Raw genomic sequence first — 57,671 nt, 5'->3', positions numbered from 1 at the left:
CCGACCATCTCCCAGCAGCCGAGGACCGCGCCCGTGAGCGCGACGCCCGGGCCGGCCGCAGCGCCCGCCACCGTGGCGACCGTTCCGCACACCGCCAGCAGGATCCCGATCCCGCCCAGCGCCAGCAGCCGTTCGCGGTGCCCCCACGATCGTGTCGCCATGTCCGACCTCCCACTCGTCACGCCCCTGTTCCGGGATGTCTTCCAGAGCGTGACGGACGGCGTCGACCTGAGGAGTCTCACTGTGAGACGCGGGGCATGTGACGCCGGCTCAGCGTCGTTCGGTGGCGGCCGCATGTGCCCGTGCGGTGGCGAAACCTCGCGGATGCCGTTCCGAGGCGGTCGTCGCATTCGGCCCGCGCCGCGGCAGAGCGTGACCCTCGTGGCCGAGGAAGTCCAGGGAAGAAAGGGCTGGTCGTCGAGCGGCGACACTGCCGGGCCTGCACCGCCGCCTGCCGGGCGACGCCCTGGGCAGCGGGTGCAGCAGGTGTGGTCCACCGGTGGCCTGGCCGATCCAGTCAGCCGACGGGCAGACGGGAACGGTGGCGGCGGTCAGGTTCCGGCACACGGCACGATGGGCCGCTGCCCTTTACCCCGTGGAAACCTTCTGAGGTACGCGCCACGTCACTGCTGCGCAGGTACGCCGAGTTCGTCGAGGAGTCCACGGACACGTCGTTCGATCTCGTCGCGGATAGGACGGACGGACTCCACACCTTGGCCGGCCGGATCGTCCAGCTGCCAGTCCAGGTACCGCTTGCCGGGGAAGACCGGGCAGGTGTCGCCGCAGCCCATGGTGATGCAGACGTCCGATTCCTTGACCGCGTCCACGGTCAGGATCTTCGGAGTCTCGGCGGAGATGTCGATGCCCACCTCCGCCATGACCGCGACGGCAGCGGGGTTGACCTGGTCGCCCGGGTCGGAGCCGGCCGATCGAACCTCGACGTGGCCCCCGGACAGACGACTCAGCCAGGCCGCGGCCATCTGCGAACGGCCGGCGTTGTGGACACAGACGAAGAGCACGGAGGGCTTGCCGGACATCAGAGGTCTCTCTTGATCTCCCGCCTGCACGGCGGAACAAAGGGCGCGCACACGTCAGCACCCAGTGATGTCAGTCACCACTGATGTGAGAGTATCAGTGCATGCTGACGTCAGTCGACACTGATCTGATCCGGGTTCTGGCCGACCCGCTCAGGCTCCAGATCGTCACCCTGCTCGCCAAAGAGACCCTGTGCACCACCCACCTCGTGGAGGAGACCGGCGCCAAGCAGACCAACCTCTCCAACCACCTGAAGGTGCTGCGCGAGGCCGGCGTCGTGGAGACGGAGCCGTGCGGCCGCTTCACCTACTACAAGCTGCGCGCGGACGTCATCGCATCGCTCGCCGGCCAGTTCGCCGATCTGGCCGAGTCCGCCCGCGCCGCCGCCGACAACAAGCGGTCCTGTCCCTGATCCCTCGCCACCCCGGTGCCGCACCAAGGAGTCTTTGTTGACCGCCACGCCCGAGGCCGCCACCGAGTCACCGACACCAGCGACCGAGCCGATACCAGCAGCCGAACCGCAGCCCGCTCCAGGCGCCACCCCGCCTCGCAGGCCGCTGGCCGCCCGAGCCGCCGCCGAACTCATCGGCACCACGGCCCTCGTCACCGTCATCATCGGCTCCGGCATCCAGGCCACCGAACTGACCAAGGACGTCGGGGTACAGTTGCTCGCCAATTCTCTGGCCACCGTCTTCGGCCTCGGCGTGCTGATCCTGCTGCTCAGCCCCGTCTCCGGCGCGCACTTCAACCCTGTGGTCACGCTGGCCGAGTGGTGGACAGGCCGGCACGGCGGCGCGGGTGTGACGATCCGCGAGGCGGCCGTCTACGTACCCGCACAGATCGTGGGCGCGATCGCGGGCGCGATCCTGGCGGACGCCATGTTCGGCAAGCCGCTGGTGGAGTGGTCCACGCACGACCGGTCCGCCGGACACCTGCTGCTCGGCGAGGTGGTCGCCACGGCCGGGCTGATTCTGCTGATCTTCGGCCTGGCCCGCACCGACCAGCTGCGATTCGCCCCCGTGGCCGTTACCTCCTACATCGGCGCCGCCTACTGGTTCACCTCATCGACGTCCTTCGCCAACCCGGCGGTGACCATCGGCCGCACGTTCACCGACACCTTCGCGGGCATCGCGCCCGGGTCGCTGGTCGGCTTCATCGGCATGCAGCTGATCGGCACCGTGGTCGGACTGGCACTGGTCGCACTCGTCTTCCGTCCCGGTCGGGAGGCCGCCCAGTGACCCGGACGCCCCAGGTCGTTGTGGTCGTCGGCGGTCAGTCCGGACTCGCCGCCGGACACCACCTGCGCCGCCAGGGCCTCGACTTCGCCATCCTCGACGCCCAGAGCACAGCGGGCGGAGATGGCAGCACACCTGGGACTCCCTTCATCTGTTCCCTCCGGCCGCCTGTTCCTCACTCCCCGGCCGCCTCATGCCAGCCCAAGCCGGCAAGGAGTACCCCGACGCCCAGCATGCGGTGGAGTATCTCGCCGACTACGAGAAGCGATACGGGCTCCCCGTCGAACGACCAGTCCGCGTCCTCCGCGTCCACCGAGACGATCCATCCCTGCGCGTGGAGACCGGCTCGGGTACCTGGCCCGTCCGCGCAGTGATCAGCGCGACCGGCACATGGTGGCGCCCCTTCCTCCCCGCCGTCCCCGGCCGTGGAGACTTCGGCGGACGCCAACTCCACACGGTCGCGTACGGCAGCCCGCAGGAGCCACAACCACCGTCGCGTGGAGGCGAAGATGAACGGTACTCTCGCCGCCCTGCATCGGCGCCTGGACGGCGAGAGCGCAACGTCTCCCAGCAGCGGCCTGCCCTACCCGCCCCACTGGGACCCGTTCTTCCATGACTGGATGACGCGCGCCGACCTGTACCGCCGCCCCACCCAGCATTACGACTTCCACCGCGCACCACCACACCGGCCAGGACCACTCCCCCGCACTCCAACAATGGATCCGCACACAACACGCTCGCTGGACCACCCTCCACCCCCAACAGCAACACCTCCTCACCACCATCAACATCCACCCCGCATAGAACCGACGACGTTGGAGGCCTCCCCTCGGGGTCTGCACTCTCCCCGCCCTGTGGCGGCACAGCTGAGACAACGAAAAAGCGTGCCTGGCAGCGAAAGCACGTACACCAGTGATGCGCGGCCGCGGCAAGGCCGTCGGTCGCCACCTGCAGAGGAAACCGTCACGGTGCGTGTCCGTCGACGACGCTGGTCATTCGCTTGGCTCGGATCAGGGCCGCGTAGAGCTTGCGGTGGTCTTCGCTGTCGGAGCTGAGGCCTTGTCGTAGGGCTTCACGCTCCGGGGCGGTGAGGCAGACGCCGACGGCGCACGTTGGGGAACGCCCTGGCTGAAGTGGGGCGTCACCAGGAAGCAGTGGCCGCCGCCGACGCGGTGCGCCGTGTCCGCCGTCTGGCCGAGGTCGACCCCGACGCTCACCAGGAGCGCCTCGCACGAGCCCTCGCCCATTCCGCCAAGATCAGCCTCGACGCCGGGCACGACCTCCGCACCGCCCTGTCAGCGGTCGCCGAGGCAGAGGAGCTCTACCTCATCCTGGCCGAAGAGAGCAGGTCGAACATTGCCGCGTACGCCCCCTACTTGCAGACGGCATTGGACCTGCACGCGCACATACTCGAAGCCCTCGGCCGGACGACAGAGGCGGGAGCCCTGCGCAGACTGAGACGCACGGGAGACCCGACCGAGGTCCGCCGCATGATCCTGCGCGGCCGCTGAACGCCGCCCCGAACAGCCAGCTCACCACTGCCACATCAAGGCCGTTTGTGGAGACTGCCACGGTCGGCGAACTTGGTCATCTTCGCGCGCAGCGGCTCCAGCTCCCCACCCACCGCGGTCTCACGAGCCGCTTAGCGGCTACCCCGCTCAGCCTGGACGTCTCCCAGCCGCGTGGCCAACCCCCTGGCACATGGGTCAAGTTCAAAATGGGTCCCACACAGACACCGCAGCGGATCTTTCCGGCGAGACTGACGGCGGCCTCCAGTTCAGCGTGCTCGGTACCTCGGTGAAAATCTTCTCCGTTGCGGCTGATTCCGGCCTCGGCGAGTAGCCCAGTTATATGGGGGTCAGCGGTGTGGATCGGTGATCTCCCGGAGCGTTTCGAGGGCCTGTCCCAGCTGACGGGTGCGCTCGGCCCCCAGGTGGGCCGTCCACTGCCCCTGAATGTCGCGGACGACGGGCAGGCTCAGTTCGATGAGTTCGTGGCCGGCACTGGGTCCTCGCCCGTCGCAGCGTCAGCCGGCCCGAGGAGATCTCCTACTACATCGCCTACTGCCCCGCCGACACCACACTCGACGAGCTCATCCGGATCGCCGGCGGTCGAGGAGTGCTTCCAGAGCGCGAAGCAGGAGTGCGGCCTGGACGACTACCGGGTCCGCCGCTACCCCGGCTGGCACCGCCACATGACCCTCGCGATGGCCGCCCACGCCTGCCAGACCGTCCTGCGGGCAGGGGAGCTGGATGAAGAGAAGCAGAAACGGATCCTCCCAGCTCATCGCCCTCAGCCTCGCCGAGATCCGACGCCTGATCGCCCGCCTCACCCACCGCCATCCCGCCCCGGCCGACCACATCCTGCACTGCTCACACTGGCGACGACGACGCCAACACCAAGCCCAGGTCGAGGCTGAGGGATGCGAGCACTCCGCGCTGCGGGGCGTGATCGCTGCGGCTGAGGCGGAGTCGGAGCGCACCTGTGAGTTCTGCGGCGTGCCGGGCCGTGCGCGCGCCCGGAGCGATCGGCTGGGTGATTAACGCAAGTGCGTGTGCGAGGCCTGCCACGGAGCATGGTCCGCTCACCGGATCATGATCGTTCGGGGGATGGTGCGGGAACGGCGCGGATGAGACGGCGCCTCGTTCCGGTGGCCTGCTACACCTGGCGCCAGCTGTCGCAGCAGTGCTCCGGCCAGCAATCCAGCGGGTCGGTGTGCCAGGCCGGTGGCGTGCCGGGTAAGAGTTTCGTCGAACGGTACGTCCAGGTAGTAGCCGTGGGTCGGACCGCGGTGGTCGGCGCGCAGCCGGGCGAGCATGTCGCCGTAGATGCGCGCTCGTGAGCTCGCGTGTTGGCGTCAGGAACGAAGGGTGCGCAGGCCGGTGCGGATTTCGCTGACCAGGAGCTCGGGCTGTTCCAGGGCCGCGAAGTGCCCGCCCTTGTCGGCCTCGCCGTAGTGGATCAGGTTGCTGTAGGTGTCTTCGATCCAGCTTCGCGGCAGGCGTGGGATGTCTTTGGGGAAGACGGTCACCGCGACCGGAAGCGTCACCTTCGGGCCGGCGAAGGTGAGCGACTTGTTCTCCCAGTAGATGCGGGCGGACGACGCTGCGCTGTTGGTGAACCAGTAGAGAGATATCGCGTCGAGCATGTCGTCCATGCTGAGGGCGTCCTCGGCGAGCCCATGGTTGTCGGTCTTGGACTGGAACTTCTCGTAGATCCAGGCTGCCTGACCCGCAGGAGAGTCCGCCAGGGCGAATCCGATCGTCTCCGGCTTGGTGCCCTGAAGGTGGTTGGACCCGCCGAGATCGCCGGCGTAGAGCGCGAGGGTGTCCACGGCGTGGCGCTCTTCGGGCGACAAGGCGTCGGGTGTCCGTGGGGGAAAGGCGTACTGGGTGTTCAGATGTATTCCGAGCAGCCCGTCGGGTTGCATGACCCCGAGGGCGGTGGTGACGACGGCACCCCAGTCGCCGCCCTGGGCGGCCCACCTCGTGTAGCCGAGACGCTTCATCAGCTCCACCCATGCGCTCGCGATGCGCGACACGGTCCACCCGGTCTTCGTGGGTTTCTGGGAGAACCCGAACCCGGGCAGCGAGGGGACGACGACGTCGAATGAATCGGCCGCGTCTCCTCCGAAGGAGACTGGATCGGTCAGCGGGCCGATCAGCTTGAGGAACTCGAGGATCGAGCCCGGCCATCCGTGCGTGAGGACCAGCGGCATCGCGTGGGGATTCTTGGACCTGACGTGGATGAAGTGGATGTCCAGTCCGTCGATCTCGGTCAGGAACTGGGGGAAGCGATTGAGCTCCGCCTCGAAGCGCTGAAAGTCGTAGTCGCGCTCCCAGTAGTCGATCAGAGAGCTGGCGTTCTGCACGCGGACCCCTTGCGACCAGTCGCCCACCGTTTCCGGATCCGGCCATCGGGTCCTGGCCAGTCGCTGCTTCACGTCGTTGATCTCCGAATCCGGGATCGAGACGGTCAACGGGCGGATGAGGGGGGAGGCGGGCGGCATCGGTGCGGTCATGGCGTTCTTCTCCCGGATCTCGCGGGGCGCACAACTCTTCGTTGCACACCACTGTGCAACCTACGCCACTGCACACCGGTGTGCAACAATGGCGTTGTGCCCACCGAGTCAGCCCGAGTGCGCTCGATGAACGAGACGCGCGATCGCATCCTCGACGTCGCCCTCCACCTTTTGGGAAAGAACCCCGACGTCGGCATGGGGGATATCGCATCCGCTGCCGGCGTCGTCCGGCGCACCGTCTACGGCCACTTCCCTTCGCGCCTCGACCTGATCCGGTCGCTCACCGAACAGGCCGTCACCGAGATGACAGCGGTCCTCACCGACGTCACCGCCTCCGATTCGGAAGCGGACGCGGCGTGGGCCGAATTCGTTGCCCGCCTCTGGCCAGTGGCGCACCGGTACCGAGTGCTGCTGGCGCTGCGCCGTGGCGAGTACAGCGGGGTGATCCACGGCCTGCTCGGGCCAGTCGATGAACTGCTGGCCAACCTCGTGAAACGTGGCCAGGACAGCGACGTGTTCGCACAGCACCTGCCGGCAGACGTCCTGAGCCAGGTTGCCTACGGCGCCGTATTCAGCATCGCGGACAGCAACCTGCCGAACGGGACCCTCGGCGCCCATGCAGCGACGATCACGAGCCTGCTGATGCTGGGAGTCCCCGAGACGCGCGCAATCGCTCTCGTGGACGACCAGCCCTGACTCGCAGCACTCGAGCGGAGCCATGGATCGTCCTGCTCCGGGCAAGACATCGTCACCGCACCCCGGCAAGAATTACGTGAGAACACCGTGATCGCGACGGTGTCGACGGGCCGCACCCGCATGCCCACCCCAGGCCCCATGGATCTTCAGGTTCCTTCAAGGCCTCGCGCCGCTGCCGCCGGTTCGCCGAGACCGGGCCGCGACGGGCGTCCGGTCTTCAATAAAATCTTCGCCTTCTGAAGATCACGCTTCGAGGCCGTCCGAACCCCGCAGAACCTTCAAGAACCAAGGAGACACAACAACCCGAGACCACCGCCGCGCAGCACGACCACCGGGTTTCTTCGCCTCCCACCACCACGGCGCCCACGCTACCGATGACCGGCGACACCATCTGGACGTGCCAGCACGGCACCGACGTCGGTACCCAGAGATGGGCACCGACTCAACGGGCGTGCACTGTGGGCCGTGCAGCCGGTGGATCAGGTGGTGCGGGCGTCGCGGCATCCGCCCCCAACGAACTTTGTCGCCGCACCTCCACAACGCCCTCACCTGCGCAAGTAGCACGAAATCGATAAGGATCCCCGGGGTATTCATGACCTTCCAGCTTCATCACGGGGCTACAGACCACTGCACCACCTACCCCAAGCCAAAGAAGCACGATCCGTAGCTTTCACTGGCCAGACGGCACACCACTGCATGCCGAGAGAATCTGACTCAGAGACGGGACTCCAGGTCACAAGCCTGCAGGAGGCGTGCAGGAAGCGGTCACTAACTGTGCCTGCGAGGCGCATCGCCATCGAGCAGGAGAGGACGTCCCGGCCCCGGAATTGCAGGCAACCCTGACATGCCGGTCAGCGTGCGCCGCCTCCTCCGGGCGGCCGGCGTAGGGCGCGCCGGGCGGATCGTCCTCGGCCAGGGGGCGGCCGTGCGCGGCGCAGCCGGGGCTGTGCGCTTCGCGTCTTTGGCGTGTCCGCGCCGGGGGTCTCCTGTCGCGGGACCGGAGGTTCTCGCGGCTGGTCCGGGTCATGTGAGGCTGGGGTGGGGTTCCGGTGGTCCGCCGAGCCGATAGCGCATGGTGCGTGGGGTGGTGCCGTCGATGTCGCTGACGGCGAGATAGGCGCCCAGTTCCGCGCCGATCAGGGCCCGGCCGGAGAGAGCCATGAGGTCGTCGCTGTCGTAGAGGGCTGCGATGACCCGGCCGGTGAACTGTGGGGATTCCCTGGTCATCGTCGGAAGCGCTTCTTGTGGGAGGGAGCCCAGATGGGCGCGGGCCCGCTCGGTGTCGAGTCCGCCCATCCAGATGGAGACGGCGGCGACGCTGTGCGGCCGCAGTTCCTTGGCCATGTCGGCCGCCATCTTGTCCGCGCCGGCCTTCTGCGCGCCGTACGCGGCACCGTGGTGGTAGGAGACGGCGCCGTAGTGGCCGGTGTTGACGATCAGCCCGCGGCCGTTTTCGATCAGGAGTGGGGCTGCGTAGTAGCTGGCGACGTAGTGGGAGCGCAGGCCGACGGTCAGCAGGTCGGCTGTTTCGAGGGGTTTTTCCCAGAATCCTCCGGGCGTGGTGGTCCCGACGAGCTTGGCGGCGTTGTTGACGAGGATGTCCAGCCGTCCGTGAGCGGTGCGGACGGTGTCAAACAGGACCTTGACCGCGGTGTCGTCGCCGTGGTCGACGGCCACCGGGATGCCTGTGCCGCCGACTCGGTCGACGAGTGCCGCGGTTTCAAAGATCGTGCCTCCGTACGGGGAGTCGGAGGACTTCTGGCTGCGGCCGGTGACGTAGACGGTGGCGCCTTGCTGGGCCAGGGCCTGGGCGATGCCGCGGCCGGCGCCCCGGCTGGCTCCGGTGACGACCGCCACGAGAGGCCGCGTTCTTGTGGGTATCACGTGGTTCCTTGCATGCGGATCAAGGCGGGGTGTGTGCCTGGTGTCTTCGGTGGGGCCGGTCTGGCCTCGCTGCTGATGCGGACGGGCCCGGTTCTGATCAGGCGCGAGGTACCTGAAGGCGTTGACGCCAGGCAGTGGTGTCCTGAGGCTCGGCGCGCGCAAGAGCTTTCCGTGCGTGCTCGGCGTCCAGGTCGGTGGTGTAGACCGGCGTGCCGGGCTGCTGACGCCAGGAGTCGTCCAGACCGCCGGCGTCGATACCGTCGAAGCCGAGTTGGTCCGCCAGGTCGATGACGACGGCCTTGGTCTGCGGGTCGTCCCCGGCAACGGGAAGCGCGATGCGGTCGGGGGCGCCTGCGGGCCTTCCGAGCGTGCGCAGATGGCCGGCGATGATGGTGTTGAACGCTTTGACCAGGGGGCGTTGCAGGTGGGACTCGGTCCAGCGGCTTTCGACACCGCCGTCCTCCAGTACGTCGATCCGGGGGTCGCGCAGGTGGGGCACGTAGTTGCCGGTGTCGACGACGGCGGAGTCGTGCGGCAGATCTGCCAGCAGCCCCTCGGGCAGGTGCGGGATGCCGCCCAGCGGGATCGCCACGAACAGGGCGTCGGCGCCCGCGGCGATCTCGTCGAGCGATACCGGTCGGACGCCGGTCTCGGCCTGAAGGTCCGTCAGGGATTGCGGGCCGTGCGAATTGGCGACCCGCACCTGGTGTCCGAGTGCGGCGAACCGGCGGGCCAGGGTGCCGCCGACGTTGCCGGCACCGATGATGGCGATGTTCACGGTGGTCTCCTTGAGCCGGTCAGTCGGCGAGGTCAGGCCGGTTGGCCCGGCAGGACGGGTTCCCCGGCGAACGGGCTGTCCGGCGGGTACAGGTCGCGCAGGTAGGGCTGGTCGCGTTGCAGGTCGCAGGGTTCGACCAGGAGGTTGCCGGGACCGCGGGCGATCAGCAGGGTGGGATCAGATGACAGGAACGGCGGATGGCCCAGGGCGCCGAGCCGCTCCTTTTCCGCCGCGTGGTCCGCGGTCCAGTACCCGATGTGGTGCAGCCAGCCCGCCTCAGGCGTGGCGAGCGGCGTGCCGGGGATCGCCTGCCAGACCTCGACGGCGAACGGGCCGCCGAGCGAGAAGGTGACATGGCAGTCCACGTCGTACGGCCGGTCCTGCGCATCTTTGATCGTCATGGATCGGGTCACGACTGGCCGCCAGGTCAGGTCGAAGAGCGCGGCCACTTCGGCCATGCCCTTTTCGAGGTCGGGGACGGCCAGGCCGATGTGCCAGATCTTGTTGTTCATGCCACCTACCCCAATCCGGACAGTGCGTCCGCTTACGGGTCGACGATACGGACGAAGCGTCCGTTTAACAAGCGGACGCTGTGTCCGCTTGTGTTAGCGTGGTCACATGACGCGTGGTCACATGACGAAGGACGCAGCCACTACCGGACGACGCATGCGGGCGGACGGACGACGCAACCGCGAAACGCTGCTGGAAGCCGCCAAGGCCGTCTTCGCCCGGGCCGGGACGGACGCACCGATGGACGATGTGGCGAAGCAGGCCGGGGTGGGGCGCGGCACGCTCTACCGGCACTTCCCCACCCGTGAGCACCTCTTCGTCGCGATCATGAAGGAGCAGGTGGACCAGCTGGAAGAGCAGGCGCGCGCCCTCATCGACGAGCCGGATGCATGGACGGCCCTGACCCGCTGGCTGCACATGTACGCCCGCAGCGCCTCGCGCTACCGCGGCATGAGCGCCCAGGTGGGCAACGGCCTGGTCGAGGACTCCTCCCCCATGGCAGCCGCCTGCGCACCCATGAAAGTCGGCTTCGCAGATCTCTTCGCCCGCGCCCGCGCCGAAGGAGTCGTGCGCGACGACCTCAACGCGACCGATGTCCTCACGCTGATCGCGGCTCTCCCCGAATCCCCGCACACGCCGGGCGACACCTGGACCCACCTCGGCATCGTCCTGCGCGGCATCCGGGCCTGAGACCATGTCCTACGCGGTGAGGCGGACGAAGCGCTCGCAGCAGCACAGGGCTGCAGCGAGCCCGAGCAGGGCCAGGTAGCTGCGGGGAAGGCGCTCGCAGCGGGCGCCGAGCCTGCGGCAACCGTCAGCCAGGACGTCGTGCGCTCGACCGCCCGTCTTTGACGGCTGCGGTTTCGTCAGACCCTGCAGGGGCGCCGGCATGCGCAAAGAGGATGCGGCCGGCGGTGGAATCCAGGACGCCGGCCAGCCGCAGGAGTGGCCACTGCCGCCAGAGACAAGCTGGGCAGGTCGGTGATGATGCTGCGCTCGCGGCCCGCGATATCTTCGCGCGCGCCGGCACCCTGCGCCCTGGCGGGAACGGAGGCGAAGGTCCTGGCTGTCCAGGCGTCGGCCGCACCAGCTGAGGGGTGGCGGTCGTTCCCTTCCTCACGCATGCGCCCTTGCTCTGTTGGGACTTGCGTGAAAAAGCCGGTGGCGTTGCCACTGCGGCCGATCCTGCGCCGGCGCTGTTTCAATGCACAGGACTGCATGCGGTGTTGGTGCGTGAGCCTGAGGCGTGCGTTCTCGTACCCCCCTCTGCCGTGCGACACCGCATCAGCGGGCGAGGTGCGGCGATCGAATCATCCCCGAAACGACGTACCGGACAGGGCGCGGTCCTCCTCGTCCGTACCCCGGCCGACAGGCTGCAGTCCGGACCAGCAAGTCCATTCCTGGAGGGTGAGTGTGCGGGGCGAGCAGACCGCGAACGGCAGGGCGACACGCAGCCGGATCATCGAGGGAGCTGTGCAGGTGCTGCGGAAAGGGGCCCTGCCGTGGCCTCCAGGCACCGCGCACCCCCATCCGCCCCAGGACGCGGGCGGCCGTGTTCCCTTGCCCCTGACCCGCACGTCAAGGGTTAGCGTCGGCGCGCCGGCAGCCGGATCACTCCGGGCTGCCGCAGCCCGCGCCCACCCCATCCGCTCCGGAGCACCCCATGACCGAAGCCCTGCCCACCACGACCCGCGAGATCGTGCTGACCGAACCGCCCGCCGGCCTGCCGACGCCCGAGCACTTCACCATCGCCCGCACACCGCTCCCCACCCCCGGCCCGGGACAAGTCATCGTCAAAAACCGGTACTTCCTGGTGTTCCCCGGCCTTCGCACCCTGATCGGCAGCCAGGCCGACGGCGTGCCACTGCCGCGCATCCACACCGGGGACACACTGTTCGGCCCCGCGGTCGGCGAGGTCACCGCCACCGGGCCAGACTGCGCACTGCGCCCCGGCGACCAGGTCACCCACCTGCTCGGCTGGCGTGAGCACGCACTGGTGACGGCAGACCAGTGCACCCTGCTCGACGACGCTCTGCCCGACCCCGTGGCCCACCTCTCCTCCGGATCGGCCGCCTACGGAGCACTGACCCGGCTCGCCGACCTCCGCCCTGGCGACACCGTGCTCGTCACCGGCGCGGCAGGAGCCGTCGGAACACTGGCAGGCCCCCTCGCGCGCCTGCTGGGCGCCACGAAAGTCATCGGAACCACGCGCTCCCCGGACAAAGCCGAACGGCTCACAGCAGAACTCGGCTACGACACGGTCATCGTCACCGGGTCCCGGCTGATCGACGAGGAACTCGCCAAGGCGGCACCGGACGGCATCGACGTACTGCTCGACACCGTCGGCGGTCAGCAACTGGCCGCCGCCGTGCGCGCAGCCCGCCAAGGCGCCCGCTTCGCACTGATCGGCGCCCTGTCCGGACAACTTTCGCCCCACCGGGACGGCGGCAGCTCACCCGCCGACATCGACAGCTTCCGGCTCATCAACAAAGGCGTGTCCCTGCTGGGGTACAGCGGCCCCGACCACCCCGACGTGCCCAAGGAATGGAATGCACACTTCGGACACTGGCTGCGCTCAGGCAAAATCACCTTCCCCCACGTCCGCATCCCGGGCATGGACCACGCACCACGCGCGTTGCAAGAACTGTTCCAAGGGCGGCACTTCGGAACCGTGGTCGTAGAGTTGCCGCCGACGTGACGTGCCGCCACGCCCCATCGTGACGGCCACAGCGCAGGCGTGAGGTCGGACATGCGGATCGGGGATGCGGCGGCAGCAGCAGGAACCACACCACGGGCCCTGCGGTTCTACGAACAACGCGGCCTGCTGCCACCACCGCGGCGCACCCCCACCGGACAGCGCCAGTACAGCCCCGACGACGTCGCCAGAATCCGCGTCATACGACACCTACTCGCCCTGGGACTCACCGTCGAGGACCTGCACAGCATCGCCGACCGCCTGCACCTACTCGTCGAAAACCCACAACGCCCCTGCAGGCGCACCAACCCCGGCTCCCCGGGCGCCCAGGTCGTCAACCGCAGGCTCGCCGCACTCGACACCGAGATCGACCGCCTGAGCCGCCTACGCACCCGCCTGGCCCACCACACGCACCACCAGCCATAACCCCACTCCCACGAACACCCTGCACAGTCCTGGGACCCCGCCAGGCCAGGCTCAGGCCGCACATGATGCGGGCGACGATCTCGCACAAGGCCATGTCCGTGCGGTCAGGATGAGTGCTCGTCGCGACGGTACGGTCCGCTCCCCGGGCTGGTCGCAGTGGCCTTGTCCGCCGGTCGGTTCGTCGTGCGACGCGACCGCAGAGCCGTCCGGGGCACAGTCAGCCGACCACGGCCACCAGCTTCGCGGCCGGGAGCCAGGCGTGATGCGAAGAGCGCGCCAGGGCTGCCGTAGCGTGGCTGGCAGGACCTCAACCCATGCGCGGACCGTCGTCGAGACAACGGTCCGCGCTCCAGTTCCAGTAGTGCCAGCCCAAGCCGACGAAACCGTCGAGGCCCTCGTTCGTCTTGCTGTTCGAGGTACCAGCCGTGCACCTCAACGTGGTCCAGGATCTGGCCGGCGGGCCAGGGCAGTCGCGGCTTGGCGGCGCAGCAGCTGCCTGAAACCCAGCGCTCCACGCTACGGGCCAAAGCTGCGACCGAGCGCGGCTGGGAACCAGGGAGGGAAAAAGGCCGACACCATCGCAAAGCCACTGGCGCACCAGAGGTGCAGATTGATGCGCACCGCGCCCGAAAGCAGATTGACGATCACCTTATGAGCGGGCAGGACATAGTCTCGCAGTGCTCGACCAGTGGCAAAGACGATCTCGGCCAGCCGGTGCTGAGCCAGGTCGACCGGCTCACCTCAACGGCCACTCAGTAGGGCGTCGAGGGATTCCTGCTTCCAGCGCTCGTCGGTGGTGTGCTCCACCACGACGTCCACGGTCATACTCTCTCAGCGGGCATGCCTAGACATCGGCCGACTGACCGTCGATGCCGTCACCAGGTAGATGCTGCAGTACCAACTCCCGCTATGCGACGGCTGCCTCACCAGCACCCGCCTGGCCCTCGACGAGTAGCCAGCTCGGGAACCTGCTACTCGCATGCACGTTCAGTAATATCGCGTCGCTTGAATGAGGTTCCGCCTGACGAATCGAGTGAGCCCGTGAGTGACGATGTCCTCTCTGTCATTCCGACCGACCCGCACTGGCAGCCTGAGCAGGCCGCGGCTGAGCGTGCTGCGTCGATCGTGGAGGAGCTGGCCCCCGGGCTCCCCGACGGCATCGACGTCGAGATTGACGTCACCTGGCACGACGCCCTGACCGTCGTCGACTGCGGTCAGAATCTGCAGAAGATCGGTTGTCCCCAATGCGACGCGTCAATCGACACCCACTGGTGGGCTGACCAGCTCGAAGCCCACTGCGACGACGGCTTCGCAACCCTTGCCGTGGTGGTCCCCTGCTGCGGTGCCGCGACCTCACTGGACGCGCTGGAGTACGACTGGCCCTGCGGCTTCGCCCGCTTCGAGATCGCCATCTGGAACCCAGAGCGTGCCTGGTTCAGCGACGAGGAAATGACGGCTGTCGCAGACGCCCTCGGACATCCAGTGAGGCAAATCAGGGCCTACATCTGACGCACCTCAGCCAGCGAAGACCCCGACATCACGAGCTCAAAGGTTCTGTAGCCACGGCCAACCGTGCACGAGGTCGTCAGAAAACGCTTTGCTCAATAAGGGACTGTATCGCCGGCGACAGGCGCCGATAGACGGCCGTATCAATATCTCCAGCCCTGGTCCAGAACCGCGAAAAGGAAATCCCCAGTTCGCATTCGCCTATCTAGCGGATCTCTTCATCATCGACCGCAGCCACAACAGCCCGGTAAGCTCTTACGTCGCCATACCATCTTGGCAGGTCATGTCGGGCGTTCACGCGCCAGCCTGCGTGACTCATCGGATCCGCGAAGATATCTGGCAGGCGTGCCGTCATCAGTTCGCTCGCCTCTGGAGTTCGGTGAGGTAATCGGCGATCGCGTCACGATTGCGGGCCAGGACGTCGATGCGCTCGGTCAGCCTGTCGCGCTCGCGTTCTAGCGCCCTCACCGTCTCGAATGTGACCCCTTCGAAGACGATAGGATCGCGCGGAGATTCCAGGCAGGGCAGGATCGCGCGGATCGCCTGCGTCGAGAGACCGGCGCCCAGGAGTTCGCGGATCTGCTGAACACGGCCCAGGGTGGCTTCGCTGTAGTCGCGATAGTTGTTGGCGCTACGGGTCGAGGTGATCAAACCCTTCGCCTCGTAGAACCGCACCTGCCGCGGAGACGCACCTGCTCGAGCGGCCAACTCGCCAATACGCACCTCACCACACTACCGCTTGACCTTGACACTGGCGTCAAGGTTTGACCCTGTCGGCATGACCGAACTGAACGGAACCGTCAGCCCAGCGTTCGAACCCGTCCGCGACACCGTCGAGGCCCAGCTGCGCAGCGGCGCCGAAGTGGGCCTGTCGCTGGTTGTCGACCTCGACGGCCGCCAGGTCGTGGACCTGTGGGCCGGCCACCGCGATGCCGCACGCACCCAGCCCTGGCGACGCGACACGATCACCAACGTGTGGTCGATCACCAAGACCGTCACAAGCCTGGCCGCCTTGTTGCTCGTCGACGCCGGCGACCTGGAAGTTCACGCGCCAGTTGCCCGCTACTGGCCCGAGTTCGCAGCAAACGGCAAGCAACATGTCGAAGTACGGCACCTGCTGTCACACACCTCGGGTGTGTCCGGCCTCGACCACCCCGCCCGGCTTGAGGACCTGTACGACGTACGCACAGCAGCCGCTCGCATGGCCTCCCAGAAGCCATGGTGGGAGCCCGGCACCGCCTCCGGCTACCACGTCCTCAACTACGGCCATCTGATCGGCGAGCTGGTCCACCGGCTGACCGGCCTGTCGCTGCGCGACTTCGTACATCAGCACATCGCCCAGCCCCTCGGTGCCGACTTCCAGATCGGCTTGCGCGACGCCGACGTCGAACGAGTCGCCGACGTCATCGCGCCGACGCTCGACTTCGATCCAGAAGCACTTGACCACGACACCGCCGCGTACAGAACCTTCACCGGTCCCCCATCCACCGCCAGTGCGGCCAACACAGCGGCCTGGCGAGCAGCCGACCTAGGAGCGGCCAACGGACACGGGAACGCCCTGGCGGTCACCGAGATCCTCGCCCCCATCGCCCGCGCAGGCGCCTCGGCCCACGGTCAGCTCCTCAAACCCCGAACGATCGACCTCATCTTCAACGAGCAGTCCAACGGCACAGACCTCGTCAACGGGCTGCATCTGCGATGGGGCATCGGATACGCACTGTCCGACCGTCGCACGCTGCCCTGGATCCCTGACGGCCGCATCGCATATTGGGGCGGCTGGGGCGGCTCGATGGCAATCATCGACCTTGACCGCCGCATGACGATCAGCTACGTCATGAACAACATGGGCGCCGACATCCTCGGTTCACAGCGAGCCGCCGCATACACCACCGCCATCTACCGAGCCCTCGGTGCCAACCATCTGCCTTGACAGCCAAGTTCGCGACTGAACGACGAGTCCGCGAACCCTGCCCCGATGGCGACCGCCGCACACCTTGTACGTCAACTCATCCACGCTCGTTGGGCGTTGGAAGACCTTGAGCCAGGATCCGTAGGTGAGACCGCTGGTTTGAGGGGCTGGGCCATCGACGACCGGATGAGCGGCACGTCCATGCGCTCCGCCGTGCGGCGGGTGACACTGCCGTCCATGGTGGCTCCGTCGGCGGCAATTGCTCGGTGAACACCTGCGCCCGCGTCCAGAGAGATGTCCATGGACGAGTGCAAGGACCGCTGCGAGAGCGCCCGGATCTTGCCGGGCGATGTTGTGGCCGACGGGAATCTCGTGCACCCGCCAGCCCGCATCGCGGCCCAGCCGTTCGGTGACGGCCGTGAAGGGGCTGCCCGGCCACGCGCCACCGCTGATGAACGTACGGCCGGCCGCTCGTGCGGGACCGTTTCGCACCCTGAGGGTTTGCAGGAAGCTCGCCGGCGGATGCGGTCGCGCACGCCGCCCGGCCGGGGATCCAGGCGAAGGCGGTGGCCGCGACGGTTGACCGAAAAGCCCACCCCGGCCCGCACATTGATGCCGAGCCGGGACAGGGTCCCACGCGCAGCATCCGCCCGGGCGGCGATCCGAGGTGCCGTGACAGCGCAGCGCGCCCTTCCACTCCACCAGGGCCACCGCCGGCGGCAGCGTTTACCGCAGGTCATACCGCGTCACGCGGCAGTCCCGGTGACTGGGCGTTCTCCTTCTCTGCGGCCTCGACGACGGCCAGGACGGCGGCCGCCGCTGTCGCGGGATCGCCGGCCGCCACCGCTTCCACGATGGCGCGATGGCCGGGCAGCGAGGCCTCCGCCGCGCCCGGGGTCTGGGTGCTGACGACGAAGCTGTGTTCCAGTGCGATGCCGATGGCGCGGCCCAGGGAGCCGAGCAGACGGTTGCCGCCGGCGTCGAGCAGGGCCCGGTGGAAGGCGAGGTCGGCCTCGATGTAGCCCCTGCGGCCGGGGTCGGCGGCTGCGGCCTCCATGGCGGCCAGGGCGTCGTACAGGGCCCGTACGTCGTCGGGGCGGGCCCGGACGGCGGCGAGCCGGGCCGCCTCGGGCTCGACGATCCTGCGTAGCTCACCGGTATCTTGCAGCAGGGCCGCGGCGTCCCCGGCCTGTTTCCAGCGCAGTACGTCATGGTCCAGGTGGTTCCAGTGCTCCGGGGACAGCACGCGCGTGCCGGTGCGCGGGCGTACCCGCAGCATTCCCTTGGCCACCAGCGCCTTGACCGCCTCCCGCAGCGCGCCCCGGCTGACGCCGATCTCGGCCGCGAGCAGGTCCTCGACGGGCAGCGCGTGCCCCGGCTGCCACACTCCGGCCACGATGCGCCGGCCGAGTTCGTCGACCACCCGCTCATGCAGGGTCGGAAAACGCGCCACGATCCGTGCTCACCCCTGGACGTCATTCATCGAATCATTTAATGATTGCTTCAAGGGTACGACCTGACGGTCCCCCACGACACCGCCCCACCGCGAAGAAGCCGGCGCCACAGCCACGGGAGTTGCCACATGAACGACGGGAACAAGACGAGCCGTCGCAGCCAGGCATGGTTCGGTGCGAGTGGCCGCGGCGGGATGGTGTACCGCTCCTGGATGCGCAGCCAGGGATTCGGGCACGAGGTCTTCGACGGCCGCCCCGTCATCGGCATCGCGACCAGCGCCTCCGAACTCGCCCCGTGCAACGCTCACTTGACCCGCGTCGCCGAAGCCGTCAAGCGCGGAGTGTGGCAGGCGGGCGGCTTCCCGTTGCAGTTCCCCACCATGGCCACCGGCGAGACCCTGATGCGCCCCACCGCCATGCTGTACCGCAATCTCATGGCCATGGAGGTCGAGGAGCTGATCCGGGCCAACCCGCTCGACGGAGTCGTCCTGCTGTCCGGCTGCGACAAGACCACCCCCGCCATGCTCATGGGCGCCGCCAGCGTCGACCTGCCCGCCGTCATGGTCACCGGCGGGCCGATGCTCAACGGCAAGTACCGGGGCCAGGACGTGGGATCCGGCACCCATGTGTGGAAGTTCGAGGAGGACCTGAAGACCGGCCGGATGTCCGAGGAGGAGTGCTTCTTCGCCGAGGGCTGCATGGCCCGCTCCAACGGCCACTGCATGACGATGGGCACCGCCTCCACGATGGCCTGCATGGCCGAGGCGCTCGGCATGCAACTGCCGGGCTCGGCGGCCTGGCCCGCGGTCGACTCCCGGCGGATGGAGATCGCGCAGTCGGCAGGGCAGCGCATCGTCGCGATGGTGGAGGAGGAGCTGCGACCCTCGGACATCCTGACCCGGGAGGCGTTCGAGAACGCCATCAGGGTCAACGCGGCCATCGGCGGCTCCACCAACGCCATCATCCATCTCACCGCCCTCGCCGGACGCGTCGGCGTCGACCTGGGCCTGGAGGACTTCGACGAGCTGGTCCGTGCGGTGCCGACCCTGGTCAACCTGATGCCCAGCGGCACCTACCTCATGGAGGACTTCTGTTACGCGGGCGGGCTGCCCGCCGTCATGGCCGAACTGCTTGGCGGCGGACTGCTGCACGGCGAGCCGATCACCGTCACCGGACGCGGCGTCGCCGAAAACCTCGCCGGCGCCCAGAACGACAACACCGACGTCATCACACGCCTCGGCGCCCCCTTCCAGCCGGCCGGCACCGGCATTGCCGTCCTGCGCGGCAACCTGTGCCCCGACGGTGCGGTCATCAAGCAGTCCGCCGCCTCACCCCACCTGCTCACCCACCGCGGTCCGGCACGCGTCTTCGACTCCCCCGAGGCCTACCACGCCCTCGTCGACGACCCCGACCTCGACGTCGACGAGAACACCGTCATCGTCATCCGTAACGCCGGCCCGAAGGGCTATCCCGGCATGCCCGAGGTCGCCAACGTCCCGCTGCCCGCCAAGCTCCTGAAGGCCGGCATCACGGACATGGTGCGCGTCTGCGACGGCCGGATGAGCGGCACCGGGTACGGGACCGTGGTCTTGCACGTGGCGCCCGAGGCCGCCGTCGGCGGACCCCTCGCCCTGGTGCGCGACGGTGACGTCGTCGTCCTCGACGTCCCCAACCGCACGCTGGACCTGGACGTGGACGACGCCGAGCTCACCCGGCGCCGTACGGCGTGGAAAGCAACAGCCGAGCGACACACCAGCGGCTACGCCTGGCTCTACACCCAGAACGTGGAACAGGCCGACCGGGGTGCCGACTTCGCCTTCCTGCGCGGAAGCCGCGGCCACGAGGTCCCCCGCGACTCCCACTGAGTCCACCCCCGGCGCCCCAACCCCCCGAACCCAGGAGAGCATCCCCATCGTGGAACCGGCCCCAGCGCGTCCCCGCCCCGTCCTCACCGCCGCCTCCGTCCTGCCCGAGGACGCCCATCAAGCCGCCCTGGTCGCACGCGTCCACGATCCCAAGGCGGACGGACCGTGCGTGGCCGCGGTCCGCGGCGAGCAGGTCATCGACCTGACGGCCCTCGCACCTACCGTCTGCGACCTGCTGGAACGCGACGACGCGGCCACACTCGTCCGCGAAACCGACAGCCCAACCACCTGGCATCTGGACGAACTGCTCCACGCCCCGCCCGGGCGCCGCGACGTTGCACACCTGCTGGCCCCCATCGACCTGCAAGTGATCAAGGCCGCGGGCGTCACCTTCGCCCAAAGCCTGCTGGAACGCGTCATCGAGGAACGCACCGGCGGCGACCCGGCACAGGCCGCCCGGGTGCGGCAGCGCGTCGAGCAGACGGTGGGCGGCACCCTCGACGGCATCCGACCCGGATCACCGGAGGCGGACAAGGCAAAGCAACTCCTGATCGCCGAGGGGCTGTGGTCGCAGTACCTGGAGGTCGGCATCGGACCGGACCCGGAGGTGTTCACCAAGGCCCCGGTGCTCTCCGCGGTCGGCACCGGCGCAGACATCGGAGTGCTCGGCGCGTCGGTGTGGAACAACCCCGAACCCGAAGCCGTCCTCGTCGTGGACTCGCGCGGCCGGGTACGCGGCGCGACCCTCGGCAACGACGTCAACCTCCGCGACATCGAGGGACGCAGCGCCCTGCTGCTCTCCCGCGCCAAGGACAACAACGCCTCCTGCGCCATCGGCCCGTTCGTCCGCATCCTCGACGACCACTTCGACCTCGACACCGTACGCGCGCTCGACATCGACCTGCGCGTCGACGGCACGGACGGCTACGTCCTCACCGGCCAAAGCTCCATGCGCGAGATCAGCCGTGACGTACTGGACCTGGTGGCCGCCACGCACGGCGCGCACCATCAATACCCCGACGGCTTCGTGCTGTTCACCGGAACCCTGTTCGCCCCCACCGAGGACCGCCACGCACCCGGCGCGGGCTTCACCCACCAGCACGGCGACATCGTACGGATCTCCAGCCCCCGCCTCGGTGCCCTCGTCAACACCGTCGTCCCCAGCGAGCAGGCCCCGCCCTGGACGTTCGGCGTACGCGCCCTCATGCACAACCTCGCCCAACGCGGGATGCTGTAAGCCCGTGCCGGCCCAGCGGCGGGCGTTGCGCAGCGCCCGCCGCCACCACGACGGGCGCCGCGCACACCCCGCTCAGGCTCGGGCCACCGGCTCCAGACCGAACGAGGCATGCAAACGCCGCGTGTGATCCACATGGCGCACAGCACCGGTCAGCCGGACCGTCGCCGTCAGGCGCACATCCGCACTGGAGGCGGCCAACCGCAGTTCCAGCTTGCCCGGCTCGACGACGCGCCGGCCATCGCGCCCGGTGAAGGAGGCGAGGTCGGCCGGGACCGTGACGGCAACGCGGCGGGCCTCACCGGGCTCCAGCTCGAGGCGGGTGTAACCGACCAGACGCTGCACAGGCTGCACGACCGAGGCGACCGGGTCGTGCAGATACAGCTGAACCACCTCCGTGCCGGACCGTCCGCCGGTGTTGCGCACCGTGCAGGCGAGCGTGAACTCCCCGTCCGTCGGGGCCTCTCGGGAGTCCACCGTCAGATCGCTCCAGTCGAACTCCGTGTACGACAGGCCGTGGCCGAAGGCGAACGCCGGGGTCGGGTCGACACTCGATACCCCACTCACATGAGCAAGCCGCGCACCGAGGTACGTGCCCGGCTGGGAGCCCGGCTCGCGCGGCACACTGACCGGGAGACGCCCGGAGGGATTGATCCGACCACTGACAACACCGGCGATCGCATGCGTGCCCTCCTCACCGGGGAAGAAGCACTGCACAATCGCCGCAGACTCCTCCACGCCGCGACCCAGAGCATACGGCCGCCCCGCAAGCAGCACCGTCACCACAGACGTATCCAACTCGAGCACGGCATCGAGCAGTTGCTGCTGCGCGCCGGGCAGGACCAGCGTCTCGGCGTCGCAGCCCTCGCCGCTGGTGCCCTGCCCGAACAGCCCGGCGCGGTCGCCGAGCACCAGTACGGCGACGTCCGCCTCGCGTGCCGCCCGGACGGCCTCGGGGATGCCGGAGAGGTCGCCGTCGTCGATTCCGGTGCCGCGGGCGACGGTGAGTTCGGCGTCGGGGAATTCCGCGGCGAGTGTGTCGCGCAGCGTGGGCAGTTCGATGCCGGCCGGAGTTGCGGGGTGGCGGATGCCGATGTGCTGCGGGAAGGAGTAGCAGCCCAGTACCGCCGTGGGCTCGGTCGCGTTGGGGCCGAGCAGGGCAATGCGACGCGGCCGGGTGAGCGGCAGGGTGCCGTCGTTGGTGAGCAGGACGACCGCCTTCTCGGCGATGTCACGGGCCAGTTGACGGTTTTCGGGCCGGTCCAGGTCGATCGTGCCGCGCAGTGCCGCCGGGTCGTCGGTGTCCGCGCCGTCGAGGGCGGTCGGCACCGGGTTCCAGTCGGGGTCTAGCAGGCCCAGCATCGCCTTCTGGGTGAGGACGTGGCGCAGGGCGCGGTCGATGAGTTCCCGCGGTATGCGGCCCTCGGTGACGGCCTGTACGAGGGGTTCGCCGTATGTCTTGACGTTGGGCAGTTCGACGTCGATGCCGGCCTCGAGCGCGTGACCGGCGGCGTCGGCCCAGTCGGCCGCGATGCCGTGCAGCGTCTTGAGGAAGGCAATGGCGAAGTAGTCGGCGACGACGGTGCCGTCGAAGCCCCAGGTGTCGCGCAGCAGTCCGGTCAGCAGGTCCGCGTCGGCTGCGGAGGGTATGCCGTCGGTGTCGGTGTAGGCGTTCATCACCGACCGTGCGCCGCCCTCGCGGATCGCCATCTCGAAGGGAGGCAGCAGCACGTCTGCCCGCTCACGCGGGCCCACGGAGGAGGGGGCGAGGTTACGGCCGGCGCGCGAGGCCGAGTAGCCGACGAAGTGCTTGAGGGTGGCGACGATGCCCGCGGACTCAAGGCCCTGCACGTACGCCGTGCCGATGCTGCCGACGAGATACGGGTCCTCGCCGATGGTCTCCTCCACCCGGCCCCAGCGGGCATCGCGTACGACGTCCAGAACGGGCGCGAGGCCCTGGTGGACGCCGACGGACCGCATGTCGCGGCCGATGGCGGCGGCCATGCGGCGCACGATGTCCGGGTCGAACGTGGCGCCCCAGGACAACGGGACGGGATAGGCGGTGGCACCCCAGGCGGCGAACCCGGCCAGGCACTCCTCGTGCGCGAGAGCGGGTATCCCGAAACGGTTCGCTGAGGCGATGCGCGCCTGGGTGCGGGCCAGGGAGAGGGCGCCGAGAGCGGGGTCGACGGGCGCGGTGCCGAAGGGACGGGTCAACTGACCGAGTCCGGTGGGCAGCAGTGCCTCGAGGTCGACGGCCTCCTCCATGTCGTGCTGATGGGGGGCCACTTCACCACCCTGGTCGGAGGCGCCGACCCACACGCCGTACAGCTGGGCGGCCTTCTCCCGAAGGGTCATCGCCTCGATCAGGGCGTCGACCCTGGTGGTGACGGGGAGGGCGGTGTCATTCCAGATGGGGACTTCAGAGGTGGTCTCTACGGCCACGTTGGCGTTCACGTTCCTCCCACGCCCGTCAGGCCCTGGAGCAGGGCGCGCTGGGCTAACAGGTAGTCGAGCAGGACGAGCGGTGCCTGTCACCGGCTGAAGCCGGCCGTCAGGCCGCTGAGCATCTGACGGCGCCCGAAGGCGTACAGGACCAGGACGGGCAGTGTGGTGAGGACGACGGCGGCGAGAACGGCAGGGACGTTGACGCCGTACTGGCCCTGGAAGGTCCACAGTGCGAGGGGCAGGGTCCGGCGGCCGGGGCTCTGGGTGAGGATCAGCGGCAGCAGGAATCCGTTCCAGATGGTCAGGCCGTTGAAGATGGTCACGGTGAGAAGGGCCGGCCGGGTGAGCGGTGCCGCCAGCCGCCACAGCGTCGTCCACTCGGTGGCACCATCGACCCGCATCGAGTCGAACAGTTCCTTGGGTATGTCGCGGACGAAGTTGGCGAGCACCAGCACGGACAGCGGGATGGCGAAGGCGATCGACGGGAGGATCAGCGCCAGCAGGCTGTCGTACATCTTCAGCTTGATGATGATCAGGTACACCGGGATCACCGTCGCCTGCAACGGGATGGCCAGGCCCATGAGGAACAGCCCGTTCATCACGCGCAGGCCCCGCATGCGCCAGCCGCGCACGATCGCGTAGGCGGCCATGAAGGAGAACGCCACCGCCGGCACGACGGCGCCGACGGTGACCACGACGCTGTTCAGGAAGTAGCGGATGAAGTCGGACTCGATGACCAGCCGGTAGTTGTCCAGCGTGGGATCACTCGTGGGCACCAGCGGGTTACTGGAGTAGTAGCGGCTCTGGGCCTTGAGGCTGGTGATGAGGATCCAGTACAGCGGTACGGCGACGACGACGAGCCAGATCCAACCGGCCAGGCCGGCAACCCAGTTGCGCCGGCCGGCCGCCGCACGGAAGGGGCGTTGCCGCTCGGGGCGGGCGGACTTGTCCGCTTGTTGCGCCCTGGTGAGCAGGGTGGTCATGTCAGGCCCCCTCGAGTTGGCTGTCACCGGCGTCCCGGCCTCCGAGCCGGCGCAGCAGCAGGGCGAGGGCGAGGCCCACCAGGACCAGGATGACCGCGATGGCGCTGGCCGGTCCCATCTGGCTGGCCCGCCATCCCCGTTTGTACATGTCCAGCGCGAGGACGCGGGTGGCGTCCCCGGGGCCGCCCTCGGTCAGGACCCAGATGAGGTCGAAGAAGGTCAGTGATCCGACCACCATCAGCGTGGACGAGGTGATGATGGTGTACTTCAGCTGGGGCAGCGTGATGCTGAGGAACTGCCGGATCCGCCCGGCGCCGTCCAACTGTGCCGCCTCGTAGAGGGACTTCGGGATCTGCTGGACGCCGGCCTGGTAGATCAGTGAGTGGAACGGGATGAACTGCCAGGAGACGACGAACACGACGACACCGAACGCGAGCCCGGGCCGCCCCAGCCAGTCCTGGCTGAGCGCCTTGATCTTCAGCCCGGCGCCCAGGCCGAAATTGGGATCCAGCAGAGCCTTGTACGCGACCGCGATCGCCGCGGAGCTGAGCAGCAGCGGGATGAAGTAGACCACGCCCAGCACCCCGCGGTAGCGCTGGCGCCCGGCCATGAACGTGCCGAGCAGAATGCTCAGGGGAGTCTGCACGCCCCACGACACGATCATCACGAGGAACGTCACCCAGAGTGCGTGCAGCAGCCCGGGGTTGGTGAGGACCGTACGCCAACTGGTCAGCCCGGACGCGTGGATGGCACCGATCCCGTCCCAGGTGGTGAAGCTGAGCACGAAGACGCCGACGAGCGGAACCACGGCGAAGCAGACGAAGACCACCAGCGCCGGCATCGCCAGCCACGGCAGGATGCTGCGTGGCACGCGACGCGGCGGACGGCTGATGAGTGCGCTCATTTGCCGATGACCGCGTTGAGGTTGCCGGCGAACTGCTTCGGTGAGATGGACAGTTGGAACAACTTGGAGATGTTGTCCAGCAGCGTCTCGGCGGCCGTCGGGCTGAGGGCCTGGTCCCAGGACTGGGCGAACGTCTTGGCCTTGCTGGCGATGTTGTAGGTGAGTTCCAGGAACTCGGCGCTCTTGGAGGCGGCCAGCAGCTTCTCCGTGCCCAGCCGGATCGGCACCGACCCGTTGTCGATCCACTGCTTCACCTCGGCGTCCTGCAGGACACCATTGGCGAAGAACTCCTTGGCGACCTTCTTCTCCTCGGCGCTGGCCTTCGAGGAGATGGACAGGTACTGGGCGGGGTTGCCGACGGTGTTGCCCGGATCGCCCTTGCCGCCTTCGACGGGCGGGAAGTTCATGTAGCCGAGCCCGCCGCTGGAGACGAAGTCCCCGCCGTCGGCCTGCTGGATGCCGTACGACCAGGCACCGTGCAGCATCATCGCGGCCTTGCCGGTGTACAGCAGCGCCTGGTCGGCGTTGGAGTCCGCGGTGATGGAGGAGAAGCCCTTGATGAACCCGTGGGCCTTGACCAGCTCCTGCACCTTGGTGAGCGCGCTGATGGCGGCCGGGTTCGACCAGGCGTTCTTCTCGCCCTCGATGACGGCCTGGAAGACCTCGGGACCGCCGATGCGGTCGAACAGGAACTCGAGCCACATCATGTTCGTCCACTGGGACTGGCCGCCCAGGGAGAACGGTGCGATGCCCTTCGCATTGAACTTGGGCACCAGCGCCATGATGTCGTCCCAGGACTGCGGCGGCTCCACGCCGACCTGGTCGAAGACCTTCTTGTTGTAGTAGAGGATGATCGGCTGCACGGTCTCGCACGGCATCGCGTAGATCTTGCCGTCGACGGTCGCCGCACCGAACGCGGACGGGAACAGCCCCTTCTTGACCTCGGAGTGCGTCTCGAACCACGACGTGAGGTCTTCGACCTGGCCCGCCTCCACGTAAGTGCGCAGCGTCCCGCCGCCCCAGCCCCAGATGATGGTGGGCGCCTGCCCGGCGCCGATGGCGGTCTTGATCTTCGTCTTGTACGCGTCGTTCTGGAAGCTGGTGTCGTTGATCTGCGTCTTGGGGTGGGCCTTGTTGAACGCCTTCACCGCGCCGGCCCTGACGCCTTCCTGCGGCTGGCCGTTCAGGTACCAGTACGAGGCAGCGGCATCGCTCGTGCCGGGACCGGACGAGCCGCAGGCCGTCAGCGCCGCGGAGACCGGCACAGCGGCGGCCATGCCGAGGAGGGTGCGCCGGGACAGGGTATGCCGAGAGAGAGGGATGTCCATGTCTGTTCTCCCCACTCGAGAGCCAACGGCTTCTCGTGAGTGCGTGAGTCCGTGAGTGCGTGAGTCCGTGAGTCCGTGAGTCCGTGAGTCCGTGAGTCATGGTGAAGGCGTTTCGAAATATTCGTTTGAACGAACGATTCGTGCACGCTAATTTCGGGCCGACACCGTGTCAAGGCATGCGCTCGCATCACTGCTGGACACCCTGGAACCCGCGTAATACCAGGCTGTTCAGGCTCTCGAAAAGGCCTGCGCACGTGTCGAAACATTTCGAAACATTCGAGAGGGACGATGCCGTGGCAGCGATCGGCGATGTGCCCTCCGCGCTCCCTGCCCGATTGCCGTACGGTTGACCGGTTCCAACCGAGTTGCCGGTCACGACCGGCGGCTCAGCACGCCGGTGGACGTACAGCGGAGAGGAACCGATGCCACCGAACGCCAGGCGCACCACGTTGGCGGACATCGCCCAAGCGGCCGGGGTCTCCGTCGCGACCGTGTCCAAAGTGGTCAACGGCCGCGGTGACGTGGCGCCGCAGACCCGCGCCCGGGTGCAGGATCTGCTGCACCAGCACGACTACCTCGCGCCCGTGTTGCACACCTCCGAGGCCGTGGAACGCCCAACCATCGAGGTGCAGTTCCAGGGCAGCCTCAAGTCGTACGTGGCCAAGACACTGGAAGGCATCATCGACTCCGCCGCCGAGGAAGGAGCCTCGGTGGTGGTCAGCAAGGCGTCCCGCGCCCCGCACTGGGCACGGGATCTGGTTTCAGCAGGGCGCCGCGCCGTCATCGCCGTCACCAGCGTGTACACCGCCGCACACCTGAAGGAACTGGCCCGGGCCAACCTGCCGCTGGTCGTGCTGGACCCGCTGCACCTGCCCGACGGCCGGGTCCACAGCGTCGGGGCGACCAACTTCTCCGGCGGCCTGGCCGCGACCCGGCACCTGCTCTCCCTCGGCCACCGCCGTGTCGCCTACCTCGGCGGCCCGGCCATGGCCGTGTGCAACCAGGCACGCATGCACGGCTATCGCGCCGCCATGGAGGCGGAAGGCGCGCCGGTACCCGACACCTACGTCCGGCCCGGAGAATTCACTTACAAAACTGGCCTGCTCGGCGCCGCGGCACTGCTGGACCTGGAAGAGCCACCGACAGCGATCTTCACGGGCAACGACGAGATCGCCCTCGGTGTCATCGAGACCGCCCGCAGCCGGGGCATGCGTATCCCCGAGGATCTGAGCGTGGTCGGCTTCGACGACACCGACCTCGCACAGATGGCCTCACCGCCGTTGAGCACCGTGCGCCAGCCACTGCGGGAGATGGGCGCCGCAGCCCTGCGTACCGCCCTCCGGCTGGCCCATCACGACAAGGTCGAATCCCACCACATCGAACTCGCCACCGAACTGGTGGTACGCGCCTCGACGGCACCGCCAGGGAAAGGCCCCGGCGGGTGAGCATGTGATCACGCCCGCCCTTGCGATGTATGAGCTCTGTGGAAGCGGAATGTGGAAGGTCCAGCGCGCAGGCCGACGCCGCGCCCTCGCGATCCGTGTGCGGCTCAGGGCGTTCGGAGCGTCGTCAGATAGGTGGACACCAGTGTGCGGGCCCAGTCGGCAGAGGCGGGCTCGGGGGTGAAGATGGCCCGGTAGTACAGCGGGCCGAGGAGGAAGTCCGCCGCAGCCTCCACGTCAAGTGCCGTTCCCCCACGGTCCTGTTCGCGCCGGATGATCGCGCCGAGCTGGCGGTGGCGGTCCTCGGTGCAGGCGCAGCCGCCGGCCGGTCCGGAGCCGATGGCCGCCCGCATGAGCGCGAGCGTGTCCGGGTCGGCGACGTCGGTGGCCACATCGGCGAGCCAGCGCTGGAGGTCGCCGGCGAGGGAGCCGGAGTCGGGCACGACCAGGTCACCGGTGAAGCGGCTGGTGGCGACGTCGTTGAGCAGCTGCGCGGTGGACCCCCAGCGCCGGTACAGGGTGGTGGGGTGCACGCCGGCGCGCGCGGCGACGGCGGGCAGGGTCAGAGTCTCCGCTTCCTCCTCGGCGAGGAGTTCCGCGACGGCGCGGTGGACGGCCGCCCGCACCTTCGCGGAGCGGCCGCCGGGACGTACTTGGGTCGACGAGTCAGCCATGGGGAAATTATCGCACTGATCGCTGCGTTAGTGGTAGCGTCACAAACGCATCGATCACTGCTTTTGGAGTCGCGCCGTGTCCGGTCCCGCCCCGTCCCAGTCCCAGCCCCAGCCCCAGCCCCAGCCCCAGTCTCAATCCCACTTGCAGCCGTCCCCGCCTGCCACCGACCAGGCAGAGCCACCGCAGGAGAGGCGACGACGGCTGAGCCCTCCCGCCGCCTTCGCCTCCCTCGCGGTCGTCTTCGTGCTGTTCCTGGCCGCCTCCAGCGCACCCTCTCCCCTCTACGTCGTCTACCAGCAGGAATGGCACTTCTCCGCCACCACCCTCACCACCGTCTTCGCCGTCTACGTGCTCGGCATGATCGGGGCGCTGCTCGTCCTCGGCGCCCTCTCCGACCACCTCGGCCGCCGGCCGGTCCTGCTCTCCGCCATCGCCGTCGAAGCGGCCTCGATGGTCCTGTTCCTCACCGCGGGCAACGTCGGCCTGCTGCTGACGGCACGCTTCATCCAGGGCATCGCCACCGGAGCCGCCATGACCACGCTCGGCGCAGCCCTGTCCGACCTCAACCCCGCACACGCCCCGCACCGCGCGGGCCTCGTCACCGGCACCGCGCCCACCTTCGGACTCGGCCTGGGCGCGCTCGGATGCGGACTCCTCGTCGAGTACGGGCCCCACCCCACCCGCCTCGTCTACGTACTGCTCCTGATCGCCCTCGTGGCGGCCGGCGCTCTGCTGTCCGCCCTGCCCGAGACCTCGCTGCGCCGACCCGGGGCTGCCCGCTCGCTCCAGCCGCGCCTGCGGATCGCTCCCCACCTGCGGGCCGACCTGCTGAGCCTGGTCCCGATCCTCATCGCGAGCTGGGCACTCGGCGGCCTCTACCTCTCGCTCGGCCCGTCCGTCGCCGTCGGTCTGTTCGGCCTCTCCAGTCACGTCGTCGGCGGACTCGTGGTCACCCTGCTCACCGGTCCGGCCTTCCTCACCGCCCTCGCCCTGCGCGGGTGGCCCCTCGGACGGACCCTCGCCGTCAGCGCCAGCTTGCTCCTCGTCGGCACCGCCGTCGCCCTGACCGGCGTGCAGGAGCACTCCCTCACCACGGCCGCGCTCGGAACCGCGATCGCCGGCGTCGGCTTCGGCGGCTCCGCCCTCGCCAGCTTCGGCACCTTGGCCCGGATAGCCCGCCCCGCCGAACGCAGCGAACTGTTCTCCGTCGCCTTCGTCATCTCCTACCTCGCCTTCAGCATCCCCGCCGTGATCGCCGGCATCTCCACCACGCACGCCGGTCTGCACGACACGTTCATCACCTACGCGGCGACGGTCTCCACCCTCTGCGCCCTCGCCCTCCTCGCCCAGCACCTGCGCACGACCCGCACCCGAGCCAGCGCAGGCGTCCCTCAGGCGTGAGGAACCGCCCAGGGGATCCGCTCGCCGCGGCCCGCCCGTGGATTCTGGTCGCCACGGCCGCCCGGGGCCGCGGCGACCGCAGTGCGCCGGACGTCCGGCCGTTCGATACCGTCGAAGCCAAGTTGATCCGCCAGGTCGACGACGACGGCCATGGTCTGCGGGTCGTCCCCGGCAACGGGAAGCGCCATGCGGTCGGGGCACCTGCGGGCCTTCCGAGCGAGCGCAGGCAGATGCTGCAGAACCAACCCCAGCCATGCGACGGCTGTCTCACCGGCACCACCCCGGCCCGGCCCGGCCCTCGACGAGTGACCCGTGCGGGAACCCGCTACTCGCATGCACGTTCAGTAATATCGCGACCCGTCCCGTGAAAAGGTCTTTCGGACTTGGCGATGGGCTATCCCATGGCTGCTCGGGCGGCGTCGAGGAACGCAAAGCGGTTGCCCTCCAGGTAGTCCCGTACGCTCTCGCCGTCCGGCAAGCCTTCCCACACCGTCCTGTTGAGGTCGAGGAAGTACGCGCGTGCCGCGTCATACACGGACAGGGGGAACTGAATGCGGATGAGCCGCTCGGCGACCCACAGTCTGTTCATGACGTCCTGGGTCCTCAGATGCCAGGGGTGGGTGTCGTCGAACGCGGAAGGCCGACTGAACGCGGAACGTTCGGCCTCGGCCGCAACCTCGATGAACCGCTCCAGCAGCGCCAGACGTTCCGCGCGCCGTGCCTCCGACAGGGCGCTCTGCTGCCGTCGCTGTTCAGCACGTTCCGCTGACAGTTGAGTCCTGTGCTGGACGAGGTAGGACAGCATGCCGCCGAGGACAACGCCCCCCAAGGATATGAGTGACACCCAGACCTGACCTGACATGGTGGTCATCGTGCCACGCCGTCAATCTTCAAGACGATCTCGCTGTGGCTGGTGCGATCACGGTGTCCGAGCCGTCCTGGACAACCCCGTTCACGGAGCTGAGTACGCGTCAATTTGGTGAGCTGATCACTGGGATACGGCGCGAGGGCGCTGATTCGGCCCGCAAGGGGCGACCGGTGTCGGACAGAAAGCCGGTGCGGTGGACGACCGCAACCGGTTGCGTCCGCTCTCGCAGACGGTGCCCGAACCCACGGCGACCCCGGGCGCACCGGGGTCGCCGGACCAGATGAGCGCCGCCTCAGAAGGCCGACAGGGTCAGGGTGATGCCGGTGGGTGCGGTGTCCTGGATGTACGAGGCGAAGTCGGCGACGTCGTCGAAGGCGAAGCCGTACGCCTTGCCGTCCTCCATGGCCGCGTGGATGGCCTTGGAGTAGTGGTTGGTGAGGTCGGTCTGGTAGAAGTCGCCGGGCTCGGTGGTCGGTTGGGCGGGGTGGCTGATCAGGGTGGAGCGGTTGAAGCCCGCGCCGAGTACGGCCGCGACGGGGCCGGTGGTGCCGTCGTTCGGGGCGGCGAGGTTGCCGTCGCAGAACAGGACGTCCCGCGTCGACGGCTTGGCGAAGGAGACCGAGGCCGGGCCGTCGAAGGTGAACTTCTCACCGCGGACCCGGCCGGTGAACGTGCCGGCATTGGTGCTGACCTTGAGGTCCTTGCCGGTGTAGGTGCTCCACACCTCGTCGATGTAGGGGCTGAAGTAGTCCTTGGCGAAGATGCCCGAATCCAGGCCGTGGCCGGGCGCGATGATGCGCACGTCGTCGACGACGAGCGGGGCGAACTCCGGGATCTTCTTGACCGCGGCGAACGCGGCGGCGCGTCCACCCTCGCGCACCACACCGGTCGTCTGGTCCTTGGCGCCGGTCAGCCGGATACTCATCGGCACGCTGAACATGTCGACCATGGTGGTGTTGCAGAACATGCCGGACGCGTTGAAGGTGAACTCCGCGCAGTCGTGCAGGACGTCATAGTTGGGGTCCGAGGTGACCCAGCCGGCCGGGTACTGCAGGGCCGCGTTGTCGTTGCCGTCCGCGACCGCCTTGAACTTCAGCTTCTCGCCCAGTGCCACGTAGACGCGGCCGGACATCTGAGGCAGGGACAGCTTGGTCTCACCGCTGCCGGCGAGCGGGATGGAGTAGTCGGTGAAGCCGTCGGCGCCGTTGTCGGACAGGGATATGGGGGCGAGGGTGCCCTCCGGGGTGACCCGGACCTGCTTCCCGTCCTGGTTGCCGACGACGTAGAGGTGGATCGAGTTGTTGGCGAAGGAGCCCGTGTTGTTGACGACGGTCAGCGGCAGCGTGCCCGCGGCATTGGCCTCGGAGTCGGCGGACTTTGTACCGGCCAGGGCGTGCGGTGCGATGACGGCGACGGCGGGCGCGGCCACGGCGACACCGCCCAGGGCGGTGAGGACCTTGCGACGGGTGAGGTTGCGCTGGTGACGCGGGGACATGTGACGTGCTCCTTACAGGTGGGGAATTTTCACTGACTGACATGCGGCAACGTGGGAATCGCCGGCATTTACGGGAAGGGCGGGGAAACACGGGGGGACCCTCAGACCGGTGCAACCAGCCGTCACTCCACGCACTTGACCACAGCGCGGCCGACCGCGGTAATGCCACCACCGACTGTGCCGACGCGGCGGGCCGAGCCGGCGACACGTGCGCTGCACGACGTCGCTGCCGATGCCCGGTGCATCAGTGCCGCTGTTCGTGCAGCACTGCGGCACGTGGATGCCGTTGCCCGAACCACCCGTTTCAGCAGTCCATTTCGAGTAATCGGGGGGCGCGCTGCCCGCCGGCCCGCCGAACTCCTCCGCTCAGGTCTCGGCGGCCTGGACGGCATCTGCACGCAAGGTGCCGGGCCGGAGGTGGTGAGGAATACGGCAGTGACGAGCGCGGCACCGGGCAGGAACACCAGTCCACCGAGCGGCCACCGGCGTGAGCGATGAGCAGCCATAGGCCGAACACACCTTATCTGTGGGGCATTTCAGGTTGTCCCGTCGGCAGGCGCGGCAGGTGCCTTCCCGAACCGCACTCCTTGAGTGCACCAGCGGAACGCACTCGCATGAGAGCGCTCTCAGAACCTGCGGTCGCGCCCACCGAGGGGTTGCGATGCTAGCCACGGCCCCCGGCCGGGCCAACTGTCCGAGATGCGCACCAATTGCCTTTGACCTGCGCAGACTTGATGCCGACCGGCGTGCACCATGAACGTTTAAGGCGCTTTTATAGCTTGCTTAAGCTCCAGGCGCCGGTGGACGCCACCGGGTCCGCCGGCGAGTTGATCACCCTGCGCAGCCGAACTGCCCCAAGTGTGGCGCCGTATCGAGGCCGAAGCCGCCGCTGCCCTGGGGAGTACGACCATCGCCACCCTGTTGCCTGCCACGACCGACCCGCCGCCGACGGCGCCGAAGTGGTCGAGTTCACCGATCCGGTGTGTCCCTGGGCCTGGGGTTCGGAACCGGTGTTCCGTCGGCTTCGCGCGGCGCTCGCGTGGCAGGTCCGTTGACGTCGGATGTACTGCATCCTCTTCGACCACGACGACCCCACACCCGGCCCCGCCGCGGAAACCGCCTGGCGCACGCGCTACGTCGAGGACGTGAGCGCTCACACCCGTGGCCCCGCGAGCCCTTCACCTGCGGCGGGTTGCCGCACGTTCGGGTGCTGCGGCGGCTGCGGGAGAGCGTGTTCGTGCTCGGGGAGCCGGTCGGCCCTGTCCACGGCGTCGGGTGTGCCAGGTCTGGTGCCGTCCGGCTCGCGGCCGACGCGGTGTCGCGAAGGTGCTGGAGCGGGTGCGCGCGGACCGGGCCGATGCGCGTCGTCGGGTCGGCGAGGTGTTGTCGGTGAGCGGCTGCGATTCACCTCATCCCGGCGCGGTCAAGGAGTCCGTTGACGGTCAACGCCGGTACGTGCTGCCGACGTTGCTGGTACGCGGCACCGCCGCCGGAGGGTCCAGGAACGGGACGTGCGCGTCCGGCAGTTCCTCACGCGCGGACGTGCGGAGACGGGTGCCGGCCCGGTCATCGCCCTCACCGAGCCTGGTCAGGATGAGTGCGGATTGGGCGGTGCCTCGGGCGGTGCCTCGTATCTCGGCATGAAGGGCATGGACTGGTCTCCGGGGAGGGTGAGTCGCGTGACACCCGGTCCTATAGTGCTCAAGTATTTGGCATGGGGCATCACCGGACCTCGTTCCGCCTGCCGCCGCGTGGCGTTGCGGAGAGCATCATCATCTCTTCTCTGTTGGCCGGGTGACTTCGGGTCGTGTCACCGGAGGTAGTCGTTGCTCCAGTCGTCCGCGGTGACGTCGGCTCCTTGAGGCAGGGCTCCCAGTTCGCTGACAAAGTCGAAGGTCTGCCTCCAGGTCTCCGAATCCATGTCCATGAAGAGTGGCCACTCGACCTCCATGATGGAGGCGTGCAGGACGGGGTCAGGGACGCCGGGGAACGCCTCCTTCGCCACCGGTATGACGGACGGGTCGTTTCCATGCTTGTTCAGGTATGCGCTGCCCTCTCGGACCGCTGCGATGAATTGCTTGACCACGGCAGTGTGCTGGCTGGCGTAGCTCTTTCGGGCCACCACCACCTGTCCGTAACCGGCGTAGTCGCCGGCCCACTGGTAGACCGTCTGGGAATTGGCCACCACAATGCCGTCCCCGGAGTGCTGGATCTGCAACGGCAGCGGTTCCGAGGTGACGAACCAGTCGATCCGACCATCTTTGAGCGCGGCCTCGTCCGCGCTGGGGCTAGGCAGAGAAATCCACTTGACCTTGCCAGGGTCGACCTTCTTGCTCTTGAGGAGAATCTCAGACTCGGCCTTTGTGTTGGCCGAGCTGAAACCGCCCGTTGAACCTGCCAGAGCCTGGGCCACCTGCACTGCCGAAGACTTCGACTTCAGGCCGTGCAGCTTCGCGAACTGCTTGCTCACGACAAGGCCAAGCGGGTTGCCGAGCCCGTCAACTCCGATTGCGGTCTCAGGACGGCCCTTCGCTATGGCGCTGAGGAAGCTCGTGGGGCTGGAGTTGAGAAATTGGAGGGAGCCTGACTCCAGTGCCGGTGTGCCCGTAGCAGCCGTTACGGTCTCGAACCTGACCTTCAGTCCATGCTTGGCGAAGTAACCCTGATCGTCCGCCAACCGGAGGGGAACATCGAAGATGTTGCCCGCAACGCCGACTGTGACCGTCGTGGTTACATCTGTGCCGGTTGCGGCTGAGTTCCCGCACGCCGTCAGCAGAGCGGAACTCAGCACCGTGGCTCCCGCGATGGCCATCGCTCGCCTGCCGGAGGCCGCGGATGGCAGGCAGCCAATGACTGCCGGCATTGGTCTGGGATGGAGTCTCATGGTCTTCTCCTGTCGCCATGCCCTGCAGGTGTCGAAAATCTCCGGCGGTTGCCGGGTATGCGGTGCATCAATCCGATAGGGAAATGAGGGGCGCGAGGTGGGCCCACCCCCGACCAACACACAAGGGAATGCATACGCGGCTGGGCGCCTCGCCCTACGACCTCAGCCCGTAGGCGATGCGCTCCGCTGCTGCGGGAGGGGTTGCGCTCGCACAGCGCCAGGACGGCAGAAGGGGGCCGAGTGACATTCGCCGAATCAGGTCTCTATTGAGGTGACGTGCCCGTCACGGAAACGGGCCCTGCCCCGAGACCTCCCAGCGGCCTGTCCGCGAGCCAGGGCAGAGCGGTGCTGTCGCGCCCCGCGGGCCCGGTCAACGCGGCCAACCCCGCGTTTCCTGCGCGGAACAAGACACCTCCGACCGCCGGCAAGATGCCGGCACAGGGGCTCAACACGGGGATCGCCCTGATTGATCGACACCTTCACCTCCATGGCCGCCTGCGAGGAGGGAAGTGACGAACGGTCCAGGTCGCGTTGGCCGGTGTTTTCGAAGCGCACGAAGGAAGCGTCCACGTATGACCCATCCACACATAGATTGTCGGACAAACCATGCGCTGGAAGGTAACAGCACTGTGGCATCGCGGCAAGGATTCTGCGGTACAGAGCCGATTTGCCCGAGAAGTGCCATCCACCAACGATATTTTTTGTCCAACAACACCAGGGCACGGCGGTCTGCAGAACACCGGGACGGGCTAGACAGGCGGCGGGCTCCCGGCCTGAACGTTCACTTCACAGCGGGATGCGTCCCGTCGTCCTGGGCCGATCGCAACAGCAGGGCCCTGCGAGCGGAGCCGACGTGGTGGCGCATCGCGGCGGCAGCTGCGTCGGGATTGCGGGTGAGGATGGCAAGAAAGATGGCCTGGTGTTCCTCGAGCGACCCTGCCCTCGGATGCGGCGCGGAGAGGTCGCGGTACTGCCTCATCACGAGAGGGTAGAGCAGAGTGTCGTAGGCGCGGGCCAGCGTCTGCTGGTGAGCGGCATGCTTGACCTGCTGGTGAAAAGTCCGATTGCCCTGGGAGTACCCGTCCTGGTCACCCCGCTCCTGACACTCCGTCATAGACTGTAGTGTGCTGCGTAGTTCGCCGATCTCCTCCTCAGTGGCACGTTCGGCGGCCTTGCCCGCCAGAGCGGACTCCAACGTCTCGCGCGCCTCCAAAATGTCCATCGCCTCCTCGACCGAGAAGTCTCTCGTGCGGACGCCCCGATTGACTTCGCTCGTGACATAGCCTTCCTGGGTCAACTGCACCAGGACGGATCGCATAGTGCTCCGCGAGACGCCGAACCTCTGGGTCAGGTCGGCTTCGGTAAGCCGAGTTCCAGGCGTGTAATGGCCCGACATCAACAGCGCGCGCAGACCCTCGTAAGCCTGGCTGTGCCGCGTGGATGGGCTCTTGCCGGAGTCGGCCGCACTGCCGGAGGACTCGGGGTTCACATGATCACCTGCGCTTCTGGAGAAGATGCCGAACACCGAGCAGTATGTCTGCAATCGACGAACATACGGTTCGCAGCGGCGGGGCAACGCTGCCGTTGCCGCCACAGGATGCCGCCAAGGCCTTCTTCCAAGGGCCCCACCACTCGTCCTTGGCTCGGCCGTCACCTGTTGGCGTCTCCTGGCGCCTGCATCTCCCCGATCTCCGTATCCCGAATTACCTGGACTCCCCCGCGCGGCGGCCGACGCCTCCGCTGCCACCCTGCCCCGAGGCAACCGCAACGACGCCACCCAGCTGATCCCGCTCCTCCAGGCCGTGCCGCCGATGCGCGGCAAACGCGGCCGACCCCCACGCCGGCCGGACGCGGTCCGACAGGACGCGGCTACGGCCGCGACAAGTACTGCCGGCTGGGCCGGAACCTCGGCGTGAAGCCGCTGATCGGCGCCGCGGTACCACGCACAGCCGCGGCCTGGGGGCTGTGCTCGAAGAGAGCGCGACGGAGCGCGCGGGTCCGTCTTCGCGCCCATGGGAACCACCCCTGACGCCAGCCATGCAAAGGATCAGACGGAACTTCGCGCCAACTCGCCTCTCCCTGCCAGCAGTTCCGCAGGTCCTTGACCGTTTCTCCGCTCCGGCTCATGCACCGTCACGACTGAACCTGCGGTGCGATCAACGCCGTGCGCGAGGGGACTCCGACGGCATACGCAGCGGTGCCGCAACCTGCATCCACCTCACCGTTTGTCCAACAATCTACGAGCTCAAGAAGGCCACCATCAGCCGTCGATGCCGTTTTCCGTGCAGACTTCTTGTGGGAGGCATGCGCCGGTGTTACCGTCGCTCGCGAGTTGTTCGACAATCCACACGACGGACGCGTGTGACCGTACGGATCAAGCATTCCCTCGGTCGTGAGCCGAGCCGCAGCCGACAGAGCCGACCGGATACGGCTGCTCAAGCGATCAACTGACCGACCAGCCGACAGAGCCGACAGAGCCGACTGACGGTACGAGCCGACACACCGTCAGACAGGTCGGCCGAAATCGACTGCAGAGCCCAGCAACCACCGCTGGGCGCCGGCTTTCCCCTGCGCATGCGTGTCCACCGATGGCGAAGGGACCTGATACTCCGATGTCACCTCAGCTCAACCGCAGATCATTCCTCGCAGCCGGCGTAGCCGTTGGCACAGCCGCAGCCACCGCGGTGCTGCCCAGCTCCTTCGCCGTCGCAGCTGCCGGCTCCGGCAAGAAGGGCGTGATGCTGATGAACCGCATCGGGCCCTCGTCATCGACCCTGTACATCGCCAACATCGACGGGTCCAACGAACGCCCGCTGCTCGACAGCACGAGTGCGGCATACGACCGCCACGCCAACTACTCCCCCGACGGCAAGACGGTGTACTTCACCTCGGAACGGACGGGCGACGGCAACTCCAACATCTACTGGGGAAGCCTGAACGGATCCGGCCAACTGGTGGGCATCCAGCCGCTGGTGACCGGGTCCGCGGTGAACGACAGCGCCTCCCTGTCACCGGACAAGAACACGCTGGCCTTCGCCTCCACGCGCTCGGCGGACCATCTGTCCCGCATCTGGCTGAGGAACATGAAGACCGGCGCACTGACCAACCTGACCGGGACCGCCGCACTCGCAGGTGATCCCAGCAGCCCCGACGGCCATTTCCGGCCGGTCTGGTCGCCCGACGGGCAGTGGATCGCCTTCTCCAGCGACCGCAACACGTCCTGGCGAGGTCACGACAACGGCAAGGGCTGGGAGCACACCCAGGAACTGAGCATCTACCTCATCCGGCCTGACGGCAGCGGTTTCCGCCAGTTGGCGACCAAGCCCGGATACTGCCTGGGTTCGCCGAAGTGGTCGCCGGACGGCCGGCGGATCGTCTACTACGAGATCACCACCGAAGGAACCTGGGGCGCCCACCGCCCGGAGGACATCGGGGTCGTCGAGTCCCAGATCGTCTCGGTCGACGTCGCGACCGGCACCGACCGCGTCGAGCACACCTCCGGGCCCAACCTGAAGGTCTCGCCGCAGTACGTGACCAGCACCGAGATCGGCTACCTGGTCAAGGGCGGAGCCGACGAGGGCCTCGCCTACACATCGGGCAGGGCCCCCGTGAAACGGTCGCTGCGCTCACCGGTCTGGTCGCCGGACGGCAAGTCGGTGATCTACGAGAAGCAGGGATTCACCAACCGTACGGTCGACGAGACGCTCTACAGCTGGGATTCGGACTGGGACTACCGCTTCTGCGACGTGTTCCCCGTCCTGTCGCAGCAAGGCCGCCTCGCGATAACGGAGAAGCAGACCGGCCTCGCCAACTCCTCGATCGTCACCCTGAATCCGGACGGCTCCGACGTCAAGGTCGTCTTCAACACCGCCAACAGTGGCCTCGACCCGACACTGCTTGCCCAGGGGCTGGCCGGCGCCTTCCGGCCCGCTTGGTCACCCGACGGCGCTTGGCTCGCCTTCGGTCTGGGCGGCTGGTTCCAGGAACGCGCCACCATGACAGCCGCAATCTGGCGAGTACGCAGCGACGGCACCGGTGCGGAGGCCCTGACCGACGACTCCACCAACGCCGGCTTCCCGAGCTACTCGGCCGACGGGAACAAGATCGTCTACCGCGTGTGGGGCCAGGAGAACGGCCTGCGCATCCTCGATCTCACCACGAGGACGACCACCGTGCTCACCACCGGATCCGATAACTTGCCCGACTGGTCCCCCGACGGCAAGCTGATCCTTTTCACCCGCAAGACCAGTGCGACGAACTTCGACGTGTGCACCATCCAGCCCGACGGCAGCAACCTGCGGGTCCTGACCAGCAGTGGCGCGAACGACGGGCACGCCGTGTGGAACTACGACGGCCGCATCCTCTACAACAGCGGCATGTACGGCTTCCGGGAAGAAGCGGCGCTGTACGACAACACCTTCCAGCCCTACGGCCAGATCATGGCCATGAACGCGGACGGCTCCGGCAAGCAGTTGCTGACCGACAGCCAGTGGGAGGATTCCATGCCGCTCTATCTCCCCCAGAGCGTGCTCTCCTAGCGGCCTACGACGACGGCCTTGTGTTCCTTCGAGGGTGGGAACACAAGGCCGTTTCACGCGACAACTCGGGAGGCCCCGGTCGGGCTTCCCAAGACTCACTCAGCATCTCTCGAAAACGCGACTTGCATGATCACCGGGGTCCGTCCGGCCATGCCTTGGGCGGGCCGTGGTGAAGCCGTCAGGGGCCAGCGGGTGGACAGCGCCAAGCCGGGTGCGGTGGGGTGTCCTACTGCACCCGGCGGCTGCTGATCACGAATGTGCGGAACCTCGTGTGCCGGTCCGGGTACGGAAGGCGATGCAGTCCGGGTAGGGGACGGCCACGGACGTACCCGTGTCGGTGAGATGCCCCGATTTCCGGTCGACTTGGAAGAGATTTACGGTGCCGCTCGCCTCGTTCGCGACAAACAGCCAACGCCCGCTGGGGTGCAGGGCGAAGCTCCATGGCGTGACGCCGGCGCACGGGATGCGCTGGATCTCGGTGAGCAGGTCCGTTGCCGGGTCGGTGGCGAAGACGACCAGGGCGTTCTCGCCACGGTTGGAGGTGTAGACGTGGCGGCCGTCGCAGCTGATGGCCAGTTCGGCGGCGCTCGTGGCTCCGGTGTGGTCAACGGAATTGGTCGACAAGGTCTGGCGGCTTGTCAGTTCTCCGTGCCTCGCGTCCCATCGCAGGACCTGGATGTCCGCGGTCAGTTCGTTCAGCAGGTAGGCCGTCCGTCCATTCGGGTGGAAGGCCAGTCGCCGTGGGCCCGATCCCGGTGCCGTCGCGAAGGAGCCGGGGCCGTCGGGCGTGCCGACGGACATCCGGTGCGTAGCCGGGTCGTAGTCGTAGACGAACACCCGGTCCGCGCCGAAGTCCGCGACCAGCGCATACCTGCGGCTCGGGTCGACGACCACGTAGTGGGGGTGCGGGCCCAGCTGGCGTGGACTGGGCCCGGAGCCGGTGTCCTGCACGAGGGAGGCCACGGCACCGAGGCTGCCGTCCGGGTGGACCGGCACGGTCGCCGCGGAGCCGGCCGCGAAGTCGGCCACCAGCAGCGTGTCCGCATTCGTGGTCAGTCCGATGTACGACAGCCCGCCGCTGCCGGTCGGGACGGGTTCCGTCTCGATCTCGTCGAGTTGCTGAAGCCCTCCCGAGGTGTCGTCGATGCGGAAGGTGCGGATGTATCCGCCCTGCTCGCTGCCGGCGACGTAGAGGATCGGGCGCGTGGGGTGAGTCGTGACCCAGTTGGAGCTGACCTGGGCCACGGACCCGAGTGACGTCATGGTCCCGTCGTCGGGGTTGAACCCCACCGCGTAGACCTGGCCCTGCCCCCAGGTGCCGATGTAGAGCAGGTCAGTCGGCTGGTTCGGGGCGGCGCCGGCCGGGGTGCCGGCGAGCAGCGGCGCGGCCATTGCGGCCGACGCGGTCATCGCGGCCAGCAGGGTTCTTCGGGACGGCCGTCCGTCGCGCGAGGCGTAGGGAGGTTGAGGAAAATCGTTCATTGAGGCACGCCTTTGTCGTGAGCAAGGGTGTGGGTGTTTCAGGCCTTGGGCCGTGGCCGGCGGCGGGCCGCGAGCCCGAGGCGCTTGAGCGCGTACGCGTCGAGGGCGGTCAGTACGCCGTTGAGGGCGAGTGTCATGACGACCAGGACGATCAGGCCGGCGAACTCGGCCGCCGCGTCCAGGTTTTGGGCCGCGGTGAACAGTTCGTGGCCCACGCCTTCGGAGGAGGCGATGAATTCACCGCCGATGACGCCGAGGATGGCGAGCGGTCCGCCCGTCTTGAGTGCGGCGAAGAAGGGGGCGGCGAGCGTCGGGATCGTGACATAGCCCAGGACGTGGTGCCTGCGCCCGCCCATCACCTGGACGACCTCGACGAGTTCGCGTTCCCTCAGTCGCAGGCCGAGGTAGACGTTGTAGAAGACGACGAAGGCGACTCCGGTCATGGCGATGGTGATCTTCGACCAGGAGCCGATGCCGAAGAACAGCAGGAACAGTGGCGCGAGTGCGATCTTCGGGATGCCGTTGAGGGCTGCGACGAGCGGTTCGAGGACCCGGCCCAGGAGCGGGAAGGAGCCCAGTACCAGACCCATCACCGTCCCGGCGAGCACGCCGAGTCCGAACCCGGCCAGCACTTCGATGGCGGTGACCTTGATGTCGGTCCATCCGGAGGCCGAGCCGAGCATCTTGGTGAGTGCGTCGTACACGTCGGTGGGCTTGCTGACCGCGTACTCGGGGACGACGGGGCCGCTCATGACCTGCCAGAGGACGATGGCGACCAGGATCACCAGGATGCGCAGGGCGATGATGGCGGTGGTGCTCTGCAGGCGGGCACGCGCTTTTCCGGTGGACCGGGGCGCGATGCCGGGGGCGGGCTTGGTCACGGCCTTGTCGGTGACGGTTGCCATGGTCTGCTCTCTTCCGGGTGGGGTCGGCCGTGTCACGGCAGGTAGGTGTTGGTCCAGTCGTCGGCGGACACGCTCGCGTCGGGGACCGCGCCGATTCCGTCCTTGACGAAGGCGAGGGTCTTCTTCCATCCGTCCGCGTCCTGCTTGGCGCTCTTGGGCCAGGCGACCTGGGTGACGGAGGAGCTCAGCACGCTGTCGGGCACGCTCGGCAGGGTCTTACGCGCTGCGGCGAGTATCTTCGCGTCGGTGGCGGAGTGGGTGCTGAGGTAGGCGGTGGCCTGCTGGACGGCGGTGGCGAATCCCTTCACGGTGGTGGCGTTGGACTTCGCGTAGCTCTTCTTGGCCACGACGACCTGGCCGTAGCCGGCCTGGTCGTAGCTCCACTGCGGCACCGTGGTCGGGTCAGCGACCACGACACCGTCACCCGCCTGCTGGACCTGCAGCGGAATGGGCTCGGAGGTGATGAACCAGTCGACCTCGCCCTTGACGAGGGCGGCCTTGTCGGCGGCGGGGTTCGGCAGCGAGACCCACTTCAGCTTGTCCGGGTTGACATCGTGCGCCTTGAGGAAGATGCCGGCCTCCGCCTTGGTGTTGGCGGAGCTGGCGCCGGCTGTCGAGTCGGCCAGGGCCTTGGCCACCTGGTCGGCCGGGGTGTCGGCGGTCAGGTGGTGCTTCTTGGCGAAGTCGTCGCTGACGACGATGCCGAGTGGGTTGCCGCCGCCGTTCGTGGCGACCGAGATGTCCGGGAGACCCTTGGAGAGAGCGGTCAGGAAGCCGGTCGGGCTGGAGTTGAGGAACTGCACTGAGTCCGACTGCAGGGCCGAGGTGCCCGTCGCCGCGGTGAGCGTCACGTACTTGATCTTGATGTTCTGCTTGTCGAAGTACCCGTTCTCTTCCGCCAGGCGGATGGACAGATCGAAGACGTTGCCGCTCACGCCCACGTTGACAGTGGTCTTGCCGTCCGCGCCGACCGAGGCAGAGCCGTTGTCACCGCAGGCGGTCAGCAGTGCTGCGCCGAGGACCGCGGTCGAGGCCAGTGCGAGGGAGCGTATGCCTGTGTGGTTTCTCATGGGGAACTCCTTTGTTCACCAGGCTTGTTGAGTGGAGAAGAACCGGATCCAGAAGTCGAGGTGTGTCGAATCCGAGACAGGTATGGGCCGGAAGTGCGCGCCGATCTCCATGACGGAGCCGGCACCCGGCGAGAAGCCCGGCCAGTGGGGCAGGCCGGTGCCGTTCGGGTCGCCGGTGGCGGCGAAGTTGGTCCAGTAGGAGGAGAGGATTCGCGCGATCTCGTGGTCCTCCTCGGTCCACGATGCGGTGCCCCCGGCGGGGTTGCGGAAGACGTAGTCGATCTCGGAGCCGTGGGAGGCACGCCGCAGAGTTGAGCCCGTGACTGGAGCACGGTGGGTCCAGAAGTACGTGTGCAGGGTGCGGGTGGTGTGGCGGCTCCAGTCCATGCCCCACAGGTAGGTAGAGATGCGGGAGTTGTCACGTGCGGCTCGGCTGCTGGCTCGGGCCGCCTCGTCGTCGGTGCCGGCCGGGTACAGCCGCAGAAATTCCTCGGCGAGTGGGCCGAACTTTTGTTGTGCTGCCGCGCGATGCTGTTCCAGCGTCAGATGGATGGGAGGCGCGCCGGGCCGGGGGGTCTGGCGTTCGGCGCGCAGGGCGGTGACCATCGCCTCGGGCACGGCGCCGCTCTCGTCGAGGTTGTTCCCGGTGAGGTAATCGATGTCGTTCTGGGATCCCTTGGCATATGTCTCGTCGTAGCCGGCGCGGATCGCCCACCCGTCGACGACAGGGCGGAACAGGGGTGGCCCCGCCGTGCCACCGGTGTCGATCACCGTGTCGAGCGGATGGTGACCGTCGACGAGTTTGCGCCAGTGAAGTGCCCGCAGCTCCTGGATCGTCCGGGCACCGTGCACCCGTGCGTAGCGGTCCCCCGCCCTCTCCGCGTCGGCGGGAAGGCGGTAGGAGGTACCCAGGTAGCGGAGTTCGGGGTCGCGTGCGTATCGTGCGTGGCTTTGCGCGATGGCGCGGTGGAACAGGCCCTTGGCGAGCGGGGACATGGCCAGGAAGTTGACCATGCCGGCGCCTGCGGACTGGCCGGCGATGGTGACGCGGTCCGGGTCGCCGCCGAAGTGCGTGATGTTGTCGTGCACCCAGCGCAGGGCGGCAATGCAGTCGAGCAGTCCGTAGTTGCCGGAGGAGCCGGTGCCGGATTCGTCGCTAAGCTCGGGTGTGGCGAGGAAGCCGAAGGCGCCGAGCCGGTAGTTGAAGGTGACCACGACGACGTCCTGGCGGGCCAGATGCTCGCCGTCGTAGCGGGGATGTGCCCCTGTGCCCTCGCGAAAGCCGCCGCCGTAGATCCATACGAGGACCGGGCGCCGATCCGTGGAGGCTGCAGCTTTGGTCCAGACGTTCAGGTACAGGCAGTCCTCGCTCATCGGCACGTCGACTCCGGTTGCGGCCGCGTCGGTCGGTGCCTGCGGACACATGGGGCCGAACCGGTCCGCCCGCCGGACCCCTTCCCAGTGCGTGGGCTGTTCGGGCGGTCGCCAGCGCAGGTCACCGACGGGCGGGGCGGCGAAGGGGATACCGCGGAAGACAGTGACGGAGCGGTCACGGCACGGTATGCCTTCGACGGCCCCCGCCTGGGTGGCCACAGTGCGGCGCATGGGGTCCTTCCCGCCCCGGCGGGCCGTCAGGTGATTGACGGGGCCGGGGACTTGTCCAGCAGCAGCGCCCTGCGGGCGGAGCCGACGTGATGACGCATCGCCGCGGTCGCCGCGTCGGCATTGCGCGTGACGATGGCGAGGAAGATCGCCTGATGCTCCTCCAACGATCCGGACCTCGGGTGCTGGGCGGAGAGATTGCGGTACTGGCGCATCACCAACGGGTAGAGCAGCGTGTCGTAGGCGCGGGCCAGAGTCGTCTGGTGCGCGGCGTACTTGATCTGCTGGTGGAAGCTGCGGTTGCACCTGGAGTAGGCGTCCTGATCGCCTCGGGACTTCGCCTCCTGCATCTCGTCGAGGGTGCGGCGCATGTCCGCGATCTCCTCGGCGGTGGCCCGCTCCGCCGCTTTGCCGGCCAGAGCGGACTCCAGCGTCTCGCGAGCCTCCAGGATGTCCGCCGCCTCCTCCACGGAGAAGCTGCGTGTGCGCACCCCGCGATTGACCTCGCTGGTGACGTAGCCCTCCTGCGTCAGCCGCACCAGAACGGATCGCATGGTGCTCCGCGACACGTTGAACATCCGGGTCAGGTCCGCCTCGGTCAGCCGTGTGCCGGGCTCCATGCTTCCCGACAGCAGCAGGGAACGAAGGCCCCCGTAGGCCTGGCTGTGGCGGGTGCCCGGCGCCTTCGTCCCGGACTCGGCGCCTGGGCTGTCGCTGTCCACCATGACCGTCTTTGCCTTCCGTGGGGGTGAGAACCGAGGCGGGAACCCTGACTGATCTCATGGCAGTTCAGCTCCCGCGCCGGCCCAGGGACGCGTACAGGCGTCGGGCCGTGCCGGCGAAGATCGCTTCCTGTGCCGCCTCGGGCAGCGGTGCCAGCACGGTGCGTGCCAGGTCGACGAGCTCTGTCATGGACTGATCGGCCGCGGGAAGATTCGACCCCCAGGCGATGCGCTCGGCGCCGAAGGAGTCGATCAGGGGCGTGAGGAACTCGATCGCTTCCTCCCCCACCGCGTGCAGCGGTTCGAGATTGCGGTGGGTGAGCTTCAGGTGCAGGCCCGGGTGGTCGGCCAGCTCGGCGACCTCTTTGCCGGCGCGGGCCGGGCCGGCCGCGATGTCGGGGTATCCAATGTGGTCCAGGAACACCCGGACGGTGGGAAACCGCTGCAGCAGGTCCACGAGCTGCCGGGTGGCCGGACCGAGCCGCATCTGAAGGCAGACGGTCACGTCCAGTTCGGCGGCGGCTTGCCAGAACGGATACGCCTCGGGTGCGGCGAACCATTCGCCCTGGACGGGGACGGTGCTGCCGCTGGTGAACAGCCGTACCCCCGCCAGGCCTTGCGCCTGGACGGCCGAGGCGAGACGTGCCGGGGCCTCGGGCGCCAGCGGGTCGAAGGTGCCGACCGCGATAAGGCGATCAGGGTGGGCGGCGCGGCTGTCACGGACGTAGGAGTTGTCGTAACCGTAGGCGGTGGTGGCCTGGACCAGGACGGACTGCCGGATGCCTGCCTCGTCCATGCGGGCGAGCATGTCCTCGGTGGTCACGGGTCGGGAGGTGGCCCAGGCGGATGCCTTCCCGCCGATGGGCGACCGCGGGTAGCGATCCTCGTCCTCCGCGATGACGTGGCAGTGCGTGTCGATGATGTCCATGTGTGTGGCTCCTGTCAGGCGTCGGGGTAGTCGCCGTCGGCGAACAGCGCGCGCGTGTCGTCGGGGAAACCGGCGTCCAAGAGGCCCTGCTCGCGTGAGTAGCGCACGAGGGCGGTGAGGCTCGGCTCGTTGGCGGTGACGCCGTAGGGCACGGGGTCGCCGCCGATCAGCGATGCCTGCCGGGCGAAGCGCGGCAGCGCCGTCCAGTCCGGGTCGGCGGCCACCTGCTGCCGCTTGGCCTCGGCGAATGCCGCGTACAGCGCGGTGGGCAGCGAGGGGTTGGCGGCGACCAGGTCGCTGCGCAGGGCGATCAGGGAGTGCAACGGGTAGACACCGGTGCGCAGGTAGTGGTCGCCGGCCAGGACATCGGCCTCGGGGAACAGCGGGTAGGGGGCGTCGCCGTCGTTCGCCTGCGGCTCGGCTGTGGCGGTCCAGCCGCTGCGTGGGGCGCCTGCCCGTCCGGTGCCGGCGTTGCCGGTGAACGCGGCGTCGATCTCGCCGACGCGGAGCAGCTCGCCGAGTGAGCGGCCGTCGGTGACGCGTTCCACGTTGGCCGGCACGCGGCCCGCGACGTGGTCGTCGTCGTCCACCACCCAGGTGATCCGGTCTATGTCGACGTTGTACTCCGTAGTGAGGACACCGCGCGCCCACACCCCGGTGCTCACCGAGTAGGCGCGTACGCCCACCCGGCGGCCCTCGAGGTCGCGCGGCGCCCGGAGGCCGGAGTGAGTGCCGCACTGGATGTCGCCGTGGTGGAAGCGGCGGTTGAGGAAGACCGGGATCGCGGTGAGGGGGACGCCGGCCTGACGGGCCATCAGGTAGGACACCGGCGCCAGTTCGCACACGTCGAACTCCAGGTCGCGGATCATCCGGCGGTAGGCGCCGATGACCGGCCTGACCTGTACTTCCTCAATGAGGTGACCGGCCACGGTGGTGGTGTTGTCCAGCAGAGTTCGCACGTGGGGGTAGTCACCGAGGACGGTCGAGAGCTTCTCCATGTCCTGCCTTTCTGTGGCGTTCCGCAGCGGGGAACGCACTTGGGTTCCGGGGAAAGCGGGAGGCGGCTGGGTGCGTATTCAGCCGAGGCGGGACGGGGGGACGCCGAGGGCCGCGCAGGTCCGCTGGACCAGCTCGTCGAAATCGACGGGACGCGGTATGACCTCCTGCTCCAGCGCATAGGCCGCGGCGCGGGTCACCGGGCCGCGCAGCCCAGCAAATCCGGTCGGGTCGATCGCGGCGGTGGGGGCGGCAGCGCCCGCTTTCCGCATCGCGTCGTAGGCGGCAAGGATCGCGGCGGAGTGCTCGCGGGCGGCGCTCTCGCTGATGCCGACGACATGGTTGACCGGGGTGAAGCCCGTGCGTGCAGACCAGTCGGCGGCCACCGTGCGCGCGTCGGCGATGGCGGTGTGGATACGGTCGTCGTCGGGCAGTTCGTTACCCATGATCCCGAAGTCGAGGCGTCCGTCGAGGAATTCGGCCGGCAGCTTGGCGCCGTCGGGCGCGCGGGTGACCCAGGACGGGTCCTCGTATCCGTCGACGTGGGCGCCCTCGTAGGTCCGCCAGTCGATCTTCCGCAGGTCGACGCCGTACTGCTCGGTGAGGAAACCGCGCACCCACACGCCCGTGGTCTGGCTCCAGGCGCGGACCCCGACGCTGCGCCCCTCGATGTCGTGGACCGTCAGCCGGCCCATGGTGACGAGCGTCTGGTGCTGGTCCCGGCCGAGAGCGGTGATCGGCAGCAGCAGCACGGGCCGGTCCTGGGCGATCGCCTGGAGCAGGGTGACGATGGCGAGCTCGCACACGTCGGCGCCGGTGCCGTTCACGAAGGGACGGGATGCCTTGTGGACCGGCCGGATCTCCAGCCGTTCGAACGGCGTTCCGGTCGCCTCGACCGCCGCTCCGGCCGCCTCGGCCAGGTCGTCGCGGCCCAGAACCACCTTCATCATTTCCTCCTCGGTCCGTTGTGGGGGTGCCGTGCGTGGTGCTGTCGCAGCAGGTCGGCGCCGTAGTCGCCCCCGTTGGGGGTGCGCACGATGGTGTGGATGTGGCGGCGGGTCGGGTGGTCGTTGGCGTACATCACGCCCGCCATGTGCTCGAACTCGACCAAGATCACCGGGCTGTGCAGGCGGTAGTAGAAGACGCCGTCCGGGTCGCCGACCCACCCGAAACAGGTGTCGCCCTCGTGCGCCAGGACCTCGTCCATCCGGACCTTGGCGTGTTTGGGGTTGGCCCGGTCGGTGTACAGGGCGATCAGCTCAAGGGCCGCACGGCGCTGGTCACCGGTCAGTTCGCTCAGCGGGAGGCCCGCGAAGTCCAGCTCCCAGTTGTCCCGGAAGGCGCCCACGTGCAGTTCGTTCGGCAGCTCGTCGGCGATCGTCGCCCGTGTTCGCTGCGCCGCCGAGAGTCCTGCGAACAGCTCCTGTCCCGCGGCCTCCTCGGCGCGGAACGCGGTCGTCCCGGCGAACTTCCCGCCGTGGGCGACCACCGGCTCGGCGCCCAGGAACGTGGGCGTGAGCACCATGTGGTCCCCGACCAAGGCGCAGTTGACGTTCACATGGTGGCCGTCGAGCTGCCAGCCGAACGGGCCGTCGCCGAGCGGGTCGCCGTAGACGCTGAACCAGTACAGCCACTCATTGAGCTTGTCGGTCTCGCCGCGGATCTCACCGATCGTCAGGTTGAGCCGCATCAGGTCGATCACCTGCTGGTGTCCGGTCTCGCTGAGCGACGCCCGGATCACGTCCAGGGCGAGCTGCCGCTTGACGTCGTCCAGCTCTTCCAGAAGCAGGCCGTGGCGCAGGAAGTAGCGTGCGCCGTTGTTCCAGTGGCGCCAGGTCACGTCCCGCATCGGGAAGCGGGCTTTGTACAGCTCGTTCGGGGTGAGCGCCCGCAGGTAGGCCGCGGTCGCCTCGCGGATCCGGGTGGTGTCGGCCCCGGCCCCGGCCAGCGGGTAGAGGTTCGGGACGAGTCCGTCGGACGTGACCACCCCGCGCAGCGGCTCGTCGGCCGCCTCACGGCGCCAGTCGACCTTGGCGAGCAGTTCCGGCGTCCAGAGGTCCGGTTCACGGGTGGGGGCCGAGGGCCGCACCCGCAGCTCCGCGTCATCCGTGTCTTCCATCGCCTCTCCCTCCTTTCAGGTAGTGGTGTGCTGCCGGTCCCCTCATCCCTCGAGGAACGCCGCGTCCTTCTGGATGCCGGCGAGGTCAACGGGGGTGCGCACGAGGCCCTGTTCCAGGGCGTAGCGGGCCGCGATCTCCAGGCAGCGGGCGAGCGAGTCGCTCCAGCCGGCGGTGACCGCCCGGCCCGCCGGGGTGGCGAGGTCCCGCTCGCCGGCGGTCTGGTCGATGCTCCGGGCGAGCGCCCGGAACAGGGCGGTCACCGCGTCGGGCCGGGAGCGCAGGGTGTCGTCGCGGACGACCAGCACGTGGTTCGCCGGCACGGTCCCGTGCCGCTGTATCCACGCCGCGGCCGCCTGCTCCGCGTCCTTGATCACCGGGACCAGCGGGACACCCTGAACACCGATGGCGCGCGGCCCGAGGACCGCGGCGTCCACGTCCCCGGCCCGCAGCAGGGCCGCGACACCGCCGCTCGAGGAGCGTTCGACGTTCGGGGGGTTGACGTAACTGGCGACGTGCGCGTCCTCGGTCGTGACCCAGATGACGTCCGACGCCTCGACGCCGTAGTCCTCGCGCAGGATTCCCCGCACCCACAGCCCGGTGGTCTGGCCGTACGAGCGCACCCCGATCCGGCGGCCCGCGAGCCGCCGTACGTCCAGATCGGGGCCCTCGGGCAGCCGGGTCAGCGAACCGTGGTGAGTTGCGCCGATCAGTACGGCCGGCAGGAGCGTGAGGGGCACGCCCGCTTCACGGGCCATCAGATAGGTGGCGACGGGCATCTCACAGACGTCGAACTCCAGACCGCCGACCATCCGCGGGAACGCGGAGTGCAGTGGGGAGGCGGACAGGAAGCGGCACTCCACGCCCTCCACGGGGATGGTCCCGTCCCTGAGCACGCGCGTGTGCGGGTAGTCCCCAAGCAGGACGTCGAGCGTCCCGCCTTGCGCAGATGGGCTGTTCACGGTCACGCTCTCCTCGCGCCTGGATCCTCGTTGCTCGCTCACACGTCCTCGCCGTACCAAAGGCGCCGGTAGGGCGGGCTGAGCACCTTGCGCGTGATGCGGACGTCGATGACGGTCGGGCGCGGTTCGCGGACGAACTCGGCGAGCGCCGCGCGCAGTTCGTCGGTGGTGCGCACGGTCGCGCCGGCCCCGCCCAGTGCCACGGCCACCGGACCCAGCTCCGGGGTCGGGATGACGGCGAGCTCGGGGTCGAGGTTCTTCGCCGCCGACTTGTGGTATTCGGCGCCGAGGCCCTCGTCGTTCATGACGACGACGAGCATGGGCAGTCCGTAGCGGCAAGCGGTCTCGAACTCCGGCAGGTGCATGAGGAAACTCGCGTCGCCCTCGACCACGAAAGAGGGCCGCCCGGCGTCCGCGACGATCTTGCCGATGGTCAGCATCGGGGCCTGGCCGATGGCGCCGAACATTCCGTAGTTGGAGACGATCTCGCGGGAGCGCTGGAACAGCATGGTCCCGAAGTCCGTCTGGTGGCCGCTGCCGAGCACCAGGTCGATCTCGCCGGGAAGCTCCTCGTCCAGCACCGTGATGGCCTCACGCGGGTCGATCAGGCCCGGGTCGCGGACGAACTCGGCGGGGTCGATCAGCCGGGCGGACAGCCGGCTGCGCACGCCCGCGGTGTGAAAGCCCTCGATCCGCACGGACCGGTCGGCGAGTTCGCGCTCCAGCGCGTCCAGGGCGGTCACCGCGTCGGCGCGGACGTAGACGTCGGCGGCGTTGCCGTTGCCCATGATCAGGTGTTCGGCGGAGTCGATCTGGATGTACTTCGCCTCAGGGAAGAGGTAACCGGCCTCAGTGGTGTAGTGGTTGAGACTGGCCCCGACCGCGATCACGCAGTCGGCCTCCTGCAGCAGCTCCATCGCCACCCGGTTGCCGAACAGACCGGAGATGCCCACGTGGTGCTCGGTCCGCTCGCGCAGCCAGTTCTTCGCCTGCAGTGTGGTGGCGATCAGCGCGCCGGTGCGCTCCTGCAGGCGCAGCACGCCCTCACCGGCGTCGGCCTGACGGGCACCGCGCCCCACGATGATCACGACCCGCTTGCCGGCCTGCACCACGTCGGCGGCGCGTGTGATCCGCTCGGGGTCGGGCAGCGGCCGCTGCCGGTCGATCAGGTCGGTCGACGGCACGTACGGCATGTCCTCGGCGTCGCCGAACTCGTGCGTCTGGATGTCCATCGGGGCGCTGATCATGACCGGGCGGGACTCGGTCCTGGCCAGGTGGAAGGCGCGCTGTACGACCTCCTGTGCCTGGTCGGCGCGGTCGAGGTGGAGGTAGGCGCACTCGATGGCGGCGGCGAAGCGGCCCTGGTCGAGGTACTGGGCAGCGGCCTTGTCCCCCCAGGCGGTCTCGCCGCAGAAGGCGACCAGCGGAGTGCGGGCCCGCGCCGCGACGATCATCGAGGTGGCGAGCTGGGAGACACCGGGGCCACTGGTCGTGGTGATGACGCCGGGCCGGCCGGCCGCTCGCGCCCAGCCGTCGGCCATGCCGAGGCCAGAGCCCTCGTGCCGCACCTCGAACAGCCGCACACCGCGCTCGGCGAGGGCGTTCATCCAGTGCATGTTGGCGTCGCCCATCATGCCGAAGACATCCCGGGTGCCTTCCCGGACGAACGCCTCGGCCATGGCTTCGTAGACCTTCATCGGGCCGTCGCCTCCGAGTTCGCGAGGTGCTTGTGGTTCTTCAGGCGGGGGAACACCCGCAGTGCGTTGCCGGATTCGATGAGACGACGGTCCTCGGCGGACAGACCGGTGACGGAGTCGAGGATGCTCTTGGTGTCGTCAAAGGCGTGTCCGGTCTCGGGGTCGATGCCGCGGACGGCGCCGATCATCTCGGAGGCGAACAGGATGTTGCCGGCCGGGATGACGTCCGTCAGCAGCTGCATGCCGCGCGTGTGGTAGACGCAGGTGTCGAAGTAGACGTTGTTGAGCACCAGTTCCTCCAGCGGAGGACGGCCCTGGTCCTGCATGACGCCCCGGTAGCGGCCCCAGTGATAGGGGACGGCGCCGCCGCCGTGCGGGATGATGACCTTCAGCTCGGGGAAGTCCCGGAACAGGTCCGACTGACACAGCTGCATGAACACGGCGGTGTCGCCGGCCAGGTAGTGGGCGCAGGTTCCCTGCAGGGCGGGGTTGCGGGACATCGCGACGTGCAGCATGGCCGGGACGCCGAGCTCGACCATCTTCTCGTACAGCGGGTAGTACACCTTGTCGGTGACCGGCGGCGCCTGCCAGTTGCCGTCGGTCGGGTCCGGGTTGAGCAGGGCGCCGACGAAGCCCAACTCGGTGACGCAGCGCTCCAGTTCGGCGACGCTGTTGTGGACGGAAGCCTCCAGCGCGTCACCGGGCGACTGGGGAAGCTGGCAGACGCCCACGAAGCGGCCGGGGAACAGCCCGCACACCCGGGAGATCAGATCGTTGGCGACGCGGGACCAGTCCAGGCTGGTCTGCTCGTCGCCGTAGTGGTGGGCCATCTTCCCGGCGCCGGGCGAGAACAGCGTGACGTCGGTGCCGCGTTCGTTCTGTAGCTTGAGCTGCCCCTGCTCGATGGCGGTCCTGATGTCCCCGTCGCTGATCTCGAGTTCGTCGGGGGTGACGCGGGCGTCCGAGTCCTCGAAGGCGCGGATCTGTTTCTCCCGCCATCGTCCGAGAGCGGGAGGGGCGGTGGTGAAGTGACCGTGACAGTCGATGAGCATGCGTGACTCCGGAGTTGGCGTCAGGTAAGGCGCAGAAGGAGGAAGGGGAAGAGCCGTCATGCGCGGCCGGTGAGGGACCGCCCCAGGTCCAGGCCCGGGTACGTGCGCACGGGTGCGGTCATGAGGAAGCGGTAGCCGTCGTCGAGGACCTGCTTGACGTTGTCGACGGTGACGTGCGGGTGGCCCACAGGGACGCCGCGTGCCTGACAGGCGTCCAGAACGCGCTGCTTGCACGCGAGCATCCGGGAGTGGTCGTACTGGCGTGGTATGCCGAGTTCCTGGCTCATGTCGCCCTCGCCGATGATGACGAGTCCGATGCCCGGCACCTCGTCGAGCATGCGGGGCAGGTTCTCGATGCCCTGCTGGTCCTCGATCATGAGGGCGACGAGGACCTCCCCGTCCGGGTCGAGCGGCCAGACGTCGCTACGGGTGTAGTACTCCTGGTTGGTCAGGCCCCAGTAGCGGGCCGCCGCTGCTGGGCTGTCGCCGCGCAGCCCGGCCGGCTCGTGCCGCGGCTCGCCGGGCAGCTTGGGGTAGCGACAGGCGGCGACCGCGTTGCGGGCCTCCTCGACGGTGGAGATGTGCGGCCACACGACACCGAAGGCGCCGAGGTCGAGGACCTGCTTGGCGTGCCACTGTGCCTTCTCGGCGCCGTTGGCGGGGATCCGTACGATCGGGGTGAGAGCCGGGGCCGGGTCTGCGGCGTCACGGATCTGGCGCCGGTTGAGCAGGTACTGGAACGTGTCACGCAGGGCGACGACGTCCCATGGCTTGTGTTCCATCTCGAAGACGAGCGCGTCGTAGGAAGTGGTGGAGAAGTCGATCGCGGCGGTGGGCTCGGCCGGGGAGAACGACGCGAAGACATGCCGGCCTGCCTCGAGATGGGCGATGATCTTGTTGAGCCGCTGGGCTGTCACGGCCGGCCTCCCTGAGACGATGCGGACGGGACGGACGACGCGGACCGTTCCGGGTGGGCGGAAGAGACAGGGCGACGGCGGCCGAAGAGTCGGGCCAGCCGTTCGCGGATCCGCTGCCACAGGGCGGGGCGTCCCGGAGAGGCGGTGACCGCGGCGGCGGGATGTGCGGCCTCGAGGGGCACAGGACCGGCGCAGAGCTGGATGAATGCTTCCGAGAACTCCCGGGTCATCTTCTTCACCACGACCCCGGCTCCCGACTCGATCAGCGAGGCGAGCTTCCCGGAAAGGTTCACCTCACCGTTCATCGCCACCCGTGCGCCGCCCGTCGCCGGGTCCTCGGTCACGGCGAAAACAGCGGTGCCACTGAACCGGGTGGCGCCCTGGCCGTCGCGGCCTCGTGCAGTGAGCCGGCCCTCCCGCTGGTCCTCCAGCAGCTCCAGGGTGACGCGGGCAGCGAATTTGACGCGGATGCCGCCGAACTTCACCATCAGGACCGCGTCGAAGGACCCGTCGTCGTGGTAGTCGCCCAGTTCAGCGCCGCCGACGCAGGAGACGACAGCAGAGGGATCACAGACGACTTCCCAGACACGCTCGGGCGCACTGGGCACATCGATCTGTTCCGCAAGGGATATCAAGGGTTGGACCTCGCTTCGCGCATCGCTATGCGGCGTCGGACGTCTTCGTGTCCGACTTGAACAAGCTCCACAGATGGTTGTAGAGCTCCGAGAACTCGGGCGACTCGATGAGGGAGCCGATGGTGCGGGGCCGTTCGAACGGCACGGGCAGGACGCGGCGGACGGTGCCCGGCCCCTCGGACATCACGACCACCTGGTCGGCCAGGTAGATGGCCTCGTTGAGGTCGTGCGTGACGAAGACGAGCGTGCCCTTCTGCTCCTCCCACAGGTTGAGCAGTTCCTGCTGAAGCCCCAGCCGTGTGATGGCGTCGAGCGGTCCGAACGGCTCGTCCATCAGCACGATGGAGGGCTCGTAGATCAGCGCCCGGGCGATCGCGCAGCGTTTACGCATGCCACCGGAGAGTTCCCGGGGGTAGTGCTCCTCGAATCCGGTGAGCCCCACGACACCGATCCAGTGGGCGATGCGTTCCTCACGCTCCGCCTTCGGGACCTTGCGGAACTTCAGCGCCAGGCCGATGTTTGCCTTGACGGTCAGCCAGGGCAGAAGATCGGTCTGCTGGGTCACGTAGGCCGCGTCCGAGTTGACGGCGGTGATCGGCTCACCGCCGAAGTACACCCCGCCCTTTGACGGGCTGAGCAGACCGGCGGCCAGATTCAGCAAGGTGCTCTTCCCGCATCCGCTGGGACCGATCACGGCGACGGATGTGCCGCGCTCGATCTGGAACGACACGTCCGTGATGGCGGGTCGGTGGCTGCCGGGGAACTCCAGGGTCACGTCCTCGAAGCGGAGGGCTTCCGCCTGTGGAGCGCGCGTGTTGGTCGACATCTTCGTCTCCTCGGCCACACCTCCTTGAGAGGGCGTGGCCTGGCGCATCGTCTGTGCGGTGGATGGGTGTTGACGTGCGGTCGATCGCCACGAATCACGTGAACGTGGATGAAACCGCAGCAGGCCGAACTCGCGTGGTGGCAATCTCGGTTGGGCGTCCATCTCCGAGATTGTCGGACAAGAACTGATGGGAACGTAACGCGCTCGATCCATCTCGGCAAGATGTCTGCAAGAAAAACCGGTACCGGGATCCAGGAAGAAGCCCCGCGTGGCCCAGATTGTTCGACAATGATTGCTGTCCGTGGAACGATGGTCAGGCGTGAGTCACAGCTACGGCGCGGCGGATGCCGTCCCCGCCCCAGATGCTGCATCCACCAGGGTTGGTGGATCGCGTGGTGGCCGCGTGTGGTCGTACGGAGCACCGTGGGCCCCCCGTTGCCGACCCGGCTGGTGGTGCACTTCGTGCTCGGGCTGGCCGTGCGCTCACGGGGGCCGTATCCGGAGGTGACAGGGCTGGGTCTCGATCCGCTGCGGGTGCTTTTCGCAACGACCGCTTAAGCGGTGGGCATTGAGGCCATCCCGGGGTGCCTATGGCAGGGACTGCGGCTGTCCGGCTTCCTTCCGGTGCGGATGGCCTGACGCATCGAGGTGCGCAGCCACCTCGCCGTGGACACCGAGCCGGCCGGCTTCCGCACCGGCGAAGTCACCCCGGTCGGCTGCCTGCCCCACTGCATCGGACCGGGCCAACTCGCCCCTGCCGACCGGGAGTTCCTCGGCCCGCCACTACGGCGGGCCGCCATCGGCGCAGACCGGCTGTGGCGGGTGCCCGCCAACCGCGTCCTGCCCGTCGACCGGCAGTTGCAGGACGGCTCCTGGCGCTCCCACATCCACGCGCACACCGACCCCGCGCACGCCGATCCCGTCACGGTGCGGGTGGTGGCCTACCAACTCAACAGCACCGGCGCCCCTTGTTGCTGTTGTCGACGAGACAGCGCACCGCGTCGATCATCTGCCGGTGGTCGGCCGGCCGGCGGGCTGGATAGCGACGGGCGTCGACGCGGCACCGCATCGCCCGCAAGGTCATCGGGATCTCGCAACGGCTCGGCCACCACCGCCGGATCATCGAACGCACCATGGCCTGACTCGCCGGATGGCGACGCCTGCACCGCCGCTACGAACGCAAGGCCGACCACTTCCGCGCCTTCACCGACATCGCCTGCACCTTGATCTGCCACCGCAGACTCACCACTTGAGACGAGTTCTCAACATTTCGCAGACTGCGCCTCAGCGGCCGTCTCCCACCCACTTTGCACGCTCGTACGTCATACGGAAGACATGAAAGTCTTCGGCTGTCCGCCGAGGGATTCCGCCGTCCGGCATCTCGTGGTCTGTGCCGGACGGCGGACCTCGTGCATCCCCATGTCCGTGACGCTACGGCTTGAAGTGCTATCTAGAACCAGCCATCCGCGCCGCGGCGCCGGCTTCCGGTATGCGTACCACTCAGCTCACCGCGAACTTCTGTGCGGCGGAGCCGTTGCAGTTCGCG

46 protein-coding genes and 6 pseudogenes (1 of these 52 running past the window's edge) are annotated in these 57,671 nt (G+C 68.3%); 17 read left to right on the top strand and 35 right to left on the bottom strand.

From position 1 onward, the window contains the following. Together JYK17_RS29635 and JYK17_RS29630 are read right to left on the bottom strand one after the other, a co-directional pair. Positions 1-161 carry the 5' portion of a hypothetical protein gene (locus JYK17_RS29635; RefSeq protein WP_108015288.1) on the bottom strand. Its footprint begins 55 nt before the window's first position, so 161 of the gene's 216 nt are visible here — the first part of the coding sequence; its start codon is at positions 159-161; its stop codon lies beyond the left edge, outside the window. 462 nt (positions 162-623) lie between these two features. Further along, complete coding sequence (locus JYK17_RS29630) at positions 624-1,037, bottom strand: arsenate reductase ArsC (protein WP_108015287.1); 414 nt, start codon at positions 1,035-1,037, stop codon at positions 624-626. 101 nt (positions 1,038-1,138) lie between these two features. Here JYK17_RS29630 and JYK17_RS29625 point away from each other — a divergent pair, with 101 nt between their 5' ends. The 5 genes and pseudogenes from JYK17_RS29625 to JYK17_RS29605 all read left to right on the top strand — a co-directional run. After that, a complete protein-coding gene (locus tag JYK17_RS29625) occupies positions 1,139-1,447 on the top strand; it encodes an ArsR/SmtB family transcription factor (RefSeq protein WP_108015286.1) in 309 nt (102 codons plus the stop codon). A 37-nt stretch (positions 1,448-1,484) separates the two neighbouring features. Continuing rightward, entirely contained in the window at positions 1,485-2,273 is a 789-nt protein-coding gene (locus tag JYK17_RS29620) for an aquaporin (protein WP_108015285.1), read from the top strand. Continuing rightward, positions 2,270-2,751, top strand: a pseudogene (locus JYK17_RS29615) (NAD(P)-binding domain-containing protein); the annotation flags it as partial. The gene JYK17_RS29620 and the pseudogene JYK17_RS29615, both read left to right, overlap by 4 nt. Before the next feature lie 652 nt (positions 2,752-3,403). Next, positions 3,404-3,781, top strand: coding sequence for a hypothetical protein (locus JYK17_RS29610; RefSeq protein WP_222811556.1), 378 nt, complete (start codon positions 3,404-3,406; stop codon positions 3,779-3,781). A gap of 487 nt (positions 3,782-4,268) precedes the next feature. Next, positions 4,269-4,589: pseudogene (locus tag JYK17_RS29605) on the top strand (IS701 family transposase); the annotation flags it as partial. A gap of 406 nt (positions 4,590-4,995) precedes the next feature. Here the strand turns inward: JYK17_RS29605 and JYK17_RS40780 are convergent. Both JYK17_RS40780 and JYK17_RS29600 read right to left on the bottom strand, forming a co-directional pair. After that, a pseudogene (locus JYK17_RS40780) lies at positions 4,996-5,097 on the bottom strand (kinase); the annotation flags it as partial. 30 nt (positions 5,098-5,127) lie between these two features. Further along, positions 5,128-6,291, bottom strand: coding sequence for an epoxide hydrolase family protein (locus tag JYK17_RS29600; protein WP_108015283.1), 1,164 nt, complete (start codon positions 6,289-6,291; stop codon positions 5,128-5,130). 126 nt (positions 6,292-6,417) lie between these two features. Between JYK17_RS29600 and JYK17_RS29595 the strand changes: the two genes are divergently transcribed. After that, on the top strand, positions 6,418-6,987 hold the full coding sequence (locus JYK17_RS29595; RefSeq protein ID WP_234548391.1) for a TetR/AcrR family transcriptional regulator: 570 nt from the start codon (positions 6,418-6,420) through the stop codon (positions 6,985-6,987). Positions 6,988-8,010: 1,023 nt separating this feature from the next. On the opposite strand, the gene JYK17_RS29590 is transcribed toward JYK17_RS29595, so the two are convergent. From JYK17_RS29590 to JYK17_RS29580, 3 genes are all read right to left on the bottom strand, one after another. Continuing rightward, positions 8,011-8,844 carry an SDR family NAD(P)-dependent oxidoreductase gene (locus JYK17_RS29590; RefSeq protein WP_222811554.1) on the bottom strand — a complete coding sequence of 278 codons (834 nt, stop codon included), beginning with the start codon at positions 8,842-8,844 and terminating at the stop codon, positions 8,011-8,013. A gap of 124 nt (positions 8,845-8,968) precedes the next feature. Next, complete coding sequence (locus JYK17_RS29585) at positions 8,969-9,685, bottom strand: NADPH-dependent F420 reductase (RefSeq protein ID WP_222811567.1); 717 nt, start codon at positions 9,683-9,685, stop codon at positions 8,969-8,971. Further along, on the bottom strand, positions 9,682-10,161 hold the full coding sequence (locus JYK17_RS29580) for a VOC family protein (protein WP_108015279.1): 480 nt from the start codon (positions 10,159-10,161) through the stop codon (positions 9,682-9,684). The genes JYK17_RS29585 and JYK17_RS29580 overlap by 4 nt, the downstream gene beginning before the upstream one ends. Positions 10,162-10,267: 106 nt before the next feature. Between JYK17_RS29580 and JYK17_RS29575 the strand changes: the two genes are divergently transcribed. Further along, the gene (locus tag JYK17_RS29575; RefSeq protein WP_108015278.1) at positions 10,268-10,849 is read left to right on the top strand and encodes a TetR/AcrR family transcriptional regulator; all 582 of its coding nucleotides are present in this window, start codon (positions 10,268-10,270) and stop codon (positions 10,847-10,849) included. A gap of 9 nt (positions 10,850-10,858) precedes the next feature. Here the strand turns inward: JYK17_RS29575 and JYK17_RS40775 are convergent. Beyond that, positions 10,859-11,013: pseudogene (locus JYK17_RS40775) on the bottom strand (IS5/IS1182 family transposase); the annotation flags it as partial. 809 nt (positions 11,014-11,822) lie between these two features. Here JYK17_RS40775 and JYK17_RS29570 point away from each other — a divergent pair. From JYK17_RS29570 to JYK17_RS29560, 3 genes are all read left to right on the top strand, one after another. Beyond that, the gene (locus JYK17_RS29570; RefSeq protein ID WP_108015277.1) at positions 11,823-12,857 is read left to right on the top strand and encodes an MDR family NADP-dependent oxidoreductase; all 1,035 of its coding nucleotides are present in this window, start codon (positions 11,823-11,825) and stop codon (positions 12,855-12,857) included. Positions 12,858-12,908: 51 nt separating this feature from the next. Continuing rightward, a complete protein-coding gene (locus tag JYK17_RS29565; RefSeq protein ID WP_108015276.1) occupies positions 12,909-13,280 on the top strand; it encodes a MerR family transcriptional regulator in 372 nt (123 codons plus the stop codon). 1,041 nt (positions 13,281-14,321) lie between these two features. Beyond that, positions 14,322-14,789 (top strand): hypothetical protein, encoded by a 468-nt coding sequence (locus JYK17_RS29560; RefSeq protein ID WP_108015275.1) that lies wholly within the window; start codon positions 14,322-14,324, stop codon positions 14,787-14,789. Between the two features lie 351 nt (positions 14,790-15,140). Here the strand turns inward: JYK17_RS29560 and JYK17_RS29555 are convergent, their stop codons facing one another. Then, positions 15,141-15,509 (bottom strand): MerR family transcriptional regulator, encoded by a 369-nt coding sequence (locus tag JYK17_RS29555; RefSeq protein WP_108015274.1) that lies wholly within the window; start codon positions 15,507-15,509, stop codon positions 15,141-15,143. A gap of 55 nt (positions 15,510-15,564) precedes the next feature. Here JYK17_RS29555 and JYK17_RS29550 point away from each other — a divergent pair, with 55 nt between their 5' ends. Then, entirely contained in the window at positions 15,565-16,716 is a 1,152-nt protein-coding gene (locus tag JYK17_RS29550) for a serine hydrolase domain-containing protein (protein ID WP_108015273.1), read from the top strand. A 715-nt stretch (positions 16,717-17,431) separates the two neighbouring features. On the opposite strand, the pseudogene JYK17_RS29545 reads toward JYK17_RS29550, so the two are convergent. Further along, positions 17,432-18,174: pseudogene (locus JYK17_RS29545) on the bottom strand (FadR/GntR family transcriptional regulator). A 103-nt stretch (positions 18,175-18,277) separates the two neighbouring features. On the opposite strand from JYK17_RS29545, the gene JYK17_RS29540 reads away from it, so the two are divergent. Both JYK17_RS29540 and JYK17_RS29535 read left to right on the top strand, forming a co-directional pair. Continuing rightward, entirely contained in the window at positions 18,278-20,014 is a 1,737-nt protein-coding gene (locus tag JYK17_RS29540) for an IlvD/Edd family dehydratase (RefSeq protein ID WP_222811552.1), read from the top strand. Positions 20,015-20,063: 49 nt separating this feature from the next. After that, complete coding sequence (locus JYK17_RS29535) at positions 20,064-21,251, top strand: fumarylacetoacetate hydrolase family protein (RefSeq protein WP_222811551.1); 1,188 nt, start codon at positions 20,064-20,066, stop codon at positions 21,249-21,251. 72 nt (positions 21,252-21,323) lie between these two features. Here the strand turns inward: JYK17_RS29535 and JYK17_RS29530 are convergent, their stop codons facing one another. The 4 genes from JYK17_RS29530 to JYK17_RS29515 all read right to left on the bottom strand — a co-directional run bounded on the left by JYK17_RS29530 (position 21,324) and on the right by JYK17_RS29515 (position 26,911). Next, positions 21,324-23,705 carry a beta-xylosidase/alpha-l-arabinosidase gene (locus JYK17_RS29530; RefSeq protein ID WP_222811549.1) on the bottom strand — a complete coding sequence of 794 codons (2,382 nt, stop codon included), beginning with the start codon at positions 23,703-23,705 and terminating at the stop codon, positions 21,324-21,326. Between the two features lie 77 nt (positions 23,706-23,782). Then, the gene (locus JYK17_RS29525) at positions 23,783-24,679 is read right to left on the bottom strand and encodes a carbohydrate ABC transporter permease (protein WP_108015268.1); all 897 of its coding nucleotides are present in this window, start codon (positions 24,677-24,679) and stop codon (positions 23,783-23,785) included. Position 24,680: 1 nt separating this feature from the next. Further along, on the bottom strand, positions 24,681-25,583 hold the full coding sequence (locus JYK17_RS29520) for a carbohydrate ABC transporter permease (RefSeq protein ID WP_108015267.1): 903 nt from the start codon (positions 25,581-25,583) through the stop codon (positions 24,681-24,683). Then, positions 25,580-26,911 (bottom strand): extracellular solute-binding protein, encoded by a 1,332-nt coding sequence (locus JYK17_RS29515; protein ID WP_108015266.1) that lies wholly within the window; start codon positions 26,909-26,911, stop codon positions 25,580-25,582. The genes JYK17_RS29520 and JYK17_RS29515 overlap by 4 nt, the downstream gene beginning before the upstream one ends. Before the next feature lie 422 nt (positions 26,912-27,333). Here JYK17_RS29515 and JYK17_RS29510 point away from each other — a divergent pair, with 422 nt between their 5' ends. Next, entirely contained in the window at positions 27,334-28,356 is a 1,023-nt protein-coding gene (locus tag JYK17_RS29510; RefSeq protein WP_108015265.1) for a LacI family DNA-binding transcriptional regulator, read from the top strand. Positions 28,357-28,460: 104 nt separating this feature from the next. Here the strand turns inward: JYK17_RS29510 and JYK17_RS29505 are convergent, their stop codons facing one another. Further along, on the bottom strand, positions 28,461-29,027 hold the full coding sequence (locus JYK17_RS29505; protein WP_108015264.1) for a TetR-like C-terminal domain-containing protein: 567 nt from the start codon (positions 29,025-29,027) through the stop codon (positions 28,461-28,463). A gap of 142 nt (positions 29,028-29,169) precedes the next feature. Here JYK17_RS29505 and JYK17_RS29500 point away from each other — a divergent pair, with 142 nt between their 5' ends. Continuing rightward, positions 29,170-30,429, top strand: a complete 1,260-nt coding sequence (locus tag JYK17_RS29500) for an MFS transporter (protein ID WP_234548389.1) — start codon at positions 29,170-29,172, stop codon at positions 30,427-30,429. On the opposite strand, the gene JYK17_RS29495 is transcribed toward JYK17_RS29500, so the two are convergent. The 5 genes from JYK17_RS29495 to JYK17_RS29470 form a co-directional block, all read right to left on the bottom strand. Then, the gene (locus tag JYK17_RS29495) at positions 30,420-30,617 is read right to left on the bottom strand and encodes a hypothetical protein (RefSeq protein WP_108015262.1); all 198 of its coding nucleotides are present in this window, start codon (positions 30,615-30,617) and stop codon (positions 30,420-30,422) included. The genes JYK17_RS29500 and JYK17_RS29495 overlap by 10 nt on opposite strands. A gap of 206 nt (positions 30,618-30,823) precedes the next feature. Further along, positions 30,824-31,300 (bottom strand): hypothetical protein, encoded by a 477-nt coding sequence (locus JYK17_RS29490; protein WP_108015261.1) that lies wholly within the window; start codon positions 31,298-31,300, stop codon positions 30,824-30,826. A 289-nt stretch (positions 31,301-31,589) separates the two neighbouring features. Continuing rightward, positions 31,590-32,792: a glycoside hydrolase family 64 protein gene (locus JYK17_RS29480; RefSeq protein WP_222811547.1), complete on the bottom strand. Its 1,203-nt coding sequence runs from the start codon at positions 32,790-32,792 to the stop codon at positions 31,590-31,592. A gap of 1,810 nt (positions 32,793-34,602) precedes the next feature. Continuing rightward, positions 34,603-35,604, bottom strand: coding sequence for an ABC transporter substrate-binding protein (locus JYK17_RS29475; RefSeq protein ID WP_234548388.1), 1,002 nt, complete (start codon positions 35,602-35,604; stop codon positions 34,603-34,605). 853 nt (positions 35,605-36,457) lie between these two features. Further along, positions 36,458-37,201 carry a GntR family transcriptional regulator gene (locus tag JYK17_RS29470; protein ID WP_234548387.1) on the bottom strand — a complete coding sequence of 248 codons (744 nt, stop codon included), beginning with the start codon at positions 37,199-37,201 and terminating at the stop codon, positions 36,458-36,460. Positions 37,202-38,360: 1,159 nt separating this feature from the next. Between JYK17_RS29470 and JYK17_RS29460 the strand changes: the two genes are divergently transcribed. Further along, positions 38,361-40,214: a hypothetical protein gene (locus tag JYK17_RS29460; protein WP_234548386.1), complete on the top strand. Its 1,854-nt coding sequence runs from the start codon at positions 38,361-38,363 to the stop codon at positions 40,212-40,214. 249 nt (positions 40,215-40,463) lie between these two features. Here JYK17_RS29460 and JYK17_RS29455 read toward each other — a convergent pair whose 3' ends face one another. The 15 genes from JYK17_RS29455 to JYK17_RS29385 form a co-directional block, all read right to left on the bottom strand. Further along, complete coding sequence (locus JYK17_RS29455; RefSeq protein ID WP_234548385.1) at positions 40,464-41,696, bottom strand: lactonase family protein; 1,233 nt, start codon at positions 41,694-41,696, stop codon at positions 40,464-40,466. A 38-nt stretch (positions 41,697-41,734) separates the two neighbouring features. Beyond that, positions 41,735-42,601, bottom strand: a complete 867-nt coding sequence (locus JYK17_RS29450; protein ID WP_234548384.1) for an ABC transporter permease — start codon at positions 42,599-42,601, stop codon at positions 41,735-41,737. A 32-nt stretch (positions 42,602-42,633) separates the two neighbouring features. Then, the gene (locus JYK17_RS29445; RefSeq protein ID WP_222811546.1) at positions 42,634-43,671 is read right to left on the bottom strand and encodes an ABC transporter substrate-binding protein; all 1,038 of its coding nucleotides are present in this window, start codon (positions 43,669-43,671) and stop codon (positions 42,634-42,636) included. Between the two features lie 15 nt (positions 43,672-43,686). Continuing rightward, positions 43,687-45,276, bottom strand: a complete 1,590-nt coding sequence (locus tag JYK17_RS29440) for a carboxylesterase/lipase family protein (RefSeq protein WP_222811545.1) — start codon at positions 45,274-45,276, stop codon at positions 43,687-43,689. A 26-nt stretch (positions 45,277-45,302) separates the two neighbouring features. Beyond that, a complete protein-coding gene (locus JYK17_RS29435; RefSeq protein WP_108015255.1) occupies positions 45,303-45,998 on the bottom strand; it encodes a GntR family transcriptional regulator in 696 nt (231 codons plus the stop codon). 64 nt (positions 45,999-46,062) lie between these two features. Beyond that, positions 46,063-46,923 carry an amidohydrolase family protein gene (locus JYK17_RS29430; protein WP_108015254.1) on the bottom strand — a complete coding sequence of 287 codons (861 nt, stop codon included), beginning with the start codon at positions 46,921-46,923 and terminating at the stop codon, positions 46,063-46,065. 14 nt (positions 46,924-46,937) lie between these two features. Further along, positions 46,938-47,921, bottom strand: a complete 984-nt coding sequence (locus JYK17_RS29425) for a substrate-binding domain-containing protein (protein WP_108015253.1) — start codon at positions 47,919-47,921, stop codon at positions 46,938-46,940. 78 nt (positions 47,922-47,999) lie between these two features. After that, on the bottom strand, positions 48,000-48,869 hold the full coding sequence (locus JYK17_RS29420) for a hypothetical protein (RefSeq protein ID WP_234548383.1): 870 nt from the start codon (positions 48,867-48,869) through the stop codon (positions 48,000-48,002). After that, positions 48,866-50,038 carry a DUF3500 domain-containing protein gene (locus JYK17_RS29415; protein WP_108015251.1) on the bottom strand — a complete coding sequence of 391 codons (1,173 nt, stop codon included), beginning with the start codon at positions 50,036-50,038 and terminating at the stop codon, positions 48,866-48,868. Before JYK17_RS29415 ends, JYK17_RS29420 begins: the two co-directional genes overlap by 4 nt. Before the next feature lie 42 nt (positions 50,039-50,080). Further along, complete coding sequence (locus JYK17_RS29410; RefSeq protein WP_146191753.1) at positions 50,081-50,998, bottom strand: substrate-binding domain-containing protein; 918 nt, start codon at positions 50,996-50,998, stop codon at positions 50,081-50,083. A gap of 38 nt (positions 50,999-51,036) precedes the next feature. Further along, positions 51,037-52,695, bottom strand: coding sequence for a thiamine pyrophosphate-binding protein (locus tag JYK17_RS29405; protein ID WP_108015249.1), 1,659 nt, complete (start codon positions 52,693-52,695; stop codon positions 51,037-51,039). Further along, positions 52,692-53,747: an amidohydrolase family protein gene (locus JYK17_RS29400; protein WP_108015248.1), complete on the bottom strand. Its 1,056-nt coding sequence runs from the start codon at positions 53,745-53,747 to the stop codon at positions 52,692-52,694. The genes JYK17_RS29405 and JYK17_RS29400 overlap by 4 nt, the downstream gene beginning before the upstream one ends. 56 nt (positions 53,748-53,803) lie before the next feature. After that, positions 53,804-54,664 (bottom strand): HpcH/HpaI aldolase family protein, encoded by an 861-nt coding sequence (locus tag JYK17_RS29395; protein ID WP_108015247.1) that lies wholly within the window; start codon positions 54,662-54,664, stop codon positions 53,804-53,806. Next, a complete protein-coding gene (locus JYK17_RS29390) occupies positions 54,661-55,299 on the bottom strand; it encodes an SRPBCC family protein (RefSeq protein ID WP_222811544.1) in 639 nt (212 codons plus the stop codon). Before JYK17_RS29390 ends, JYK17_RS29395 begins: the two co-directional genes overlap by 4 nt. A 25-nt stretch (positions 55,300-55,324) precedes the next feature. Then, positions 55,325-56,125 carry an ABC transporter ATP-binding protein gene (locus JYK17_RS29385; protein WP_222811543.1) on the bottom strand — a complete coding sequence of 267 codons (801 nt, stop codon included), beginning with the start codon at positions 56,123-56,125 and terminating at the stop codon, positions 55,325-55,327. A gap of 1,061 nt (positions 56,126-57,186) precedes the next feature. On the opposite strand from JYK17_RS29385, the pseudogene JYK17_RS40770 reads away from it, so the two are divergent. Next, positions 57,187-57,378, top strand: a pseudogene (locus JYK17_RS40770) (IS5/IS1182 family transposase); the annotation flags it as partial. Positions 57,379-57,671: the final 293 nt, after the last annotated feature.

The organism is Streptomyces plumbidurans (genome assembly GCF_019857225.1).
Lineage (GTDB): Bacteria > Actinomycetota > Actinomycetes > Streptomycetales > Streptomycetaceae > Streptomyces > Streptomyces plumbidurans.
This window is presented reverse-complemented; position numbering and strand designations above follow the sequence as displayed.

Coding starts and splice junctions, on each gene's coding strand:
- JYK17_RS29630 (WP_108015287.1), bottom strand. CDS start 1,037: ATGTCCGGCAAGCCCTCCGTGCTCTTCGTCTGTGTCCACAACGCCGGC.
- JYK17_RS29625 (WP_108015286.1), top strand. CDS start 1,139: ATGCTGACGTCAGTCGACACTGATCTGATCCGGGTTCTGGCCGACCCG.
- JYK17_RS29600 (WP_108015283.1), bottom strand. CDS start 6,291: ATGACCGCACCGATGCCGCCCGCCTCCCCCCTCATCCGCCCGTTGACC.
- JYK17_RS29595 (WP_234548391.1), top strand. CDS start 6,418: ATGAACGAGACGCGCGATCGCATCCTCGACGTCGCCCTCCACCTTTTG.
- JYK17_RS29580 (WP_108015279.1), bottom strand. CDS start 10,161: ATGAACAACAAGATCTGGCACATCGGCCTGGCCGTCCCCGACCTCGAA.
- JYK17_RS29575 (WP_108015278.1), top strand. CDS start 10,268: ATGACGCGTGGTCACATGACGAAGGACGCAGCCACTACCGGACGACGC.
- JYK17_RS29570 (WP_108015277.1), top strand. CDS start 11,823: ATGACCGAAGCCCTGCCCACCACGACCCGCGAGATCGTGCTGACCGAA.
- JYK17_RS29565 (WP_108015276.1), top strand. CDS start 12,909: ATGCGGATCGGGGATGCGGCGGCAGCAGCAGGAACCACACCACGGGCC.
- JYK17_RS29550 (WP_108015273.1), top strand. CDS start 15,565: ATGACCGAACTGAACGGAACCGTCAGCCCAGCGTTCGAACCCGTCCGC.
- JYK17_RS29540 (WP_222811552.1), top strand. CDS start 18,278: ATGAACGACGGGAACAAGACGAGCCGTCGCAGCCAGGCATGGTTCGGT.
- JYK17_RS29525 (WP_108015268.1), bottom strand. CDS start 24,679: ATGACCACCCTGCTCACCAGGGCGCAACAAGCGGACAAGTCCGCCCGC.
- JYK17_RS29520 (WP_108015267.1), bottom strand. CDS start 25,583: ATGAGCGCACTCATCAGCCGTCCGCCGCGTCGCGTGCCACGCAGCATC.
- JYK17_RS29515 (WP_108015266.1), bottom strand. CDS start 26,911: ATGGACATCCCTCTCTCTCGGCATACCCTGTCCCGGCGCACCCTCCTC.
- JYK17_RS29510 (WP_108015265.1), top strand. CDS start 27,334: ATGCCACCGAACGCCAGGCGCACCACGTTGGCGGACATCGCCCAAGCG.
- JYK17_RS29505 (WP_108015264.1), bottom strand. CDS start 29,027: ATGGCTGACTCGTCGACCCAAGTACGTCCCGGCGGCCGCTCCGCGAAG.
- JYK17_RS29495 (WP_108015262.1), bottom strand. CDS start 30,617: ATGGCGCTTCCCGTTGCCGGGGACGACCCGCAGACCATGGCCGTCGTC.
- JYK17_RS29490 (WP_108015261.1), bottom strand. CDS start 31,300: ATGACCACCATGTCAGGTCAGGTCTGGGTGTCACTCATATCCTTGGGG.
- JYK17_RS29480 (WP_222811547.1), bottom strand. CDS start 32,792: ATGTCCCCGCGTCACCAGCGCAACCTCACCCGTCGCAAGGTCCTCACC.
- JYK17_RS29475 (WP_234548388.1), bottom strand. CDS start 35,604: ATGGCCATCGCGGGAGCCACGGTGCTGAGTTCCGCTCTGCTGACGGCG.
- JYK17_RS29455 (WP_234548385.1), bottom strand. CDS start 41,696: ATGAACGATTTTCCTCAACCTCCCTACGCCTCGCGCGACGGACGGCCG.
- JYK17_RS29450 (WP_234548384.1), bottom strand. CDS start 42,601: ATGGCAACCGTCACCGACAAGGCCGTGACCAAGCCCGCCCCCGGCATC.
- JYK17_RS29445 (WP_222811546.1), bottom strand. CDS start 43,671: ATGAGAAACCACACAGGCATACGCTCCCTCGCACTGGCCTCGACCGCG.
- JYK17_RS29440 (WP_222811545.1), bottom strand. CDS start 45,276: ATGCGCCGCACTGTGGCCACCCAGGCGGGGGCCGTCGAAGGCATACCG.
- JYK17_RS29435 (WP_108015255.1), bottom strand. CDS start 45,998: ATGGTGGACAGCGACAGCCCAGGCGCCGAGTCCGGGACGAAGGCGCCG.
- JYK17_RS29430 (WP_108015254.1), bottom strand. CDS start 46,923: ATGGACATCATCGACACGCACTGCCACGTCATCGCGGAGGACGAGGAT.
- JYK17_RS29425 (WP_108015253.1), bottom strand. CDS start 47,921: ATGGAGAAGCTCTCGACCGTCCTCGGTGACTACCCCCACGTGCGAACT.
- JYK17_RS29420 (WP_234548383.1), bottom strand. CDS start 48,869: ATGATGAAGGTGGTTCTGGGCCGCGACGACCTGGCCGAGGCGGCCGGA.
- JYK17_RS29415 (WP_108015251.1), bottom strand. CDS start 50,038: ATGGAAGACACGGATGACGCGGAGCTGCGGGTGCGGCCCTCGGCCCCC.
- JYK17_RS29405 (WP_108015249.1), bottom strand. CDS start 52,695: ATGAAGGTCTACGAAGCCATGGCCGAGGCGTTCGTCCGGGAAGGCACC.
- JYK17_RS29400 (WP_108015248.1), bottom strand. CDS start 53,747: ATGCTCATCGACTGTCACGGTCACTTCACCACCGCCCCTCCCGCTCTC.
- JYK17_RS29385 (WP_222811543.1), bottom strand. CDS start 56,125: ATGTCGACCAACACGCGCGCTCCACAGGCGGAAGCCCTCCGCTTCGAG.